The sequence below is a fragment of the Pusillimonas caeni genome (assembly GCF_003545815.1).
Taxonomy (GTDB): Bacteria; Pseudomonadota; Gammaproteobacteria; order Burkholderiales; family Burkholderiaceae_B; genus Pusillimonas; species Pusillimonas caeni.
This window is the reverse complement of sequence record NZ_PDUW01000015.1, coordinates 1-55,465: the sequence shown is the minus strand read 5'-3', so window position 1 is coordinate 55,465 and position 55,465 is coordinate 1. Positions and strand designations below refer to the sequence as shown.

The 55,465-nt window shown below is 63.8% G+C and carries 57 protein-coding genes; 25 read left to right on the top strand and 32 right to left on the bottom strand.

Annotation, left to right across the window (positions count from 1 at the left end):
* Positions 1-260 precede the first annotated feature (260 nt).
* Positions 261-902 (top strand): phosphoribosyltransferase, encoded by a 642-nt coding sequence (locus CSC67_RS20820; protein WP_118996393.1) that lies wholly within the window; start codon positions 261-263, stop codon positions 900-902.
* 89 nt (positions 903-991) lie between these two features.
* Positions 992-2,335 carry an erythromycin esterase family protein gene (locus tag CSC67_RS20815; RefSeq protein ID WP_118996389.1) on the top strand — a complete coding sequence of 448 codons (1,344 nt, stop codon included), beginning with the start codon at positions 992-994 and terminating at the stop codon, positions 2,333-2,335.
* A 52-nt stretch (positions 2,336-2,387) separates the two neighbouring features.
* Here CSC67_RS20815 and CSC67_RS21480 read toward each other — a convergent pair whose 3' ends face one another.
* The 3 genes from CSC67_RS21480 to CSC67_RS20800 form a co-directional block, all read right to left on the bottom strand.
* Entirely contained in the window at positions 2,388-3,269 is an 882-nt protein-coding gene (locus tag CSC67_RS21480; protein WP_209304361.1) for a BON domain-containing protein, read from the bottom strand.
* A 100-nt stretch (positions 3,270-3,369) separates the two neighbouring features.
* Positions 3,370-3,939, bottom strand: a complete 570-nt coding sequence (locus CSC67_RS20805) for a cob(I)yrinic acid a,c-diamide adenosyltransferase (RefSeq protein ID WP_118996388.1) — start codon at positions 3,937-3,939, stop codon at positions 3,370-3,372.
* Positions 3,939-4,748 carry an AraC family transcriptional regulator gene (locus tag CSC67_RS20800; protein ID WP_118996387.1) on the bottom strand — a complete coding sequence of 270 codons (810 nt, stop codon included), beginning with the start codon at positions 4,746-4,748 and terminating at the stop codon, positions 3,939-3,941. Before CSC67_RS20800 ends, CSC67_RS20805 begins: the two co-directional genes overlap by 1 nt.
* A gap of 112 nt (positions 4,749-4,860) precedes the next feature.
* Here CSC67_RS20800 and CSC67_RS20795 point away from each other — a divergent pair, with 112 nt between their 5' ends.
* The gene (locus CSC67_RS20795) at positions 4,861-5,850 is read left to right on the top strand and encodes a bile acid:sodium symporter family protein (protein WP_118996386.1); all 990 of its coding nucleotides are present in this window, start codon (positions 4,861-4,863) and stop codon (positions 5,848-5,850) included.
* 18 nt (positions 5,851-5,868) lie between these two features.
* Here the strand turns inward: CSC67_RS20795 and CSC67_RS20790 are convergent, their stop codons facing one another.
* From CSC67_RS20790 to CSC67_RS20745, 10 genes are all read right to left on the bottom strand, one after another.
* Positions 5,869-6,459: a malonic semialdehyde reductase gene (locus CSC67_RS20790; protein ID WP_118996385.1), complete on the bottom strand. Its 591-nt coding sequence runs from the start codon at positions 6,457-6,459 to the stop codon at positions 5,869-5,871.
* Between the two features lie 5 nt (positions 6,460-6,464).
* Positions 6,465-7,340: an alpha/beta hydrolase gene (locus tag CSC67_RS20785; RefSeq protein ID WP_118996384.1), complete on the bottom strand. Its 876-nt coding sequence runs from the start codon at positions 7,338-7,340 to the stop codon at positions 6,465-6,467.
* Positions 7,318-8,247: a 4-hydroxy-tetrahydrodipicolinate synthase gene (dapA, locus tag CSC67_RS20780; protein ID WP_167752987.1), complete on the bottom strand. Its 930-nt coding sequence runs from the start codon at positions 8,245-8,247 to the stop codon at positions 7,318-7,320. Before dapA ends, CSC67_RS20785 begins: the two co-directional genes overlap by 23 nt.
* Before the next feature lie 31 nt (positions 8,248-8,278).
* Positions 8,279-9,073: an ABC transporter ATP-binding protein gene (locus CSC67_RS20775; RefSeq protein WP_245220319.1), complete on the bottom strand. Its 795-nt coding sequence runs from the start codon at positions 9,071-9,073 to the stop codon at positions 8,279-8,281.
* Between the two features lie 11 nt (positions 9,074-9,084).
* Positions 9,085-9,486, bottom strand: a complete 402-nt coding sequence (locus CSC67_RS20770) for a VOC family protein (protein ID WP_167752986.1) — start codon at positions 9,484-9,486, stop codon at positions 9,085-9,087.
* 59 nt (positions 9,487-9,545) lie between these two features.
* On the bottom strand, positions 9,546-10,313 hold the full coding sequence (locus CSC67_RS20765) for an ABC transporter permease (RefSeq protein ID WP_118996381.1): 768 nt from the start codon (positions 10,311-10,313) through the stop codon (positions 9,546-9,548).
* 81 nt (positions 10,314-10,394) lie between these two features.
* Positions 10,395-10,931, bottom strand: coding sequence for a VOC family protein (locus CSC67_RS20760; protein WP_118996380.1), 537 nt, complete (start codon positions 10,929-10,931; stop codon positions 10,395-10,397).
* A 10-nt stretch (positions 10,932-10,941) separates the two neighbouring features.
* Positions 10,942-11,949 (bottom strand): ABC transporter substrate-binding protein, encoded by a 1,008-nt coding sequence (locus CSC67_RS20755; protein WP_118996379.1) that lies wholly within the window; start codon positions 11,947-11,949, stop codon positions 10,942-10,944.
* An 84-nt stretch (positions 11,950-12,033) separates the two neighbouring features.
* Complete coding sequence (locus CSC67_RS20750) at positions 12,034-12,972, bottom strand: fumarylacetoacetate hydrolase family protein (RefSeq protein ID WP_245220318.1); 939 nt, start codon at positions 12,970-12,972, stop codon at positions 12,034-12,036.
* Between the two features lie 305 nt (positions 12,973-13,277).
* Positions 13,278-13,958 carry a GntR family transcriptional regulator gene (locus CSC67_RS20745; RefSeq protein WP_118996377.1) on the bottom strand — a complete coding sequence of 227 codons (681 nt, stop codon included), beginning with the start codon at positions 13,956-13,958 and terminating at the stop codon, positions 13,278-13,280.
* A gap of 142 nt (positions 13,959-14,100) precedes the next feature.
* Here CSC67_RS20745 and CSC67_RS20740 point away from each other — a divergent pair, with 142 nt between their 5' ends.
* Positions 14,101-15,390, top strand: a complete 1,290-nt coding sequence (locus CSC67_RS20740; protein WP_118996376.1) for an arsenic transporter — start codon at positions 14,101-14,103, stop codon at positions 15,388-15,390.
* 110 nt (positions 15,391-15,500) lie between these two features.
* Positions 15,501-17,000 carry a catalase gene (locus CSC67_RS20735; protein ID WP_118996375.1) on the top strand — a complete coding sequence of 500 codons (1,500 nt, stop codon included), beginning with the start codon at positions 15,501-15,503 and terminating at the stop codon, positions 16,998-17,000.
* A gap of 148 nt (positions 17,001-17,148) precedes the next feature.
* Here the strand turns inward: CSC67_RS20735 and CSC67_RS20730 are convergent, their stop codons facing one another.
* Complete coding sequence (locus CSC67_RS20730; protein ID WP_118996374.1) at positions 17,149-17,838, bottom strand: GntR family transcriptional regulator; 690 nt, start codon at positions 17,836-17,838, stop codon at positions 17,149-17,151.
* 104 nt (positions 17,839-17,942) lie between these two features.
* Here CSC67_RS20730 and CSC67_RS20725 point away from each other — a divergent pair, with 104 nt between their 5' ends.
* Genes CSC67_RS20725 through CSC67_RS20710 form a run of 4 tightly spaced genes read left to right on the top strand, consistent with a single transcriptional unit; the run spans position 17,943 to position 20,241 of the window.
* A complete protein-coding gene (locus CSC67_RS20725; RefSeq protein WP_118996373.1) occupies positions 17,943-18,251 on the top strand; it encodes a hypothetical protein in 309 nt (102 codons plus the stop codon).
* 2 nt (positions 18,252-18,253) lie between these two features.
* Entirely contained in the window at positions 18,254-19,111 is an 858-nt protein-coding gene (locus tag CSC67_RS20720) for a DODA-type extradiol aromatic ring-opening family dioxygenase (protein ID WP_118996372.1), read from the top strand.
* Complete coding sequence (locus tag CSC67_RS20715; protein ID WP_167752985.1) at positions 19,108-19,773, top strand: cysteine hydrolase family protein; 666 nt, start codon at positions 19,108-19,110, stop codon at positions 19,771-19,773. Before CSC67_RS20720 ends, CSC67_RS20715 begins: the two co-directional genes overlap by 4 nt.
* 15 nt (positions 19,774-19,788) lie before the next feature.
* Complete coding sequence (locus CSC67_RS20710; protein WP_118996370.1) at positions 19,789-20,241, top strand: carboxymuconolactone decarboxylase family protein; 453 nt, start codon at positions 19,789-19,791, stop codon at positions 20,239-20,241.
* An 801-nt stretch (positions 20,242-21,042) separates the two neighbouring features.
* Here CSC67_RS20710 and boxB read toward each other — a convergent pair.
* Both boxB and CSC67_RS20700 read right to left on the bottom strand, forming a co-directional pair.
* On the bottom strand, positions 21,043-22,536 hold the full coding sequence (gene boxB / locus CSC67_RS20705; RefSeq protein WP_118996369.1) for a benzoyl-CoA 2,3-epoxidase subunit BoxB: 1,494 nt from the start codon (positions 22,534-22,536) through the stop codon (positions 21,043-21,045).
* A 244-nt stretch (positions 22,537-22,780) separates the two neighbouring features.
* A complete protein-coding gene (locus CSC67_RS20700; protein WP_167752984.1) occupies positions 22,781-23,587 on the bottom strand; it encodes an IclR family transcriptional regulator domain-containing protein in 807 nt (268 codons plus the stop codon).
* Positions 23,588-23,775: 188 nt separating this feature from the next.
* Here CSC67_RS20700 and CSC67_RS20695 point away from each other — a divergent pair, with 188 nt between their 5' ends.
* A complete protein-coding gene (locus CSC67_RS20695; protein ID WP_118996367.1) occupies positions 23,776-24,939 on the top strand; it encodes an alpha-hydroxy acid oxidase in 1,164 nt (387 codons plus the stop codon).
* An 85-nt stretch (positions 24,940-25,024) separates the two neighbouring features.
* Here CSC67_RS20695 and CSC67_RS20690 read toward each other — a convergent pair whose 3' ends face one another.
* Both CSC67_RS20690 and CSC67_RS20685 read right to left on the bottom strand, forming a co-directional pair.
* A complete protein-coding gene (locus CSC67_RS20690; RefSeq protein ID WP_118996366.1) occupies positions 25,025-27,409 on the bottom strand; it encodes a catalase in 2,385 nt (794 codons plus the stop codon).
* Between the two features lie 230 nt (positions 27,410-27,639).
* The gene (locus CSC67_RS20685) at positions 27,640-27,840 is read right to left on the bottom strand and encodes a CsbD family protein (RefSeq protein ID WP_118996365.1); all 201 of its coding nucleotides are present in this window, start codon (positions 27,838-27,840) and stop codon (positions 27,640-27,642) included.
* A 349-nt stretch (positions 27,841-28,189) separates the two neighbouring features.
* Here CSC67_RS20685 and CSC67_RS20680 point away from each other — a divergent pair, with 349 nt between their 5' ends.
* Together CSC67_RS20680 and CSC67_RS20675 are read left to right on the top strand one after the other, a co-directional pair.
* Entirely contained in the window at positions 28,190-29,131 is a 942-nt protein-coding gene (locus tag CSC67_RS20680) for a DnaJ C-terminal domain-containing protein (protein ID WP_118996364.1), read from the top strand.
* Complete coding sequence (locus CSC67_RS20675) at positions 29,128-29,445, top strand: chaperone modulator CbpM (protein WP_118996363.1); 318 nt, start codon at positions 29,128-29,130, stop codon at positions 29,443-29,445. The genes CSC67_RS20680 and CSC67_RS20675 overlap by 4 nt, the downstream gene beginning before the upstream one ends.
* A gap of 54 nt (positions 29,446-29,499) precedes the next feature.
* Here the strand turns inward: CSC67_RS20675 and CSC67_RS20670 are convergent, their stop codons facing one another.
* Both CSC67_RS20670 and CSC67_RS20665 read right to left on the bottom strand, forming a co-directional pair.
* A complete protein-coding gene (locus tag CSC67_RS20670; RefSeq protein ID WP_118996362.1) occupies positions 29,500-30,420 on the bottom strand; it encodes a ZIP family metal transporter in 921 nt (306 codons plus the stop codon).
* A gap of 9 nt (positions 30,421-30,429) precedes the next feature.
* Complete coding sequence (locus tag CSC67_RS20665; protein WP_118996361.1) at positions 30,430-31,359, bottom strand: LysR substrate-binding domain-containing protein; 930 nt, start codon at positions 31,357-31,359, stop codon at positions 30,430-30,432.
* A gap of 112 nt (positions 31,360-31,471) precedes the next feature.
* Here CSC67_RS20665 and CSC67_RS20660 point away from each other — a divergent pair, with 112 nt between their 5' ends.
* The gene (locus tag CSC67_RS20660) at positions 31,472-32,518 is read left to right on the top strand and encodes a YeiH family protein (protein WP_118996360.1); all 1,047 of its coding nucleotides are present in this window, start codon (positions 31,472-31,474) and stop codon (positions 32,516-32,518) included.
* A gap of 187 nt (positions 32,519-32,705) precedes the next feature.
* Here CSC67_RS20660 and CSC67_RS20655 read toward each other — a convergent pair whose 3' ends face one another.
* The 4 genes from CSC67_RS20655 to CSC67_RS20640 all read right to left on the bottom strand — a co-directional run bounded on the left by CSC67_RS20655 (position 32,706) and on the right by CSC67_RS20640 (position 36,422).
* Positions 32,706-33,668, bottom strand: coding sequence for a sigma-54 interaction domain-containing protein (locus CSC67_RS20655; protein ID WP_118996359.1), 963 nt, complete (start codon positions 33,666-33,668; stop codon positions 32,706-32,708).
* Positions 33,669-33,864: 196 nt separating this feature from the next.
* The gene (locus CSC67_RS20650; protein WP_118996358.1) at positions 33,865-33,996 is read right to left on the bottom strand and encodes a DUF2474 domain-containing protein; all 132 of its coding nucleotides are present in this window, start codon (positions 33,994-33,996) and stop codon (positions 33,865-33,867) included.
* A complete protein-coding gene (gene cydB, locus CSC67_RS20645; RefSeq protein ID WP_118996357.1) occupies positions 33,996-35,003 on the bottom strand; it encodes a cytochrome d ubiquinol oxidase subunit II in 1,008 nt (335 codons plus the stop codon). The genes CSC67_RS20650 and cydB overlap by 1 nt, the downstream gene beginning before the upstream one ends.
* Before the next feature lie 3 nt (positions 35,004-35,006).
* Positions 35,007-36,422 carry a cytochrome ubiquinol oxidase subunit I gene (locus tag CSC67_RS20640; RefSeq protein WP_118996356.1) on the bottom strand — a complete coding sequence of 472 codons (1,416 nt, stop codon included), beginning with the start codon at positions 36,420-36,422 and terminating at the stop codon, positions 35,007-35,009.
* Positions 36,423-36,644: 222 nt separating this feature from the next.
* Between CSC67_RS20640 and CSC67_RS20635 the strand changes: the two genes are divergently transcribed.
* Genes CSC67_RS20635 through ligD form a run of 9 tightly spaced genes read left to right on the top strand, consistent with a single transcriptional unit; the run spans position 36,645 to position 46,409 of the window.
* A complete protein-coding gene (locus CSC67_RS20635) occupies positions 36,645-37,802 on the top strand; it encodes a DUF3182 family protein (protein WP_118996355.1) in 1,158 nt (385 codons plus the stop codon).
* Positions 37,786-38,538 (top strand): alpha/beta hydrolase family protein, encoded by a 753-nt coding sequence (locus tag CSC67_RS20630; protein WP_118996354.1) that lies wholly within the window; start codon positions 37,786-37,788, stop codon positions 38,536-38,538. Before CSC67_RS20635 ends, CSC67_RS20630 begins: the two co-directional genes overlap by 17 nt.
* 43 nt (positions 38,539-38,581) lie before the next feature.
* Positions 38,582-39,343 carry an endonuclease/exonuclease/phosphatase family protein gene (locus CSC67_RS20625; RefSeq protein WP_118996353.1) on the top strand — a complete coding sequence of 254 codons (762 nt, stop codon included), beginning with the start codon at positions 38,582-38,584 and terminating at the stop codon, positions 39,341-39,343.
* Positions 39,340-40,548: a cardiolipin synthase ClsB gene (gene clsB / locus CSC67_RS20620; protein ID WP_118996352.1), complete on the top strand. Its 1,209-nt coding sequence runs from the start codon at positions 39,340-39,342 to the stop codon at positions 40,546-40,548. The genes CSC67_RS20625 and clsB overlap by 4 nt, the downstream gene beginning before the upstream one ends.
* Entirely contained in the window at positions 40,545-41,549 is a 1,005-nt protein-coding gene (locus CSC67_RS20615) for a lysylphosphatidylglycerol synthase domain-containing protein (protein WP_118996351.1), read from the top strand. Before clsB ends, CSC67_RS20615 begins: the two co-directional genes overlap by 4 nt.
* A gap of 39 nt (positions 41,550-41,588) precedes the next feature.
* Positions 41,589-41,771, top strand: coding sequence for a hypothetical protein (locus tag CSC67_RS20610; RefSeq protein WP_118996350.1), 183 nt, complete (start codon positions 41,589-41,591; stop codon positions 41,769-41,771).
* Positions 41,772-41,778: 7 nt separating this feature from the next.
* A complete protein-coding gene (locus CSC67_RS20605; RefSeq protein ID WP_118996349.1) occupies positions 41,779-42,819 on the top strand; it encodes a DNA topoisomerase IB in 1,041 nt (346 codons plus the stop codon).
* A gap of 34 nt (positions 42,820-42,853) precedes the next feature.
* On the top strand, positions 42,854-43,792 hold the full coding sequence (gene ku, locus CSC67_RS20600) for a non-homologous end joining protein Ku (RefSeq protein ID WP_118996348.1): 939 nt from the start codon (positions 42,854-42,856) through the stop codon (positions 43,790-43,792).
* A gap of 55 nt (positions 43,793-43,847) precedes the next feature.
* Positions 43,848-46,409 (top strand): DNA ligase D, encoded by a 2,562-nt coding sequence (ligD, locus tag CSC67_RS20595; protein WP_118996347.1) that lies wholly within the window; start codon positions 43,848-43,850, stop codon positions 46,407-46,409.
* A 16-nt stretch (positions 46,410-46,425) separates the two neighbouring features.
* Here ligD and CSC67_RS20590 read toward each other — a convergent pair whose 3' ends face one another.
* The 6 genes from CSC67_RS20590 to cueR form a co-directional block, all read right to left on the bottom strand.
* Positions 46,426-46,731: a hypothetical protein gene (locus tag CSC67_RS20590; RefSeq protein ID WP_118996346.1), complete on the bottom strand. Its 306-nt coding sequence runs from the start codon at positions 46,729-46,731 to the stop codon at positions 46,426-46,428.
* A 3-nt stretch (positions 46,732-46,734) separates the two neighbouring features.
* A complete protein-coding gene (locus CSC67_RS20585) occupies positions 46,735-47,073 on the bottom strand; it encodes an ElaB/YgaM/YqjD family protein (RefSeq protein WP_118996345.1) in 339 nt (112 codons plus the stop codon).
* 109 nt (positions 47,074-47,182) lie between these two features.
* Positions 47,183-47,392, bottom strand: coding sequence for a hypothetical protein (locus CSC67_RS20580; protein WP_135227486.1), 210 nt, complete (start codon positions 47,390-47,392; stop codon positions 47,183-47,185).
* Positions 47,393-47,409: 17 nt separating this feature from the next.
* Positions 47,410-49,176 (bottom strand): thiamine pyrophosphate-requiring protein, encoded by a 1,767-nt coding sequence (locus tag CSC67_RS20575; protein ID WP_118996343.1) that lies wholly within the window; start codon positions 49,174-49,176, stop codon positions 47,410-47,412.
* 145 nt (positions 49,177-49,321) lie between these two features.
* A complete protein-coding gene (locus CSC67_RS20570) occupies positions 49,322-50,299 on the bottom strand; it encodes a glutathione S-transferase family protein (protein ID WP_118996342.1) in 978 nt (325 codons plus the stop codon).
* A 4-nt stretch (positions 50,300-50,303) separates the two neighbouring features.
* Positions 50,304-50,708, bottom strand: coding sequence for a Cu(I)-responsive transcriptional regulator (gene cueR, locus CSC67_RS20565; RefSeq protein ID WP_118996341.1), 405 nt, complete (start codon positions 50,706-50,708; stop codon positions 50,304-50,306).
* Between the two features lie 96 nt (positions 50,709-50,804).
* Between cueR and CSC67_RS20560 the strand changes: the two genes are divergently transcribed.
* Positions 50,805-51,008 (top strand): heavy-metal-associated domain-containing protein, encoded by a 204-nt coding sequence (locus tag CSC67_RS20560; RefSeq protein WP_118996340.1) that lies wholly within the window; start codon positions 50,805-50,807, stop codon positions 51,006-51,008.
* Here CSC67_RS20560 and CSC67_RS20555 read toward each other — a convergent pair.
* Positions 50,981-53,284 carry a heavy metal translocating P-type ATPase gene (locus CSC67_RS20555; RefSeq protein ID WP_135227485.1) on the bottom strand — a complete coding sequence of 768 codons (2,304 nt, stop codon included), beginning with the start codon at positions 53,282-53,284 and terminating at the stop codon, positions 50,981-50,983. The two genes, CSC67_RS20560 and CSC67_RS20555, sit on opposite strands and share 28 nt — an antisense overlap.
* A gap of 206 nt (positions 53,285-53,490) precedes the next feature.
* Between CSC67_RS20555 and CSC67_RS20550 the strand changes: the two genes are divergently transcribed.
* Both CSC67_RS20550 and CSC67_RS20545 read left to right on the top strand, forming a co-directional pair.
* Positions 53,491-53,736, top strand: coding sequence for a glycine zipper 2TM domain-containing protein (locus CSC67_RS20550; RefSeq protein WP_118996339.1), 246 nt, complete (start codon positions 53,491-53,493; stop codon positions 53,734-53,736).
* A complete protein-coding gene (locus CSC67_RS20545; protein ID WP_118996338.1) occupies positions 53,736-54,113 on the top strand; it encodes an EF-hand domain-containing protein in 378 nt (125 codons plus the stop codon). The genes CSC67_RS20550 and CSC67_RS20545 overlap by 1 nt, the downstream gene beginning before the upstream one ends.
* 1 nt (position 54,114) lies before the next feature.
* Here CSC67_RS20545 and CSC67_RS20540 read toward each other — a convergent pair whose 3' ends face one another.
* Positions 54,115-55,095, bottom strand: coding sequence for a cation diffusion facilitator family transporter (locus tag CSC67_RS20540; protein WP_118996337.1), 981 nt, complete (start codon positions 55,093-55,095; stop codon positions 54,115-54,117).
* Positions 55,096-55,465 lie beyond the last annotated feature (370 nt).

Sequence of the window (55,465 nt, the reverse complement as noted above, 5' to 3'; positions counted from 1 at the left end):
AAGGAAGGGGCCGATACACCCCAAACTTAACTTTACATAATATACATTATGCGTCATTTATGGAGCCTTCAGCCGATGGCCGTTTCCGAAATGCTTCGGCGATCGTCTTGCATAAATGCTTCTGAAGCTGGGTAAAACGCCGATGCGCCATGCCGCGCCGTGAGGCCGACGCGTGCCGCTCTGGCGTGGCCTGATGGCCCGGCTCGCAGGCATCCGGTTTGCTGCTGATCGATTTCCGAATAGATCGGAGCTTGTGCGACATGTCTCCTATATTCAGCGACCGCGAAGACGCCGGGCGGCAATTGGGCGCCGCCATGCCCGCACACTATCGGGAGCGCGAAGACGTCATCGTCCTGGGCTTGCCGCGTGGCGGCGTTCCCGTTGCCCGGCATGTGGCCAAGGCCCTGGATGCGCCGCTGGACGTCCTTATCGTGCGCAAGCTGGGGTTGCCCGGCCACAAGGAATACGCCATGGGCGCCATCGCGTCCGGCGGCATCACGATTCTGGACGACAGGGTAGTCGACCATATGGGCGTGACGCGCCAGGCCGTCGACATGGTCCGGAATGCGGAGCAGAAAGAGCTCGAACGCCGGCAACAGCGCTATCGCGCCGGCCGCCCTCCCCTTGATCTGGCCGGCAGGACCGTCATCCTGGTGGACGACGGTCTTGCCACCGGCTCGACGATGCAGGCGGCCGTGGCGGCCGTGCGCCGTTCGGATGCGGCAGCGGTGGTGGTTGCTGTGCCGGTTTCTTCCGCAGAGGCCCGCGAAACCCTCCGTGCGCAGGCGGATGACATTGTCTGCCTGCTTGCTCCCCAGTCGTTTCAAGCAGTGGGGAAGTGGTATGCGTCCTTCCCGCAAACCAGCGACGAAGAAGTCAGCGCGATACTCGCCGGCCGGTAGTGGGACTGTTGCCACGAGAGCGCGGCCCGCGCCTCGCAGACCGCTGCGCAAGGCCCTCTTCTACAGCGTTCAACCCATGGGACACCGACATGCAAGACCCTGCCCTTAATCTACGCCGGGCCGCCCTTCCCCTTCATGGCGCGGGCGACCTGGCGCCTTTGCTCGACGCCATCGGCGAGGCCCGCTATGTGATGCTGGGAGAAGCATCGCACGGCACGCACGAGTTCTACACCTGGCGCTGTGCGTTGACCAAACGCCTCATCCAGGAAAAGCGCTGCGCCTTCATAGCGGTCGAGGGAGACTGGCCGGACTGCTATCGGGTGAATCGTTACGTCAAGGGCTATCCCGATTCAGGCGATAGCGCCGAAGAGGTCTTGCACGCCTTCGAGCGCTGGCCGACCTGGATGTGGGCCAATCGCGAAATCGCCGAGCTGGCGGAGTGGCTGCGAAGGCATAACGAGACCTTGCCGGAGGAGGAACGGGTGGGCTTCTATGGGCTGGACGTCTACTCGCTGTGGGAATCGATGGAAGCGGTCGTCGACTACCTGGAAGCGCTGGACCCGCAGCTGGCCCGCGATGCGCGCGAAGCCTACAAATGTTTCGAGCCCTATGGCGGCAACGCCCATGCTTATGCCAGAGCGACGCTGATGGCTCCCCGAAGCTGTGAAAAAGAAGTCGTCGATGTGTTGCGCAAGCTGCGCGCGCGCGTAGCCGAGTACAAGGACGACGGCCGCGAGGCCTGGTACAACGCCGAGCAGAATGCCTTGATCGCGCGAGGGGCCGAGGAATACTACCGCGCCATGGTCAGGGGCGGGCCCGATTCCTGGAATGTCCGCGACCGCCACATGATGGAGACGCTGGAGCGCCTCATGGCCCATCACGGTGAGCAGGCTCGAGCCGTCATTTGGGAACACAATACACATGTGGGCGACGCACGCTATACCGACATGGCGCAGGCCGGCATGTTCAACCTTGGCCAATTGGTGCGCGAGGACCACCCGGGGCCCGAGCAGACTTTCTTGCTGGGCTTCGGAACCCACCGCGGCACCGTCATGGCCGGCCGCGAATGGGGTGCACCGATGGAGCGCATGCAGGTGCCGCCCGCTCGCGAAGGCAGTCTCGAAGACCTGCTGCACAAAGTCCTCGATGCGCCCGGAGAAGCCGGCGACGAGACCTTGCCCGGAGCGCTCATGCTGATCTTCGACAACCCCCGCGACGCCGGCCTCGCAGGCCTGGATGCCGTGATCGATCACCGCGCGATCGGCGTCGTCTACGATCCGCGCGCCGAACGCTGGGGCAATTATGTGCCCACCGTCGTAACCCGGCGCTACGACGCCTTCATCTTTACGGATGCGAGCCGCGCGCTCGACGCACTGCATTTTCCGCCCGACGTGCCCGAACAACCGCCGGAAACATGGCCGAGCGGAATGTAAGCGCAGCCGGGATGATGCGGCGGCCCATCAGGCACTCGGCAGAGGTTCTGCTTTATGTCGAAGATCGCTGTCCGCCAGATGCGCCCTGGACGCCGCCCGAGGATGCGTCCGCTTGATTGCCGCGTGAAGCCGGTTGGCCGCCGCCTGCGAAAGTGTCCCGCTGTACGCGTATACGATTGTCCACGTCCTGCACGCCGATGCAGTCGTCAGCGCAATCCTCTATTGCGTGTTTGGCGTAGCGGTCGTTGACAGTGCCCTGCAGGGTAACCTTGCCGTCGGACACCTCCACGGAAACCTCACTGACATCGTATCCGCTGCGGCTGAGGTGTTCGCAAACGTCTTCACGTATGCGCTCGTCGGAACGTTTGTAGTCTTTCGGCATGCTTCTTTGCATTCCATAGCGGCGCTCTTGCTGCGTGCCCTGAAGACCCGGAGTCCTGACATTGCGCCAGTTGGGCTGGCCTACGCCAACAGAACCGAAATCATCGTCCCGATCGTAACCTTGGCGTTGGCGGTCGTACCCGCCGCCTTGGCCGGGGTAGCCGCTATAGTTGCCGCCTGCATTGCGGTCGTAATCTCCGTAGCCGCCCTGCCCGCGGCCCCGGCCGAATTGTTCTTCGCCGCCAAACTGGCCTCTTTCGCGAGACCTCATTTGCCGGCCATAGCCGCCTTCCTGGCCGGGGTAGCCGAATTGGCCGTAATCGCCGCCTTCGCTGCGGTCGTAGTCGCCGGATTCGCCATACTCCCGGCTTCGGCCGAACTGTTCTTCGCCGCCAAAGCCGCCTCTTTCCCGGGCCCCCATTGGTCGGCCATAGCTGCCACGTTGGCCGTAGTCGTGACCACCGCCTTGTCCCTGGCCAAACGAGGACTGACGCCCGTAGTCGTCGTCGCGGTCAAAGCCTGGCTGCCGACTTCTCTGATAATCGTTGCGCATGCTGCTCTCCTTGCCTTTAAAGGGTTTCAGAACATTTCCGAAGAAAGCCTTACGGACGTGTTTTGAGCAATGATCGCAGCAAAAAATGTACCCTCGGCGCCTAATCTGCCTGCCGCTCGTGCTTGGTGCGGCTCCACAGGACGTCGGGCCGGCCGGCGGCGCGGTTCAGCGCCCTGGCCAGGATGAAACAAAGGTCGGACAGGCGGTTGAGATATTGCTTGAGCGGCTCATTCGCGACGCCGGCTTCCGCCGCTTCCATCGCAACGACCGAACGTTCGGCCCGCCGGCACACAGTGCGGGCCACATGCGCGAGGGCCGCCGCGCGCGTGCCGCCGGGCAGAATGAATTCCCGCAACGCACCCAGTTCCGCGTTGTGCCGCGCCACCGCTTCGTCGAGAAACAGCACATGCTCGTCCAGGACGGCCACGTGGCCCGGGATGCAAAGCTCGGCTCCCAGATCGAACAGATCGTTCTGTACGCGCGCCAAGAGGGCGTCGATGCCGGCGGGCACGGCCTCGGCGCGCAGCAGGCCCAGCATGCTGTTCAATTCATCGACGTCGCCCAGGGCGGCGATGCGCGGGGCATCTTTGGGGGCGCGGCTGCCATCGCCAAGGCCCGTCGTGCCTTGGTCGCCCGTGCGTGTGGTGATTTTTGACAGACGTGTCGCCATTATCGTGAGGTCCTTTTACCGGCGCCCTGCGCCATGGGAAAGAATTCGCCGGGCGTACGCCCGAACTGCGCTTTGAACGCTGCAATGTAAGCCGAAACGCTACCATAGCCGCAATCGAAAGCCACGTCGGTGACGGACTGCCCCCGCTCGAGCAGGGGCAATGAGTGCATCAGCCGCAGCCGCTGCCGCCACTGGCGATATCCGAGCCCCGTCTCGTGCACGAACAGGCGGCTGAGCGTCTTGCGCGACACAGACAGGCTGCGGGCCCAATCGTCCAGCGCATCGTCGGCGCCGGGCCGCGCCTGCAAGGCCTGGCAGATCGCCAGTACACGCGGCTCGGAAGGCCAGGGCAAGGACAGCGTAGTGGCGGGCGCCGCGGCCAAGCGGTCCAGCAGCACGGCGGCAAGCCGTCCTTCCGGGCCTTCGAGCGCATAGTCTTCGGGCAGCGCGCTGAACTCGCGGATCAACTCCCGCAACAGATCACTGACTTCCAACACAAAGCACGCGTCGCTGCTCCGGGACACCGCCTGCGGGTCGACATAAAGACTGCGTATCTGTGTCTCCCGCGAGGCATAGACCTGGTGAGGGACCCCGGCGGGAACCCAGATGGCGCGATGCGGCAAGGCGACGAAGCGCCCTTTTTCCGTAGCCACCTCGAGCACGCCGCGCACGGCATACGAAACCTGTATCCATGGATGGATGTGGCGATAGCCGATGACCCGATTGGACAGCGACTCCGCATGCCCATAAAGCGGGCGCGGAAGCCGGTTCAGGCCGGCCAGGTCGGTGTCCTCGATGGAATGCTCCATATCGCTTCCGCTTGGCGTACGCAACGCCCTTCAAGCCTCACATGTCCTTTTACCTACATTATGCCGCTCATTAGCGTTAGCGGGAAGTTCCGGGCTAAGGTAAGGTGCGTCCATGAACCGACTCCGCCTGCTTTTCGACAACTTCACCCTTTTATTGATCGCCGTGGTGGTCGCCGCGACGCTCGCGCCGGCGCATGGCGCCGGCGCCGTGATATTCGGCTGGATCACCGACCTGGCCATCGCCCTGCTCTTTTTCCTGCACGGCGCGAAACTGTCGCGCCAGGCCATCATCGCCGGCGCCACGCATTGGCGGCTGCACCTGCTGGTCTTCGCCTTCACCTTCGTGATGTTTCCGCTGCTGGCGCTGCTTCTGAAGCCGGCGCTGGAACCGGCGCTGGGCGCGGCGCTGTATGTCGGCGTGATGTATCTGTGCTGCCTGCCCGGAACGGTGCAATCGGCCATCGCCTTCACCTCGCTGGCGCGCGGCAACGTCCCCGCGGCGGTATGCAGCGCCTCGGCCTCGAGCATCATCGGCATCGTGCTTACTCCGCTCCTGCTGAAGTGGATGCTGGGTTCGAGCCCGGGCGCGTCTTCGACCCTGGACGCCATCCTGCACATCAGCGTGCAATTGCTGCTGCCCTTTCTGGCCGGCCACCTGGCCAGGCCCTGGATCGGACGATGGATAGACCGCAACCAGCACTGGCTGCGCAATGTGGACCAGAGCTCCATTCTGCTGGTCGTCTATACCGCCTTCAGCGCCTCGGTCATCGGCGGCTTGTGGCGCGCCGTGCCTCCCCCGGCGCTGCTCGCGCTTACCCTCGTGTGCTGCGCCCTGCTCGCGCTCGTGCTGTTCATCACCACCTGGACCTCGCGAAAACTGGGCTTCAATACCCAGGACGAAATCACCATCGTCTTCTGCGGTTCGAAGAAGAGCATGGCCACCGGGGTGCCCATGGCGCAAGTGCTGTTCTCGGCCGGCGCCGTCGGCCCCGCCCTGCTCCCGCTCATGGTTTTTCATCAGATCCAGCTCATGGTATGCGCCGTGCTGGCGCAGCGATATCGACAGCGCGGCCAGGCGGGCGAGGCGCTCGAAGCCGGGTGAAGAGGCCCGTCTCGCTGCCTACAGGATACGGCAGGCCTCGTCGAAATCCAGCCGCGGCAAGCGCGGGAACAGTCCAGCGGGGTCGCCGTGGCCGAGATTGCACAGAAAATTGGTCCTGACCGCTGTGCCGGCCCAGAACTCGCGGTCGACGCCCGGCGCGTCGAACCCGGACATCGGCCCGCAGTCGAGCCCGATACAGCGGGCGGCAAGGATGAAATAGCCGCCCTGCAGGCTCGAGTTCTGAAATGCGGCTCGCTCGGTCCGCGCGCTGTTCCGTGGATCGGAGAACAACGCATGCATGGCGGGACTATGAGCGAACAATCTGGGCAGGTGGCGGTGGAACTCGGTGTCGTAGCCGATGATGGCCGTCACGGGAGCGGCCATGCTTTTTTCGACATTGCCGCTGGACAGATAAGGCTTCAGTCTGGCTTTGGCGTCCGGAGAACGCAGGAACAGAACGCGCATGGGCGCACAGTTGGCGGAAGTGGGCCCCCATTTCGCCAGCTCGTACAAGCGATGCAGCTGCCCGTCCGAAACGGGTTCGTCCGTCCAGGCATTGTGGGTGCGCGCAGTGCGAAACAATGTATCCAGTATCGAGTCGGGAATCATGCTGTTCAGGGTTCGGTCAAAACATCGAGCGCGGCATTGAAGATCAGCCCGTTGCGGTGGGCCAACTCGTCCAGTATGGTGAAGTGATTGCGCCGGGGACAAACGACTTGTCCCGCATGAACGCCGGCCCAGCGCTCGGCGACTATCGCCGCCTGCTGATGAAAGCCCTGATTCTCATCGCTTCCAATGGCCGTCAGAAGCCGCGAGCGTGGATGAGGGCTGAGTAAGGCCGGGCTTGTTTCCGCCGCGGCATCGCGCGCCATCCCGCTTACAGCGGTCACCGAAGGCACATCCAGCAAGGGGGCGAGGTCGTACAGCCCGCTGACGCTGATGACGGCGGTCACCGGCTGCGCCGTGGCAAGATCAGGATCGAAATGCGACCAGTCCGTCGCCAGCAGCAGCGTGGCCAGATGGCCGCCTGCGGAATGGCCGCAGGCGTACAGGCGCCCGCGCTCGCCTTGCCAGCCGGCGCGGTGCCGATACAGCCACGCCGCAGCAGCCCTTACCTGGTTCGCCATCGTACCGATCGAAGCTTGCGGGTGAAGCGCATAGTTGACCGCAGCGACGGCGTAGCCGGCCTCGACGAACGCGGGAGCGATCCATGACGCATCGGATTTATCCAGCGAGCTCCAGTAGCCGCCATGGACGTACATGAGCGTGGCCGCGGCGGTTCCCTGCGGCAGGAAGAGGTCGAGCCTCTCCATGGCATGCGGCCCGTATGGAATGTCGAGCCGGCAATTGCCGCGCTGCCCGCATTGCGCGCGATACGTTGCCGAATCGCGCGCCCAGCGTTCGAATATGCGGAGATAGTCGGGCGTAGCGGCGCGCGCGTTGTAAAGCGCCTCACTGCCTGCCCCCTCAATCCGCCTGTGCGTGCGCACCCGTGTGCTCCTTCGATGCCAGCATCGCGATCCGGCTCACCACGGCCTCGACCTCGGCGCGCGCCTGTTCGGTCAACGGCATGATGGGCGGGCGAGCGGGACCGGCGCCGCGGCCGGCCAGCGCCATGGCCTCCTTGATGACCACGGGAAAAGATCCCAGTGCCCAGGCGGCCCGCAGCGGAGCAAAAATATTCGAGATGCGCAGCGCCGCGTCGTGGTCGCCCGATCGGCAAGCTTCGTACATGGCCACCATCAATTCGGGAAACACATTGGCCGCGGGCGAGATGGTTCCTTGGGCGCCGTGGCGCATCATGGCCAGTGCAATGGTGTCGCGACCGGAGAACAGCAGCGCCGGCCTCGGAGCCAGAAGCTGGAACTCGATGGACTGAGTAAGGTCGCCGGCCGAATCCTTGATGCCTGCGATGTTCTCAGCGGCACTCATGCAGCGCGCCAGAGTCCTCGGCAGAACGTTCACACTGGTACGGGGCGGATTGTTGTACAGCATCACCGGAAGACGGGTCGCCCTGGCCACCGACGTGTAATGCTCGATCAGTTCCTCCTGGCTGGGCTGCACGAAATACGGCGTGATGATCAATGCCAGGTCCGCTCCCATGGATTCGGCCGCCCTGGTCAGCTCGATCGCCCGCCGAGTCGTCACCCCTCCGGTTCCCGCGTATACCGGCACCCGTCCGTCCGTGGCCTCAATGGTTTTTTCGAGCAGCAGCAAATGCTCTTCCATGTCGAGGGAGAAGAATTCGCCCTGGCTGCCGGCCACCGAGATGCCGTGCACGCCCGCTGCAATATAGCCCTCGATCAGTTCCGGGATTCTGTCCGCATCGAGTTCATGATTGCTTTTGAAAGGCGTTGCCATGGCCGGCACGACGCCGTGAAATTTCGATATGTCCATCTTGTCTCCGTTGTGTTGAAAGGGAAGCCCTTCAATCGACTCCCATGATCTGTCCCAGCCGGGCGACATAGCGCCCGAACTCGACTGATTCCTTGCTGGCCCGGGGGTCTCTTGGCCGCGGCAGATCTATCCTGATGTCCTCGATGATGTGCCCGGGGTGTTCGGACATGACCAGTATCCGGTCCGACAGGAATACCGCCTCTGCAATGCTGTGCGTGATCAGCAGCACCGTCTGGCGCATCTCCTGCCATAGGCGCAGCAGTTCGACGTTCAGTTGGTCGCGAGTCAACGCGTCCAGCGCGCCGAAAGGCTCATCGAGCAGCAGCACCTTGGGCCGTGTGGCCAGGATCTGGCCCAGCGCCGCCCGCTGCCGCATTCCGCCCGAGAGCTGATGCGGGTAGCTGTGGCGGAACTTTTCCAGCTTGAGCACCGGAAGCAGCGCGTCGACGCGCGCGTCCAGTTCTTTTCTGGGCAGATTGCGCACCTCGGCGGCGAGCCGTATGTTGGCTTCCACGGTGTCCCACGGCAGCATGTTGTGGGTCTGGAACACGACTCCGACGTCGTCCGACATGTCAAGATGGGACTGGCGGTGCCCGAAGATGCGCACCTCTCCGCCCTCGTCCGGGTCCAGAAGGCCCGACACGACCCGCAACAGCGTGCTCTTCCCGCAGCCGCTCGGGCCGAGAATGGACACGAACTCGCCCCGCGGCACCGTGAAACTGACCTCTTGCAAGGCCTGGACCCTGACGTGGCTGTCAAAGGTCTTTCCCACCTTGTCAACATGGATGGCAGCCTGTGCGCTCGGGTCTGCATGATCGACTTTCACAGATGCCTTCCTTATTTCTTGGCGCCCACCCAGCCGCCTTCCGAGATGTCGAAGATGATGCCGTCGGGGTCGCGGAACTTCATCTCGTAATAGAGACTGCTCTTGTCGTGCGGGAGATCGAGAAAAAAGGTTCCACCATTGGCCTCGATAACCTGCCTCTGCTCGTCGACGTCGTCGACCCAGAAGCCGAAATGGTGCGTGCCCACCCAGTCTTTGCCGCGCTCCAGGCCTGCGGCTTCGTCGGTTTTGTACTTGAGCAGCGCAAGGCACACTATCCCATCGGAAAGATATACGCCGTCGGCAATGGGCGAATACGTTGGTTCGACAATTTCCATGTCGAAGACCTTGCTGTAGAACTGCGCTGCCTTCTCGGGATCGGAAACAGCCAGTGCGATGTGTCGCAGCTTTGCCATGATGTCGCCTCCTTGAGCGAATGAGTTGTATGCGTAATGAAATCTCGGCGGTCGGGCCGTCAAAGCCCGCGCCACCATACCCGCTTGGCGATCAGCTCGATGACCAGATAAAGCAGAGCGGCCAAAGCCGAGACCGTGATCAGCGCCGCAAAAAGATAATCGGTGCGGGCATTGGCCGTCGTGTTCAGGATGAGATGCCCCAGGCCGTGCTCCGAGCCGACGAACTCGCCCACGATGGCGCCGATCACGGCCAGCGGCATGGCTTGCTTGCAGCCGTCCATGATGGAAGGCAGGGCGGAAGGGACATACAGGCGCCTGAACATCACCCAGCCCGGCGCGCGTATGGCCCGAAAGTGTTCGATCAGGTTGAAAGGGGTGGCGGCCAGGCCCCCCATCGTCGCAATGACGACCGGAAAGAAGGCAAACAGGAACGCCATCAGTATCTTCGAGATGTCTCCATATCCGAACCAGATGATCATGAGCGGCGCGAGCGCGATCTTGGGTATGCCCTGGAAGACGACGATGAAGGGATAGATCGTGCGCCTGACGAAGGACCACGAGTGGATGATGGCGCCAAGGACCACCCCGGCCGCCACGGCGCACACGAAACCGGCCAGGACTTCCCGGGTAGTGATCCAGGACTGCAGCAGAAGATTGGCCTTGTTGTCCCACATGCTTTTCAGCACGCTGGACAAAGTGGGCAGCAAGTAAGGCTTGATGTTGAACAGATCGACGGCAAGCTCCCACAAGACGGCGAATACGACGAACACCATCAAGGGGTCGACATAAGCGCGCCAGCGAGTCCGCCGCCTCGGCGATCGTTGCATGAAAGTCTCCTGAGATTATTGTTATGGTGGCGACGGGCCCCGCCCGGCGCCGTGCGCTGTACGCGCGACTTCGCAAGGCCGTCAATCGGTCTTTGCCGGCCCCCACTCCGGAGGCGGCACGACGAACCGCCTGAACTCCCATTGATCGAAGGCATGTATATCGTTGGGCCATACGCGCGGGGTGTGGGGCTGCTCGGGCGTGACCTGCACCATTTCCGCGTAGAACTCGCAATAATTGCCGTCGGGGTCCTCGAACACGAGGAACAGGTTTTCGCCCGGCCCGTGCTTTCCCACGCCTCTGACGATGGGCACCTCGTGCTCCTGCAGGTATTTCGCCGCGGCCTCGATTTCCTCGAGAGACCCCAGTTGATACGAAAAGTGCTCGAGGCCGGGACGGCCGGGCCGATACGTATGCTCGTGCAGCGGATGGCCCGGCGGTATCTGCGCCAGCGCCAGATCGTGGTGATCGGCGCTGCAGCGCAGAAAGGCCATCTGGTCCTCGATGTAGTCCGACACCTCCAGACCCACCATCTTGGTGTAGAACTCGACCGATTTGCGCAGATCGCGTACGTTCAGCACCACGTGCCCGATGCGCCGCGGCTTGGGACGGTTCGACATGACGCCTCCGTTACTTCAGCAATGCGTTGGTATAGACATCGTCGACGTTGACCTTGCCTTCGAGGTCGAACGCCTTGTCCACGAACTGGACGGTGGAGCGCATGCGATCCGGCTTTATATAGCCCAGCCCCTGCTCCTTCGCGCTCTGGTCCACGATCAGGGTGTTCATTTCCTTGATCTGCTGCAGGGCGACGTCCGGGTCGACCACGGGGAACATCTTGACCATTATCTGCGCGGCCTGCTCCGGGCTCTTCAACGCAAATTCGAATCCGGCATACGCGCCGCGCAGGAATTTCCGGACCAGCTCGGGATTCTTCTCGATGAGTTCTTCGCGCGTGGCAAAGCCGCTGCCGTAGGCGTCGAGGCCGAAATCCGCATAGTCGATCCAGCCGAGTTCGACGCCCGCCTGCGCCGCCCTCCTTTGGATCACGGCCCGATTGCTGGCCAGCCAGCACTCGGCCAAGTCGATGCGCCCCTCGACCAGCGAAGCGTCGATGACGGCGGGGTCCATGCGCAGCAGGCGGATGAAGTCGCGCGGCTTGCCGTTGAGCTCCAGCCACGCGGGCACGACGCTCTGCACCGGCGAGGCCGAACCGCCTCCCATGGACAGCCCGCTCAGGTCGTTCAGCTCTTTGATGGAGTGCCGCTTCTTGTCGAAACAGATGCCGGCCGGCCACCGGGTGTTCATGGCGCCCACCATGCGGATGTGCCCGCCATTGGCGCGGTTCAATATGAGGCTGACCGGATCGACATACCCGAACTCGTACTGCCCCTGGTCCAGCTCGTTGGCCGTGCGGTTTCCACCGTAGCCGCGCACGATGTTGACGTCGAGGCCTTCCTTCTCGAACAGCCCCTGGTCCTGTGCCACGATGACGCCGATGGAGCTGCCTTGCGGCAGCCATGCCATGTTGTAGGTCACCTTCTCGAGCGCCACGGCCGGCGCGCAGGAAAATGCCAACGCGACACATAAGGCGAAGCCTCTCGCGATGGAGTTCAGTCTGGTTTTGTCGGTGCGCATTGCTTGTCTCCGTTATGGTTGTCACTGCATGCGTGGCGCCGGATCCGGCCCCTTTCACTTCAACAACGGTGCTGCCTGCTCATCCTACAGCGCTTCGGCCTTGACTTCGTTGGACAATCTGCCGATGCCCTCTATGCTTGCGACCAGCCGGTCGCCCGATTTCAGATAAATGCCCCGGCCCATGCCCACACCCGTCGGGGTGCCGGTGGCCACGACATCGCCAGGTTCCAGCGTGACGATAGTGGACAGATAAGAGATCTGCTCTCTGACGGTCCAGATCATATTGGCCGTGGTGTCTTCCTGCATGGGTTCGCCATTGACGTCAAGGCGCATTCGGACCGCCTGAGGTTCGGGAATCTGCCACGCCGGAACGATCCAGGGCCCGATCGGCGCAAAAGTGTCATGGCACTTGCCTTGGAACCAGTCGTGCTTGAACGGGTAGTCGGAGCGCACGTTCAAGTCGCGCGCCGATATGTCGTTGATGACCGTGTAGCCGGCGACATGGCTCAAGGCATCTTCCACCGGGATGCGGCGGCCCCGCTTGCCGATGACCGCCGCGAGCTCGATCTCCCAATCCAGCATCCGGGTTTCGGGCGGCATCAGGATCGTATCCCCGTCTCCTATCACGGTGTTGGAAAGCTTCAGGAACATATAGGGCTTGCTTTGCGCCTTGGCGGCCAGTTCGGTACCCATTTCGCTGGCATGCTCGGCGTAGTTCGATGCCGCGCAAAAAATGCGCTGGGGAACGTAAGGCGGCGCAATGCGCGCGGCATCGGGAACCGGCTTCAAACCCCCTTCCTGCGCCCGACCTTCGGCGAGAGGCGCCGCGGCCTTGAGCCATGCCTGCGCTTCCTGCCAGTCGCCCAGCATCGCCCGGACACCCTCCGGCGCAAGCCACTCCTGCTTGGCCGGAGGCGCTCCGGCCTTGAGGACCTGCTGCAGGTCGTACAGTTTTTCGCCCAAGGCGAGCGCGGGTTTCAAGCCGGCTCCGTCGTCATAGGTACCAAATCCCATCCAACTCATCGTCCCACTCCTCTGTCTTGTTTGTGTACTCAAACTTCATAACTTGTATACAAGAATATTTTATTGAATTCTACAAGTCAATAACTGTCGACGAATTTAAGGGAAAACCATATCTATGAAAACGCCGCTCCCGGCGCAACAAAAGTACGTGCGCGTTGCGCAGGCCTGCGCCCGCTTGTCGCTCGACGAAAAACGCCCTGGCAGGCGCCGCTGCCCGAATAGGGGCGACAGCTTGTCAGGGCGTTCGGAACGTCGTCATGCCGCCGTCACGGCCGACGCGCAGCGCGACACGGGCGTATGCGGCTTCAGCCGTGCTCGAAATGCTGCAACACGTTCATCGCGGAATTGGCGGCGTGGCTGTACATGGCCCGTGCGGCCGCTTCGGCGTCTTGCGACAGCAGGGCGTCGACCAGCTCGTCGTGTTCTTTATTGGATTTTTCGATGCGATTGTCGGAGACGAAGAAGCCCTGGGCGCGGAACGGCGCCAGGCGCTGGCGTATTCCCAGGGCCATCTCTTGCAGGACGTTATTATGGGCGCCCGCGTAAATGAGTTTGTGCAGTTCGTCGTTCAGTCGCGAATAAGCCTTGGTATCCTTGTCTGCGGCGGCTTGGCGGGCCTCGTGGTGCGTGCGCTCTATCCTCTTGCGCTCGGCGGGAACCGCCCGCAGGGCGCACAGCTTGGCGCACAACGCTTCAACTTCGCCGGCCGCCTCGAACAGCTCGTCGAGTTCCGACGGCTTGATCGTCGCGGCGGAAAAACCTCGCCTTGGCATGTAATGCACCAGGCGCGTCACGGCCAGCTGGCGCAAAGCGTCGCGCACCGGGCTGCGCGAGACGCCGAAACGGGTCGCGATGGATTGCTCGTCAAGCCGGGCACCCGGCAGGATGCGGCGCAGGACGATTTCTTCGGCGAGCTGGTCGGCGATAGTTTGCGAGAGGGTTTTGCCGTTTTCCATGTTCATTTGACCCCGGACGTTGGTGCGCATGATGACGCGTTAAGTCGAATGGATCTACAAATCCATAATTTGTCTACAGTTTTTCATTATCCCATACAATCTCGGCTTCAAGCCATACGCACGACGCCAACTACCCTTGCGCTCGGCGTCTTCGTTAAAAAACACGCTATCCATGTTCACCGCCACCGCAGTCTTTTTTCTTACCCTTGTCCTTGTCGTCTGGCAGCCCCGGGGCCTGGGCATAGGCTGGAGCGCCCTGATCGGCGCGGGGCTGGCGCTGGCGACAGGGGTGGTTCATCTTGCGGACATACCCGCGGTATGGGCGATAGTCTGGAACGCCACGGCCACTTTCATCGCCATCATCGTGATCAGCCTTTTGCTGGACGAGGCCGGCTTTTTCAAATGGGCGGCCCTGCATGTGGCGCGCTGGGGCCGGGGACGGGCGCGGCGCCTTTTCATGGCCATCGTCCTGCTGGGCGCGGTGGTGTCCGCTTTCTTCGCCAATGACGGCGCAGCCCTCATCCTGACCCCCATCGTCATGGCCATGCTGGTGACCCTTGGCCTGAGCCCGGCAGCCACCCTGGCTTTCATCATGGCGGCGGGGTTCGTCGCCGATACCGCCAGCCTGCCCTTCATCGTGTCCAATCTGGTCAACATCGTGTCGGCCGATTTCTTCGGCATCGGCTTCGGCCGCTATGCGTCGGTCATGGTGCCGGTGAACGTAGTCTCGGTGGCGGCCACCTTGCTGGTACTGGTGGCTTATTTCCGCGGCAGCCTGCCGGCCGTGTATGACAAGACGCGGCTGCGCGCCCCGGCAAGCGCCATCCGCGATCCGAACACTTTCCGTGCCGGCTGGCTGGTGCTTGCGCTGCTGCTGGTGGGCCTCTTCGGGCTGGAGCCGCTGGGCGTGCCGGTCAGCGCCGTGGCTTCGGCCGCAGCCTTTGCGCTGTGGGTCGTGGCCCGGTCCAGCCGCGTCATCGACACGCGCAAGGTGCTGCGCGAAGCGCCCTGGCAGATCGTCGTGTTTTCGCTGGCGATGTATCTGGTGGTGTATGGCCTGCGCAACCAGGGTCTGACGGACCATCTGGCGGCTTTGCTGGATGCCTGCGCAAAGCACGGCGTATGGGCGGCCGCCTTCGGCACGGGCCTCTTGACCGCCCTGCTCTCCTCCGTCATGAACAACCTCCCCACTGTGCTGATCGGCGCCCTGTCCATCGATGCGAGTCAGGCCGGCGGTCTCGTCAAGGAAGCCATGATCTACGCCAATGTGATCGGCAGCGACCTGGGCCCCAAGATCACTCCGATAGGCAGCCTGGCCACCCTGCTCTGGCTGCACGTGCTGGCGGGCAAGGGCATGATGATTTCGTGGGGCTATTACTTCCGGGTCGGCGTGGTGTTGACTCTGCCGGTATTGCTGCTGGCCTTGGCCGCGCTGGCGTTGCGGCTCAGCCTGATGGGCTGATGGCCGCCCATCTATTGGCACGGGCCGGGGGCGCGGCTATAGTGGACGGTGATCCGGCGCTCCGTTCGGCATCCAGCGCGCCGGAAGTCAACCCAAAAAGGAGAATCCGAATGAGCGACTCCAGCAAAGATCTGGCCAGACATTCCACGACCGGCTCGGGCGCACCGGCGCAAAGCGATCGCAATACTTTGTCGGTGGGCGCCGACGGCCCCCTGCTGCTGCACGACGTGCACTTTCTGGAGCAGATGGCGCACTTCAACCGCGAGAAAGTTCCCGAGCGACAGCCGCATGCCAAAGGCGCCGGCGCTTTCGGCGTGTTCGAAACCACCGAGGACGTCTCGGCCTACACCAAGGCCGCGCTCTTTCAAAAAGGCTGTAAGACCGAAATGCTGGCCCGCTTTTCCACGGTGGCCGGCGAAGCGGGAAGCCCCGACACCTGGCGCGACGTGCGCGGTTTCTCGCTGAAGTTCTACACCACCGAAGGCAATTACGACCTGGTGGGCAACAACACGCCGATCTTCTTCGTGCGCGATCCGATGAAGTTTCCCCACTTCATACGCAGCCAGAAGCGCCTGCCCGACTCGGGCCTGCGCGACAACCACATGCAGTGGGACTTCTGGACCAACAACCCCGAAAGCGCGCATCAGGTCACTTATCTGATGGGCGAACGCGGCCTGCCCCGCACCTGGCGGCACATGAACGGCTACGGTTCGCACACGTATATGTGGATCAATGCCAAGGGCGAGAAGTTCTGGGTCAAATATCATTTCCACACGCAGCAGGGCATGGCGTTTTTCAGCAACGAAGAAGCCGCCGAAATGGCCGGCAAGGACGCCGACTTCCATCGCCGCGACCTCTTCGATGCCATCGCGCGCGAAGAATTCCCCAAATGGGTGCTGTCGGTGCAGGTCATGCCCTATGCCGACGCCAAGACCTACCGCTTCAATCCCTTCGATCTCACCAAGACCTGGTCGCACAAGGACTACCCGCTCATTCCGGTGGGCACCATGACGCTCAACCGCAACCCCGAGAACTTCTTCGCCCAGATCGAACAGGCGGCGTTCTCGCCGGGCAATACGGTGCCGGGCATCGGCCTGTCGCCCGACAAGATGCTGCTGGGCCGCGCCTTCGCCTATGCCGATGCGCAGCGCAACCGCATCGGCGCCAACTTCCACCAGTTGCCGGTCAACCAGCCCAAGGTGCCGGTCAATACCTATATGTTCGATGGCCACATGGCTTACCACCACAGCGGCAATGCGCCGGTGTACGCCGCCAACAGCGGCGGCCGGCCCTGGGCCGACGACACCGGCCCCGTGCCCGATGGCTGGGAGTCCGACGGCGACATGGTGCGTTCGGCCTATACGCTGCATGCCGAAGACGACGATTTCAGCCAGCCCGGCACTCTCGTCCGCGAAGTATTCAGCGACGAACAGCGCGACAAGCTGGTCGACCAGGTGGCCGGAAGCCTGCTTGGCGGGGTGCGCAGCCCCGTGCTCGAGCGGGCCATCGAATACTGGAAGAACATCGACGCCGATGTGGGCCGACGCATCGAAGAACATGTGTTTTCAGGCCGCGGCGACGACCCCGCCGCCGGCATGGGCGATGCCTGACATGCATCGTTAGAGAAGCATCGCTAGGGCGACGGCACCCGGACCCGGGCGGCCCGGCGACGCCTTTGGTCCGGCCTTGTACGGCCGGACCAAAGGCTTTTTTATTACGGGAATCGCGCGGATGGCGTACGCCGTCGCAAGCGGTGCTTCAGAGCGCCGGCGTGGACGCGCGCCCATCGCCGAGCGCCTTCAGCACGTTGGCGCCGGTGCGCTCCACATGAGAGCGCAGCAGTTCGCAGGCTTCGTCGGCGCGGCGTTCGAGCGTGGCGGTGCAGATGTCGACGTGCTCTTGGCGCACGTCGCGGTCGATGGGGTTGTCGGACAAGAAAATGCGGCGGTAACGGTCGTTGAGATCGTGCAGGGTTTCACAGAAGTGCAGCAGCAGCGGCATGCCGCAGGCCGATATTAGGCGCCGGTGAAAGACGCTGTGAAACTGCTCCCACTGGCTGACGCCCTGGGCGTCGACGCGTCCGCGCTCGATCTTGTTGAGCCGGTGCAAAGCGGCCAGCACCTCGCCTTCCCATACGTCGTCCCCGTTCTTGATGGCTTCGCGCAAGGCGTAGCTTTCGAACTGCACGCGCAGGCGGATCACTTCATCGAGATTGTTCTGGGACACGGGCACGACCCGGTAGCCGCGCTGGTCTTCAGTGGCCACGAAGCCTTCGGCGCACAGGCGGGACAAGGCCTCGCGCAGCGGGCTGAGACTGACGCCGAACATGCTGCGCAATTCGTCCAGCCGCAGTTTGGCGCCGGGCGCGAAGTCGCCATGGGCAATGCGTTCGCGCAGCATGGCGGCAATGCTGCTGGCAAGAGTGGGTGTGGAGTCGGCCTTGTTCATGGATTTGTCTGTCGCCCGGGAAAGCCCCCGATTGACAGCGATTATAAACCCAACTACATTAAATCGATATTATTATCCTAAATCGAAATTTAAAAGGAATATCGATGGGCATCCAGGATACGGACCGCACTTTGCCGTCCAATCGCATGGTGTTTGAACTGCGTCGTGATCGGCAGCGCTACCAGCAGTTCCAGCAAGACATCGAAGCTTCGATGGAACACTACGGCTTGACCGAGCCCGAGCGGCAGGCGTGGCGCAATATGGACATCGCCGGCCTGGCCGGCATGGGCGTGCACCCCTATTTTCTTCCCCAGATCAGCCGCCTGTTCAAAGGCGGCGGCTACAACCACAACAACAGCGATGCCGCGCGACTGTACGCCGAAAAAATGGGCATCCAGCAAGAGGACAAATAATCATGGCAAAGCTCGTTGCAACACTGGGCATTGCCCACGCGCCCGGCGTTACCGGCTGGATAGACCGCGCCCCGCAAGAACAGCAGGAAGCGGTGCTGGCCGGGTATAAGGAATTCCACCGCCGCATGCAGGAACTCAAGCCGGACGTGGTCATCGGCGTGGCCAACGACCACCTGCTCAACTTCCCCATGGAGAACGTGCCCGACTTCTGCGTGGGCATCGGCGACCACTGGCAGGGCCCGGCGCCCTGGTTCAAAGACTGGCTCAATGTGCCCGACTACCAGATCAAGGGCCATCGCGAACTGGGCCGCGCGCTGGTGCGCGAATCGGCCAAGGCCGGCATCAACCACGCCTTCGCCGAAGAACTGCTGTTCGACGACAACTGGTCGGTGCCGCTCATGTTCCTGTTTCCGCAGTACGATGTGCGCTTCGTGCCGATGCACATGAACTGCATCGTGCCTCCCGTTCCCGGCGCTTCGCACTGCCTCGACGTAGGCGCGCAAATCGCGCGCATCGTCGAGAACTTTCCTTCCGACGAACGCGTGGTTCTCATGACCACGGGCGGTCTCTCGCACGACCCGGGCGGGCTGGATTACTTCACCGTACACGAAGAATTCGACCGCTGGTTCATGCAGCTGCTCGAAACGGGCGATCTGGACAAGGTCCGCAAAGAGGCCACTTTCGAAAAGCTGCTTACCGGCGGCGACGGCGGCGCGGGCGAGCTGCTGGCATGGCTGGTGGCCATGGGCGCAGCGGCCGAGCTGGGCAATGCCAAGGCCGAAAGCGTCTTCTATGTGCCGTCGGTTCCCATGCGCTGCGGCATGGGCGGCTCGTACTGGGCGCTGCAGGAGGCTGCATGAACACAGCTCAAACCGTGCAAGACGGGCCTTTATGCGAGGCTCTGCGGCCCGAGTCCGCGGCGCTGCTGGTCATCGACATGCAGAACGACTTCTGCGCGCCCGGCGGCTACATCGACAAAGTCATGGGCAAGGACGTCAACGCTGCCGCAGGCATTTGCGACAATCTGTCGCGCTTGCTGAGGGCGGCCCGCAGCCACAAGGTGCCGGTGCTGTGGATCGGCGCCGACTATTCCCATGACCGCATTCCGGCCTCGATGCTGCGCAAGCTTCGCCAGCGGGGCATCACGGCGGTGTGTTGCGAGCCGGGCACCTGGGGCGCCGACTGGTTCTGCGTCAGTCCCGAACGGGGCGAGCCGGTCGTCATCAAGCATAATTACAGCGGCTTTTCAGGCACGCAACTCGAGCAGGAACTGCGCGCCCGCAACGTGGAAACGTTGGTGCTGACCGGGGTGCAAACGCAGATCTGCGTCGAGTCCACAGCCCGCGAGGGCCATTCGCTGGGCTTTACCTGCGTGGTGCCCAAGGACGCAGTCGCTTCCCATACGGCCAATCTTCACGAGGCCAGCCTGATGAACATGCAGTTCCTGTTCGGCGAGGTGTGCACGACGCAAGATGTGGTGTCGGCCTGGTCGCAGGCGCCCTCTCCTATTTCTTCCAACTGATAAAGAGTCTGTCAAATGCTACCCAAACGAATCAACGTCGACGTGGTCCGCGAATCCATCGGTGAATACAGCGATACCAAGAAAACCGCGGAGGAACGCGGCAAGATCTATGAAGAGCTGTTGGGCTTCGTACCGCCGCGCATCGAGGCGCGCATGAACGTCACGGGCGCGCTCGATCCGAAGATGGTCGACCTTCAGGAGCAGATGCGCGAACATGCGATGTATCCGGAAAGCTTCGATGTGAAGACGACGCAGCTGATGCTGTTCGGCATGCTGCTCATTACGCTCAGCGATGCGGCGATTCTGCACGGCATGGCGGCGCGGCGCGCGGGGGCCACCTGGAAGGAGATGCAGGACGTGGTCAATCTCACCTTTCTGTTCCGCGGGCTTTCGGCGGCGAACCGGGGCGCGGAGATTCTGGCCAATATCGCTGAGCGCGAGGCGGCTCAAGGGGACAAGGCGAAGTAATCTTATTGGGCTTGGCCTCCTAGTAGTTCAATGTTCGAATGCTGTCTGATTTTAGAGAGAGCATTCTGGCGATAGCGAGTGTCTGGATTGCGTATCGGACACTCGTTTTGTTTTTGGCGAGTCGTTGTTGTTGTGATGTGGTGGGACCATGTTTGAGTTCTTGAAGCGGCATGGGGCCGGTTGATATTTTGGGCGCCGCTCGCTGCGGCCCGGCTTTGCCGGGCTTCCCTCCTACCCTATCATTTTCGGGGCGCCCGCAGAACTCGCGGCGGCGGACCGGTGGTCCGCCAAGCGTGCCGCTCAGACAGCTGCGGGCTTGCACCCCCGAAAATAACAGGGTACTCGGCTTGCTCGAACGTCGCCCAAAATATCAACCGGCCCCACGCCTCATGGTTTCGAATGGTGCGGCGCCCGGTGGTTTTGTAGATGTGACGATATCAGTGACTTTGCGGTGGCCGTACTTGAGTCGCTACCGACTTTCATGGTGGCAGCATGCCGCCGATACGATACGTGCCTCGCACGCAAGCCGTCTCCTTGCTGCGATGCAGTCCCTGCGCTGCGGGGGTGTGCTTGGGCGGGCATTGGTGGGAGAGCCAGGCGCACGCGAAGGGAGCCCGAACGGGCGGACGAGCGGGACAGGCGTGCCCGAAGGGCCGACCGCCGCTGCCCGCCCAAGCACACCCCCGCAGCGCAGGGACGGATCAAGAACAAAGAACCTCACTACCAACCGCAGAGGCAGGCCAAGAACACAGAGGCGGAGCCGGATATGAAGGCCTCTCCCTTGCCAAGGTTATCCGACCGTCAATCCGCAGCCGCCGCGTCGTTATCGTAGATCTTCACGTATTCGAAATCGCCCGGCTTGCTGTTGATGCCTACGCGCGGAGGCGCGATCCAGCTGGCGTATTTGCCGGGTTCATACACCGGCTTCATCAGCGAATTGATGAAGTCGTGATCGGCCTCGTTGCACAGCCATTCGTCCTTGCGCGCCTCGAATTCCTCTGCCGAGATCAGCTCGCCTTCCGGCGTGATGCTATGCCCCGCGAACTCGCCGATCTTGCGGTTGAAACCCTTGTGCGGCTGGGTGAAGCGGAAATCCACGCCCGCATTGGCGATGATCTTGTTCCAGCGGTCCATGCCGCCCTGGCAATCCTTGATGTAGTCGTCCAGCAGCCGGCTGTTGATCGCGCTGAGCGCCGGCGCCTCTTCCGTCACGATCCCGCCGTCGCGCACCCTCATCACCGGATACGTCGCATCGGCCAGTACGTGATCGTCGTCGATACGCGTTTCCTCGTAGCGGCCCTTCAGCCCCGCGCTGTACAACTCGGCGCCGTTGCTCGAGATCTCCGAGCCGAACAGGTCGCGCGTGACCGACATGTGGAAATTGGCCTTGCGCTGCAGGGTCGGCAGGTCGATGACGCCCAGAGCGCGGATGGCGTCGACATCGTACGGGTTCTTGATGCCGGCGGCGTTCATGGCCTTGACCGTGGCTTCGATGGTGCGGCCTACACCCGTCTCTCCGACGAAGAGATGATGCGCTTCTTCGGTGAGCATGAAGCGGCAGCTGCGCGACAGGGGGTCGAAACCGGATTGCGCCAGCGCGGCCAGCTGCATCTTGCCGTCGCGGTCGGTAAAGTAGGTGAACATGAAGAAGGACAGCCAGTCGGGCGTGCGTTCGTTGAAGGCGCCCAGGATGCGCGGGTTGTTCTTGTCGGCCGAGCGGCGTTCGAGCAGACCCTTGGCCTCTTCGCGGCCATCGCGTCCGAAGTACTTGACCAGCAGGTAGACCATGGCCCACAGATGCCTGCCCTCTTCCACGTTGACCTGGAAGAGATTGCGCAGATCGTACAGCGAGGGCGCCGTCTGGCCCAGGTAGCGCTGCTGCTCGACCGAGGCCGGCTCGGTGTCGCCTTGAACGACGATGAGGCGCCGCAAGACGGAACGGTATTCGCCGGGCACTTCCTGCCACGCGGGCTCGCCCTTATGGCGTCCGAATGGAATGGTGCGACCTTCTTCCTTGGGCGCCAGCAGGATGCCCCAGCGGTATTCGGGCATCTTGACGTGGTCGAATACCGCCCAGCCGCTGGGGTCGACGCCGACGGCGGTGCGCAGATAGACGTCGGCTTCCTGGAACCCTTCGGGGCCTGCTTCTTTCCACCACTCCAGATAATCGGGCTGCCAGGCCTCCAGCGCGCGCTGCAACTGGCGGTCGCTGTTGAGGTCGACGTTGTTGGGAATTTTGTCGTCGTAATTGACTTCGACATAGTTCTTGCTGCGGATGGCTTCGCTTGCGCTCATGATGTTCTCCCCGGCGGGCGCCTGGGCCCGACACTAACTGGCTGATTCGACGGGAATGCTCCCGGCCCCGACTAAAAATGCATTTTTATGCACATTTAATCGTTAATAGGCATCATAGTGCGTTCTAGAAGCGGTTTTTTGATAAAAATCAAGCTTTGAAGTGAAAACACATCAGCTCAATATGTGCAAAGCCTTCCCTCTACTGAAGCAAGAAGAGGCCGGACACGGCAGGTCCTTCAAATACCTACAGCTCGCTTGATTCGAATCCGCGCGCCGTGAGTAATTGGGACATGGCTTCCGAAGCCTTTTGCATGGGCGCCAGATACGAAGAAAGAATCTGTTCCAGCGCCATCACTTCGGGAATCCAGATCAAGGCCAGGCTTGCCACGCAGCGCTTGCTTGAAAAAATGGGCACGGCCAAGGCGCCATATCGGGCGGGCGTGTTCGGCGCCGCGCGCGTGGAGTCATAAATGGCATACCCCTGTTGCCGGATCTGGAGCAATTCCTTGTCAAGGAAAGCCAAGTCGAAATCTCCACCGACCCTGCGATGGCGCAACGCAGCGTCGATCCAAGCTTGTCTGTCAGCGGGTTTATTCCAGGCCAGAAAAGCTTTGCCGACGGCAGTAAACAGCAAAGGAGGCCGGAGTCCGAGCGCGTGGTAGTTCGGTGTCAGGCTGCAACGTGTATTGGTGTCCAGGATCACCATCTCGAAACGATCCAGGACAGCTAAGTTGGTGGGCCAAGGAACTTTGCGCTCCAGCGTTCGGCGTACCGGCGCCGTAATCTCCGACAGAAGCCGGCGCGCTTGCGACAACGAAGGCGCCGCCGAGGCGTCCGGCACCGAGAAGTAACGGCCGTTCATAGGATTGCGATCCACCTGGCCCGCTTGCCCCAGAGTTTTCAGAATGCGCAGCAACGTAGCCCGCGACAAACCCGTGCTCGCCATCAAGTCGGGCATGCTCATGCTCTTTTCGTGCTGAAGCCGGCGCAGCACGATGAGACCGCGAGCAAGCGAATCGATGGTCTTCACTTTTGCGTTGATTGCACTCACAGCACTCATGGCCTCGATAAAAAGTGTTCACCAGGTGAACTTGATGATAACTCTCCGTCTCGCAAATTCCTAAAATCCCCTCAAGATTGAAGCTCGATGAGGCGTTTTCCCAGGAATGAACGCCGTCGCACCCGCTCTCGAGCCCTGTCGCAGTTCGACCGTATAACCTCGAGGCTCAGGAGAACAGAATGCAGGCCTTGCAATGCGTGGAAGACGCCCGCCGGCAGGCTCGGCGCCGGATTCCGAAGATGTTCTATGAGTTCGTTGATTCAGGCTCATGGACCGGCTCGACCTACGCGGACAACGAGGCCGCGTTCGCCGCCTTGAAGTTTCGTCAGCGCATAGGCAAGAACGTCGATCAGGTGACGTCGGCAGCCACGATACTGGGCGGCGAAGCCGCACTGCCGCTGGCGGTGGCGCCTACCGGGCTGGCCGGTTTCGTCTGGCCCGATGCCGAGATCCTTGGCGCGCGGGCGGCGCATCGTTTCGGCGTCCCTTATAGCCTGTCGATCGGCAGCGTATGTTCACTGGAAGACGTGCGCAAACATACGGATGGGCCACTATGGATGCAGGTCTCGCTGCTGAAAGATACAGACTTTTTGCAGAAGCTGATACGGCGAGCCAAGAAAGCCCGCTGCGAGGCGCTCATACTCACCATGGACTACCACGTGGCCGGGCGCCGCTATTGCGATGCTCGCAATGGCTTGACGCTGCCGCCGCGCCGTTCGCCCAGGCAGATGCTGGATCTGCTGTCGTCGCCTCGCTGGTGTCTCGCGATGCTGCGCACTTCCAACCGCGGCTTCGGCAACGTCATCGGACATGCCAAGGGTGTCTCTGATCTGGCCTCTTTTGCCAAGTGGCATGCGAACCAGTTCGTACTCGACATTAATTGGGACCAGGTGAAGCGGCTCAAGGAGGCATGGGACGGCCGCCTAATCGTCAAAGGTGTGCTCGATGCCGAGGACGCACTGCTTGCCATCGATGCCGGCGCCGATGCACTGAGTATCAGCAACCAGGGAGGACGCCAGCTAGATGGCGCGCCAGCCGCGGTGCAGGCACTGCCCTCCATTGTCGACGCCGTAGGCGGCAAGGCGGAACTTCTGCTTGATGGCGGCGTGCGAAGCGGACAGGACATCGTTCGCGCTTGCGCGCTTGGTGCAAGCGGCGTACTGGCCGGCCGCGCATGGCTCTATGGGGTAGCCGCGGGCGGAGAGGACGGCGTGTACCGCGTGCTGCAGATCCTGAGGGAGGAGATGCTGAGCACCATGGCTTTTTGCGGTGTCAGAAGAGTGTCCGAGATCGGCCCGCATGTGCTTTACTCCCCGGCGTCGATCCGTAGGCAGCAATCGTAAAGCAAAAAGAGCCCGCGTAGGGCGTTCATGCCGGCTGCCGCCCGCCCTCGGCCAAGGGCGGGCGGAACAGCAAAGTACATATGAATCACGCGGCAGGACGCTCCCGCTCGAAATGCCGGTGATGGCCCAGGGCGGAAATGAAGTTCTGCAAGGCCTTGGCTTCGCTCTTTTCCGTAACGAATATCCCCGGCAGCTCCTCGTCCTGCGGCGTGATGCCCGCCTGGCGCAATAGCGCCTCGGCATCGCGCGAGGCCCAGATGGTCTTGGAATGCAGGAACTGATCGGTCAGGAACTCGCGCGCCTTGGGATCCGCCGCCAGGCGTTTGGCCGCCTCCGCTCCGCCCGGCACGATGACTCCGTCGAACAATACGCCGGGATGGTTCTCCAGCGAGGCGTCGGCATCGATGGCCTGGCCGTTCCCGGGAGTGATGGTGCCGATGTGCGGGCCGACCAGGCGCACCACGGCGCCCTGCTCCTGCAGCGCATAGGTGGCGTCCCATACCGCGTCACCGTCCACGCCGTCCGCGACCAGCACGGCGACCTGGCGGGTCTGTATGCCGGCCTCGCCCTGGCGTGCCGTCAGGGACAGGGCCGGGGACACTTCCACCTCGGGCTTGGGCGGCTTGGCCAGGGCCCGGGGCATGGCTTCGGGCAGCTCCATGCCCAGGCCCTGAGCCACCTCCGCCGCCAATTCCTCGGAGGCGTTGCGCAGCATGGACACGACGCGGCGGCGCACCGCCGGCACGGTCACCTTGCTGAGCTCGAAGCGGAACGCGGCAGCGATGTGGCGTTGCTCGGCCTCGGTCTGGCTGTTGTAGAACAGCGCCGCCTGGTTGTAGTGCTCGGCGAATTTTTCGGGTTTGCCTCGCACCTCATCCTGTTCCACAGGCTCGGGAAAGGACACGAAGCCCTGGGCGCCCGCCTGGAAGGGACAGCCGCCGCCCAGCGAGTTGGGTTCATACGAGGAGCGGCCGCGGTGGATGGCCTGCCTGTGCATGCCGTCGCGCTGGTTGTTCTGCACCGGCGCCAGCGGCGCATTGATGGGCAGTTCATGGAAATTGGGGCCGCCCAAACGGCTGATCTGCGTGTCCACGTAGGAATGGATGCGGCCGGCCAGCAAGGGATCGTTGGTGAAGTCGATGCCCGGCACGACGTGGGCCGCGCAGAAGGCGACCTGCTCGGTCTCGGCAAAGAAGTTGTCGGGATTGCGATCGAGCACCATTCTGCCGATGGGCTGCAGGGGCGCGAGTTCCTCCGGCACGATCTTGGTCGCGTCCAGCACATCGAAGCTGAAGGCTTCGGCCTGCTCCTCGGTAAAGGTCTGCACGCACAGTTCCCATTCGGGATAGGCGCCCGACTCGATCGCTTCCCACAGGTCGCGCCGGTTGTAGTCGGGATCGGCGCCCGAGATCTTGACGGCCTCGTCCCACACCAGCGAATGCGTGCCCAGCTTGGGGTTCCAGTGGAACTTCACGAAGGTCGACTTGCCTTGCTCGTTGACGAAACGGAAGGTGTGTACGCCGAAGCCCTGCATCATGCGGTAGCTGCGCGGGATCGCCCTATCCGACATCTGCCACATCAGCATGTGGGTGGATTCGGGCATCAGCGAGACGAAGTCCCAGTAGGTATCGTGCGCGGAAGCCGCCTGCGGCATGGCGTGATGCGGCTCGGGCTTGACGGCGTGAACCAGGTCGGGGAACTTCATGGCGTCCTGGATGAAGAACACCGGCATATTGTTGCCCACGAGGTCCCAGTTGCCTTCGTCGGTATAGAACTTCACGGCAAAGCCGCGCACGTCGCGCGCCGTGTCCTTCGAACCCCTCTCGCCGGCCACCGTCGAAAAGCGCACGAAAACCGGCGTGATCTTGCCCGCTTCGGCGAACAGCGAAGCGCGCGTCAGCTCGGTCAGGGGCTCGTAGCACTCGAAGTAGCCATGGGCCCCCGAGCCTCGCGCATGCACCACCCGCTCGGGAATGCGCTCGTGGTCGAAGTGGGTAATTTTTTCGCGCAGGATGAAGTCTTTCAGCAGGGCCGGCCCACGCAGGCCGGCTTTGAGCGAATTCTGGTTGTCCGCCACCTTGACGCCCTGATTGGTCGTCAGGGGCTGCCCTTCGGGATCGGCCCGGACGCGTTCGAGCGAACCGCCCGCCGCATTGACGCCGGGAGCCGCCGGCTTGCCATACTTGTCGGTATGGTTTTTTTCCGCCAACGTGCTGCCGGTCGCATCGCGTGAAGGCGGCTCGGCCGTCGCGCCTTCCGGCGGGGCCAGTGCATTGTCGTGGCCGTGTTCGGCCTGCTTGTTGGGATTGTGGGGCATGGCCGAGGCCATCTTGCCCACGGCGGCGGCCTTGGCCACCCCCTCGCCGTCCTTCATTCCATCGGCAGGATCATGGGCGGGACCGCTGTCGGTTGAGTTGAAGCCTGTCGCCGCGGCTTGCGCGGCCTGTTCAGGCGGTGTCGATTTAGCCATCTGTGTCTCCTGAAATACGGCAACGGTGTCAACGCCCGTGCGCCGGCAGCCGGGGCATGTGCCGTGCCCGTGACCGGAAAAGCCGTGAAGATTGAATACGAGGCGGCCAACGCAAATGCCGCAGTGTCTTTCTGCGGCCACGTTGGCCGTTGTTTACGCCGGCGACGGCGCGTCATGGCACGGCGCCGGCGGGCGCCCGGAAGCCGGTCGGATGCCGGCTTCTATCGCCTTCAGCGGTTGTTGTCGAAAAACTCCTTGACCTCGCGCTCGGCTTCTTCGCGCGTCCTGCCGTAGCGCTCCTGCACCAGGCCGGCCAGCTGCTGGGCGTCGCCCTTGGTTCTGGTGAGTTCGTCGTCTGTCAGGTCTCCCCAGGCTGCCTTGGCCTTGCCTGCCAGTTGTTTCCATTGGCCTTCCATCGTGTCTTTATTCATGAGCGAACTCCTTCTCAGAAAAATTGGCGGAGCAGAGCCCGCTGCTCTGCTCTCGCGAAGGTGCGAATGCCCGGTGCCGCCCTTTGGACAGGTGGTCCGGGCTCTCACCTGGCCTGCGGCCCGGGCACCCGCGTCTGCCTCATAGCAAGCCCCATACCTGCGAGGTTCAACAGAGGGCAGGCGCCCCGGATCCGACGCCTCTTTGCGTCGTGGGCCGGAATACGATCGATGCTCGCCGGCAGGGCCCATGAACGGAGCGCCGGCCGGTGGACGTCCCGCGCCGGCGGGCATGTGCTTTGCAAGATTTGCCGTTGTTGGTAATCTGGCGGCAAACCCTTCGGGAGTCGGAATGAAATACATCGATTACTACGAAGTCCTTGGAGTGGCGCGCGACGCCACACAAGACGAAATAAAAAAGGCCTATCGAAAGCTGGCCCACCAGTACCATCCGGACGTATCCAAAGAAGCCGGCGCCGAACAAAAGTTCAAGGAGGTCGCCGAGGCCTACGCCACGCTCAAAGACTCCGAAAAAAGAGCGGCTTACGACGCGCTGGGCCGCCATCCCCAAGGCGAGGACTTTGTCCCGCCGCACCAGTGGCAGCAGCATTTTCATGAAGAATCGGCTGATTTCTCCGACGTCGATCTGGCCGACCTTCTGGCCGCTTTCGCGGCCGCGCAGCGTGCCGAAAGACAACAGCGCGCGCATCGCCCCTTGAACGGGCAAGATTTCGAAGTCAGCATGCCGGTCACGCTGGAACAGGTCTATACCGGCGCCGAGGCCGACCTTACCGTCTCGCTGCCCGACTACGACGCACAGGGCATGCCCCGCCGCAGCCCCAAGACTTATCGCATACGCATTCCCAAGGGCGCCTCCGACGGCCAGCGCCTGCGCCTGCCGCAAAAAGGCGGCGCCGGGTTCAACGGCGGCCGTGCGGGCGACCTGTATGTCACGATGCAGTTCCAGCCCCATCGCCTGTACCGGGTCGGCGGACGCGACCTGTCCATCGATCTGCCTCTGGCGCCCTGGGAGGCCACGCTGGGCGCCGTGGTCGAGATCCCCACTTTGGGCGGGGCCGTGGAAATGAAAATCCCCGAAGGCACGGTGGCCGGCCGCAAGCTGCGCCTGTCGGGCCGGGGCATGCCCGACTCGTCCGGCAAACATGGCGACCTCTATGCCATCGTCCAGATCGACGTACCGGCAAAGCTGTCCGCCCGTGAGCGCGAGTTGATGCAGCAGCTTGCCGCCGAGTCGCGCTTCAATCCGCGTTCCTATCCGGGAGCAAGCACATGAAGACCCAAATCACCGAAAGCGTCTGGCTCAACGCCTCGGACATCTGCTCGTTCGAGCACGTGGTCGAAGTGTCGGGGCTTAGCGCGCAAGAGCTGCGCGAACTGATCGAGACCGGCATCATCGAACCTTCGAACGACGATCCGGGCAATTATTTCTTTCATACGCAATGCATCGTGGTGGCGCGCAAGGCGCGGCGCCTGCGCGACGACTTCGAGCTGGACACCCGGGGCCTGGCCCTGGCGCTGAACCTGCTGCGGCGGGTCGATGACCTGGAAACCGAGATCGCGCGCCTGCGCGCCCGACTCGGCCGTTAGCGCCGCCGCTCGCCACCGCCTGTTTTTCGGAGCCCCCGCGACGGCGGCAAGATGCTAGCCCAGCGCGGTGTCCAGCACCATCATCAGCACGAAGCCCACCATCAGCCCGCCGGTGGCCCAGGCTTCGTGGCCTTGGCGGTGCGACTCGGGAATGATTTCGTGGCTGATGACGAACAGCATGGCGCCCGCGGCGGCGGCCAGGCCCCAGGGCAGCAAGGCGGCCGACAAGCCCAGGACGATGACGCCCAGCACCGCCGCCACCGGTTCGATCAGGCCCGAAAGAATGGCGATGCCGGCGGAAAGCCTCTTGCTGTAGCCGACCGAATGCAGGGCCAGCGCCACCACCATGCCTTCGGGAAGATCCTGGATCGAAATGCCCGCCGCCAGCGACCTGGCCCCCACGCTGTCGGGCCCCGCGAAGGCCACGCCGATGGCCAGCCCTTCCGGAAAGTTATGCAGCATGATGGCCATCACGAACAGCCAGGCGCGCTTCATCGCGCGCGAGCGCGACCCTTCGACCCCTTTGACGAAGTGCTCGTGAGGCATGAGGCGATCGATGAGAAACAGGGCGCCCGCGCCGGCCAGTATGCCCAGGCCCACCAGCCCGCCCGCGCCCCAGGGACCCGAACCCTGGTCGCTGGCCACGTTCAGCGCCGGCAGGATGAGCGAGAACGAGCTGGCCGCCAGCATGACGCCGGCGCCGAATCCCAGCAGGGTGTCGGTGAAGCGCTGCGAATAGCTGCGCGACAACAGCAGCGGCACGGTACCCAGCGACGTGGCGCCCGCCGCCCCCAGGCCGCCCAGCAAAGCGCCCTGCATGGCAGCGTCGCCGGCGCTGATGGCTTGGTAGACGTGCACGCAAAGCACACACAGCAGCAGAGCCGTCACTATCCATAGCCAGCGCAGTCCCGGCCCGGCCGGCAGCGGGCTGGGAGGAGCGTTGCGGTTTATGGACGACGAAGCGGGTTTGTTCATGCCGTGCCTCTATGGCTGCGGGTGCGCAGGCGGCTCGCGCTCCTGCAGCATGGTGGAAAACGCGTGGGCCGCGGGAGACAAGGGACGCTGCGCCCGTTTCAACAGAAATAGCGGGCGGCGATAGCGCTCTGCCCGCCTGGTGTTCATGGTAGCCACGCGGCCCAGGGCCAGCAAGTCTTGAACCACTACTTCGGGCAGCATGGCGACGCCCAGGCCCTGCGCCACGGCGCGCGCAATGCCTTCGTTGCTGCCCACTTCGATCGTGTCGCCAAGTTGGACGCCTTCGTCCCGCATCAGACGCTCGGTGACCTCGCGAGTGCCCGAACCGGCCTCCCTCACCAGCCAGCGCGCGCGGCTCAGGCTGCGCGCGTCCACCTCGGCGCTTCCCGTCATGCCGGACCCGGGCGGCGCGACCAGCAGCAAGGTTTCTTCACGCCAGCGCAAGGCGGTGATGCCCGGGTCGCTCACCCCGCCTTCGACCACCGCGACATCGACGATGCAGTCCAGCAGCCCCTGGCCGATGGTGGCCGTATTGCCGACCACGACGCGCAGTTCGACGTCGGGGAACTGCTCGGCGAACAAAGCGAGATAGCCCGGCAGCCAATAGCCGGCGACGGTCGTGCTGGCCCCGATGACCAGGCTGCCCTTCTGCAGGCCGGTGCGGGCGCCCAGATCCTCCAGCGCCGCGCGTTCCAGCGCAAAGATGCCGCGCGCATGTTCGTACAAGGCCCGACCGGCCTCTGTCAGGCGCAGGCCCCGGCCGCCCTTGCCGCGCGCCCCGCCGCGTTCGACCAGGGCCAGGCCCAGTTGTTCTTCGAGCTCGCGCACCGCCTTGGAGGCCGCCGACTGGCTGATGTGCAGCAATTCGGCGCCGCGCGAAAAGCTGCCCCGGGTCGCGACCGTGAAGAATATGCGGGTGAGATGAAGATTCAGTCGCATGGCCCTATGAGTTCAATTCATGCATTTGTGAAAAATGGGTATTGGACTCATATTACTGCAAACTATAAGCTTAAGCCTGACTTCCGTTGGACTTTCATACAGGCAATAGCGCATGACGCAGACCGCCACGCTTTCTTCTTCCCGTTTTTCCATTCTGACTCGCCCGGGCTTCTTGCCTGGCCTGGCCCTGACAGCCGCGCTGGCCGCCGTCGGCACGCTGCTGGCGCAGACGTCCTGGCTGCAACAGGCGGGCCTCAGCCCCCTCACCCTGGCCATCGTTCTGGGCATGGTCGCCGGCAATACCTTCTTCCCCGCCATTGCCGGGCGCACCGCCGCCGGAGTGGATTTTTCCAAGAACCTACTGCTGCGGGCCGGCATCATCCTGTTCGGATTCCGCATCACCTTCCAGGACATCGCCCACATCGGCTGGGCGGGGGTGTTGATCGCCGCCCTGATGGTCGCCTGTACTTTCGTACTGGCCGTGCAGCTGGGCACGCGCGTGCTGCGCATGGACAAACAAACCGCCATGCTCATCGGCGCCGGCAGCGCCATTTGCGGCGCCGCCGCCGTCATGGCGGCCGAGCCCGTCGTCAAGGGCCAGGCGCACAAGGTCACCGTCGCGGTCGCCACGGTGGTGGTGTTCGGCACGCTGGCGATGTTCGCCTATCCGCTTCTCTATCCCCTCATCGGCATGTCGGAGCAGGCCTTCGGCGTCTATGCCGGCTCCACCATCCACGAAGTGGCCCAGGTCGTAGCGGCGGGCTCGGCGGTCAGCGAGGCGGCGGCATCGACGGCGGTGATCGAGAAAATGATGCGGGTGATGATGCTGGCTCCTTTCCTGGTCCTGCTGTCCGGCGTGCTGTCGCGCGGCGAAGGCGGCGGCGCCCGCCGTGTCGTCATCCCCTGGTTTGCGGTATTGTTCATCGCGGCGGCGGGAATCAATTCGCTGCAGCTTCTGCCCGCGGCGGTCGTGCAGGCGATTCTGCATGTGGATGCCGTATTGCTGGCCATGGCCATGGCCGCCCTGGGTCTGCGCACCCGCGCCGGCGCCTTGCGCGAAGCGGGACTGCGCCCCATGCTGCTGGCCGCGACGCTGTTCGCCTTCTTGCTGGTGGGCGGCTATGGCATCAATGTAGCCGTCATGTCTCTGCTTGGATGATGGGCTTTCCGGGTTCTTAGGCGCCGTTGGAGGCGATGCTGTACATGCCGCGCGGTCGGGCGGATCGAGGCAGCGCCCTCCAACGCGCGGCATGTACAACATCGCCTCCAACAGCTTGCATTAGCGGCTTGCCACGGATGCCGCGAACAGACGGCTACTTACTCGGCACAGGGTTTCAGCGCATGCCTCAGGCCGCCTGGAAGGCGTAGCCCTGCTTGCGGAATTCTTCGAGCCGGTTGTAAAGCGTTTTGGGGCTGATGCCCAGCGCCATGGCGGTGCGGCGCTTGTCGCCGCCATAGTATTCGAGCGTGGCCATGATGACCGCGCGCTGTGCCGAATTGAGCGGCGTGCCCACTGCAATCTTGAGCAGGCCGTGCTTGACCTCGAGCCGGCGCGGCTGCCCCTCGGCGTTCATGGGCAGGACTTCGACCTCGTCGTCGGCCAGGATGAAAGCGCGCATGACGGTGTTCTTGAGTTCGCGCACGTTGCCGGGCCAATGGTAGTTTTCGAGCTGGTACAGGGCGTCGGGCGCAAACACCTTGTTGGTGCCTTCTTGTTCGTTGAGCTCATTCAGAAAACGCCGCGCCAGGTAGGCGATATCGCTTTTGCGCTCGCGCAGCGAAGGCACGCGAATGGGGAAGACCGCCAGGCGGTACAGCAGGTCGGACCTGAAGGTATGAGCCTGCACAGCCATCTTGGGGTCGCGGTTGGTGGCGGCGATGATGCGCACGTTGACCTTGCGCTGCTCGGAGCCCCCCACGCGGTGATAGGTGCCGTTCTCGAGCACGCGCAGCAGTTGCACCTGCATGGACAGTGGCATCTCGGTGATTTCATCCAGAAACAAAGTACCCATGTGGGCGCGCCCGAAACAGCCCTCGGTGCTGCTGACCGCGCCGGTGAAGCTGCCCTTTTCGTGGCCGAAGAGTTCGCTTTCAGCCAGCGAGGGGCTGATGGCCCCGCAATTGACGGCGACGAAGGGCTGGTTGCGGCGCGGACTTCGCCCGTGGATGGCGCGGGCCACGACCTCTTTGCCGGTGCCGCTTTCGCCGATGATCAACACGCTGGCTCCGGTGGGAGCCGCCTTGACGATGGAGCGTGCGAGCCGAAAGGCGGCCGGCGAATGCCCGAGGAATCGTGAGGTTTTAATCATGGATGAACCTGGTTTGAATCGAATCCGCGATACCTCGCGGCAGTTGAATCAGCCTGGAGCCGAAGTTGAACAGTACGGCCGGCGCTTCTCCCATCTTCTTTAACCTTCAAGGATAAAGCTTTAGCGAGCCAAAATACATTGGTGTTATCACCCCAGTGGTAACGAAATACTTAGCCAGCAATACGCATGCCGGCGTTCAGGAACTGAAACCCGCCCAGTTCATGAACAAGCGCAACAGATAGGCCACGAGGCCCAAGGCTGCCACGCCGCCCGCCCAGAACAGCAGCAGCCACCCGATGCGGGCCGCCCATGGACGACGCTCCGGCATCAGTGATAGCCCTCGCCGTGCCGGACCTTGCCACGGAACACATAGTAGGACCACGCTGTATACATCAGTATGAACGGCACGATCAACAACGCGCCCACCAGCGCGAACCCCTGGCTTTGAGGCGGTCCCGACGCGTCCCAGATGGAGATGTCGGGCGGAATGATATTGGGCCAGATACTGATGCCCAAACCGCTGTAGCCAAGGAAAATGAGTCCCAGCGTCAGCAGGAACGGACCGGCGTGCGGCTTGCGCCCGAGCATGGCAAGCAAATAGTATGCCGCCAGAGCCACCAACACCGGCACCGGGGCGAACCAGATCAGATTGGGAAAGCTGAACCAGCGGTCGGCGATCGCCGCGTGGGCCAGCGGCGTCCAGATGCTGATGACGACGATGACGGCCAGCAGCACCAGCGTCAATGGACGCGCCAGGGCGCGCATGCGATCGTAAAGAAGGCCTTCGGTCTTGAAGATGAGCCAGGTGCATCCCAGCAGCGCATAGGCCACGATCAGGCCCAGACCGGTGAAGATCGAAAACGGCGTGATCCAGTCGAGCACACCGCCGACATAGCTTCGGTCCGCCACCGTCAGGCCGTCCATGTAGGCGCCCAGCACGACACCCTGGAAGAAAGTGGCGCAGAACGAACCGAAGATGAAGGCCTTGTCCCACCAATGCCGCTTGTCGGGCTCGGCCTTGAAGCGGAACTCGAAGGCGACGCCGCGAAAAATCAGCCCCAGCAGCATGAAGATGAGCGGCAGCATGAAGGCATGCAGTATCACCGCATAGGCCAGCGGAAAGGCCGCCAGCAAGCCTGCTCCGCCCAGCACCAGCCAGGTTTCGTTGCCGTCCCACACCGGCGCGACCGTGTTCATCATGACGTCGCGGTCGTGGGCATCGGGCATGAAGGGAAACAGTATGCCTATGCCCAGATCGAAGCCGTCCATGATCACATACATGAGGATGCCGAAAAGAATGATGATCGCCCACAGCAGCGCCAGATCGATGCCCATGTCCTATCCCCTTGCAGTGTCGTTGGAGCGCTTGCCCTCTTCGGCGGCCGACATCGGCCGGGCCGGCGTGCGCCGCTCTCCGGGGCCGCCCTCCTGGGGCTCGTGGCTTTGCGGCCCGGTGCGTATCAGCCGCAGGATATATACGATGCCCGCGCCGAACAGAATGAAGTACACGACGATGAAAAGCGCCAGCGCCAGCCCGACTTCGCCGGCGCTGTGCGGCGTGACCGCGTCGGCGGTGCGCATCAGCCCGTGGATGATCCAGGGCTGTCGTCCGATTTCAGTCGTATACCAGCCGGCCAGCAGCGCCACCAGCCCCGCTGCGCCCATGCCCAGCGCGAAGCGGTGCAGGCCTCGCTGCCGGTACAGCGTGCCCCGCCATCGCGCCCAGGCGCCCCACAAGCCCAGCGCAATCATCAGCAGGCCCAGCCCCACCATGATGCGGAAGGTCCAGAACACCACGGTGGCGTTGGGCCGGTCTTCGGGCGCGAACTCTTTCAGCCCCTTGAACTGGCCGTCCCAGCTATGGGTCAGGATGAGGCTGCCCAGGTGCGGAATATCGACCGCGAAGCGCGTGCGTTCTTCCTTCATGTCCGGCCAGCCTATGAGTGTCAGCGGCACGGCCTCGCCCGGCTTGTTCTCCCAGTGCCCTTCTATGGCGGCGATCTTGGCGGGCTGATGCTTGAGCGTGTTGAGCCCGTGGAAGTCCCCCACCACGGCCTGCAGCGGCGCGACCAGCAGCAGCATCCACATCGCCATGGAAAGCATCTTGCGCACCGCGGCGCTGTCATTGCCGCGCAGCAGATGCCATCCCGCCGAGGCGGCGACCATGAGAGCGGTGGCCAGGTACGCCGCCAGGGTCATGTGCACCAGGCGGTAGGGAAACGAGGGATTGAGGATGACGGCGACCCAGTCGACGGGCACGACCTGGTTGTTGATGATCTCGTAGCCCTGGGGGGTGTGCATCCAGCTGTTCGAGGCCAGGATCCACGTCGCGGAAATCAGCGTGCCCAACGCCACCATGACGGTGGAGAAAAAATGCAGGCCGGGGCCGACGCGCTTCCAGCCGAACAGCATCACGCCCAGGAAGCCCGCCTCGAGGAAGAAGGCGGTCAGCACCTCGTAGGCCAGCAAGGGGCCGGTGATGCTGCCCGCGAAATCGGAGAACCGGCTCCAGTTGGTGCCGAACTGATAGGCCATGACCACGCCCGACACCACTCCCATGCCGAAATTCACGGCAAACACCTTGACCCAGAAATGGTACAGATCGCGATAGACCGCGTTGGAGGTGCGCAGCCAACAGGCCTCGAGCACGGCAAGATAACTGGCCAGGCCTATGGTGATGGCCGGAAATATGATGTGGAAGGAAATCGTAAAGCCGAACTGAATGCGGGACAACATCAAGGCATCGAGATCCATTCCTGCGCTCCTGTATATCAAGGAAGAAAGCCCGGGTGCCTTCGCGCCACCGCGCGAGCGCCGGCAGGCCGCCTGCCGCCGGACTATTCCATCCATCACACTATAGCGCCGTATGGGCATCCCCGGCCAGGGCCGCGCGCCGCCTTCTGTGCAAACGTCAGGCCGGCGGGCGCCGGGCACGCTGTTTGCGCTCAGCAAGGCCCGATTTCGCAGGAGCGCTGCATGGCCGCCACCTTACGCCTTGCCGAAGCCAAGAATGGACCCCGCACCGTGGTCGCCTTTCCGCGCAGGCAAAACGCCCCGCCCCACGAGTGCGCCTCGCAAGAAGCGCTTGCCCGCAAGCTGGCGGGGCTACTGGAGCTGGATTTCGCCGCGGACTATTCGCCCCACGATCCGCCGCATGCCGGCGGCATCTACTATGTGCCCTCCCGCACCCTGGTGCGGACGGCCGCTCCGGAGCCGTTCGAGCGCTTCGTCCACGACATCCGGGGCGACGAGGATCTGTTCGGCGGCATCGTCCCCTACGACTTCGTCGCCACCAAGGCCATTACGCACGCCCTGCTCCATCCGGACTCCATGGCGCCCGAGGGGTGGAGCCATTCGTTCTCGCGAGACGCCGGGCCGGCCGTCCTGCTGGGCGCCACGGTGTTCAGCATGGCCGACGCCCGGCTGGCGGGGATCCGGCTTCTGGCGCTGGGCCCCATCCGCATCAAGCCGGTGCGGGCGAGCGGAGGCCGGGGCCAGATCCTGGCCTCGGACCGCCGCGAGTTCGAAGAGGCGCTCGCGGCCCAGGACGAAGAAGAGATCGCCCGCCACGGCCTGGTACTGGAAGAACACCTGCGGGATGTCGAAACCTACAGTGTCGGACAGGCTCGCGCAGGCGGCATGACGATATCGTATGTGGGCACGCAATCGTTGACGCCCGATAATGAAGCGCAGCTGGTCTACGGCGGATCGAGCCTGCTTTGCGCGCGAGGCGGCTATGACGAGCTTCTGGCGCTGCCGCTGGACGAGGCCCAGCGCGAGGCGGTACGCCTGGCCCGCCTTTACGACGCCGCGGCCCAGCGATGTTATCCCGGCCTGTTCGCTTCGCGCCGCAACTACGACGTCGCGCGCGGCAAAGATGCCCGCGGACGCATCAAGGCCGGCGTGCTGGAACAAAGCTGGCGCGCCGGCGGCGCCAGCTTCGCCGAAGCGTGCGCGCTGGAGGCTTTTCGCGCTTCGCCGGAGCTGAATGTGGTGCGCGCCTATACCTGCGAGCGCTACGGAGAACATTACAGCGCGCCCCGCGACGCCCAGATCGTCTATCGGGGCGACGACCCTGAAACCGGCTTCATCACCAAATTCGGTGCAATCGATTCTCATGGCGACTCTGAGTGAAAACATACTCATCCCTGTGGAGGGCCAGCACATTGCAGGCACTTTCCTGGAGCCCTCCAACAAAGTGCCGGGGGTGCTCTTCATCCATGGCTGGGGCGGCAGCCAGGATTTCGACCTGCTGCGCGCCCGCGGCCTGGCCGGCCTGGGCTGCGTCTGCCTTACCTTCGACCTGCGCGGCCACGCCGCCACGCTGGAGCAGCAGATGAAGGTCTCGCGCGAGGACAATCTGCGCGACGTCATGGCCGCCTATGATTCGCTGGCCGCCCATCCGGCCATCGACGCTTCGGCCATCGCCGTGGTGGGCAGCAGCTACGGCGGCTATCTGGCGGCCATCCTGACCAGCCTGCGTTCGGTCAAGTGGCTGGCCCTGCATGTGCCGGCCCTGTATCGGGACGATGAATGGATGCTGCCCAAGCGCCAGTTGAACCGCGAAAGCCTCACGGCCTACCGCCTGAGCACGGTGACGCCGAACGACAATCGCGCCCTGGCGGCCTGCCGGCGCTTCCGGGGAGACGTGCTGATCGTCGAGGCCGAGCATGACGATTTCGTGCCCCATTCCACCATCATGAACTATCGCGCGGCCTTCCAGGAGGCGCATTCATTGACCCATCGCATTGTCGACGAGGCCGACCATGGTTTGACCCGCAAGGAAGCCCAGCGCTCCTACACCTCCATTCTGCTCAATTGGGCCACGGAAATGGTAGTGGGCGCGCGCATGTCGCCCAGCCGGGTATGAAACTTGCATCGCACTGCGGCATACAAAGCTGATGGAGCAATGCATGCGTGAACGGTCCGGGACGCCGCGAACGGTCAAAGTATTGACTGTGAACGTACATAAGGGCTTTACGATATTCAACAGACGTTTCATTTTGCACGAACTGCGCGAAGCAATCCGCAGCACGGCACCGGACGTCATTTTCCTGCAGGAAGTCCTGGGCGAGCACCATCGCCACGCGGCCAGGCTGCACGGCTGGCCCACCACCTCGCACTACGAGTTCCTGGCCGACACCATCTGGTCGGATTTCGCCTATGGGCGCAATGCCGTCTACCCCGCCGGCCATCATGGCAACGCTGTGCTGTCCAAGTATCCGATTTCCACTTACGAGAACCACGACGTCAGCATCAATCGCCATGAAGCGCGCGGAATCCTGCACTGCGTAATCGAATCGCCCGATCGCGACCTGCGGCTGCATGCCGTATGCGTACATCTGGGCTTGCGCGAGACGCACAGGCGGCAGCAGCTAAGGCGCTTGTGCGAACTCGTCCACTCGGTGCCCGACGGCGAGCCGGCCATCGTGGCGGGCGATTTCAACGACTGGCGCCTGAAGGCCAGCGGGCACTTGCGCGACTGCGGGCTGGTGGACGTATTCGCCGCGGCCCACGGACGCCCCGTGCGCACCTTTCCAGCCCGCTGCCCCCTGCTGCAGCTCGACCGCATCTATGTGCGCAACGTGGCCAGACACCGGCCCGTGGCGATGGCCCGCAGACCCTGGAACACCCTGTCGGACCATCTCCCGCTCGTCGCGGAGATCGATGTATGAGCAGCCCCTGGCGCGAAGGCAACGAGTTCGTGTTGCTGGAGAATGGCGAGGCCTACTACCCGCGGGTCAACGAAGCCATCGATCAGGCGCGCTCTGAAGTCCTGATCGAAACCTTCATCCTGTTCGACGACAAGGTGGGCCGCGCCCTGAGGCAGAAGCTGATCGACGCCGCCGGCCGCGGCGTCCAGGTGGACATCACCGTGGACGGCTACGGTTCGGACACCCTGTCGGACGAATTCATCAAGGGGCTCACCGACTCGGGAGTACGGCTGCACGTGTTCGACCCGCGCCCGCGACTGATGGGGGTGCGCACCAATCTGTTCCGCCGCATGCACCGCAAGATCGTGGCGGTGGACGGGCGGCTCGCCTTCATAGGCGGCATCAATTTCTCGGCCGACCACCTGCCCGATTTCGGACCCATGGCCAAGCAGGACTACGCCGTGCAGGTGCGAGGCCCCCTGGCCTCGGACATGGCCAACTACGTGCGCGAGGTGCTCAAGGCGGCGCGGGTGGCCCGGCGGCCCTGGCGGCGGGTGCCCAAGCTTGCGCCGCCCAAGGGCGACGCAAGCGGCCGCCTGATCGTGCGCGACAACGACGCCAATCCCACGTCCATAGAAAGCGCCTACCGCGTCGCGATCCGGGGCGCCCACCACGACATCCTGATCGCCAATGCCTACTTTTTCCCGGGCTATAGATTGCTGCGCGACCTGGTCAATGCAGCGCGGCGCGGGGTGCGCGTGCGCCTGATCCTGCAGGGCGAGCCCGACATGAAAGTCGCCCAGATGGCGGCGGAGATGCTTTACGACTATCTGGAGTCGGCCGGCATCCAGATCTACGAGTACTGCGACCGGCCCCTCCATGGCAAGGTCGCCTGCATCGATCAGCGCTGGGCCACGGTGGGATCCAGCAACCTGGACCCCTTCAGCCTGGCGCTCAACCTCGAAGCCAATGTCGTGATCCATGATCGGGAATTCAACCAGACCCTGCGCGACAATCTCGAGCGTCTCATGGAGAACCACTGCCGCCGCATTGCGAGGCAGCAGACCCGCAAGAGCTGGCTGCGCCGCCCCTGGGTCAGCGTGCTCGTATTTCACTTCCTGCGCCGCTTCCCCGCCTGGGCGGGCAGCCTGCCGGCGCACAAGCCCCGCCTCGAATCTCTGGGCGCCGACGCCATCGTCGAAACCGGAAGCCAGGAGTCCGCATGAACAGCCGTTTTTTGCAAGCAAGGGCCAGCGGCATACCCTGGGGCTGGATCACCCGCATTCTCACCGGCCTGATGGTGGCGGCCGCCGTGGTGCTGCTGTTCAATCTGGCGCGCAAGCTGGACTGGATGCAGGTGCTGCGCTCGGCGGGCGAGATCGGCACGCCGACCATCGCGGCGGCGATGGGCATCGCGGTGCTTGGCCATCTGGTCTATACGACCTTCGACCTGCTGGCCAAGCGCTATGCCCCGACGCCTTTGCGCGCATGGCAGGTCATGGGAATCGCTGCGATCAGCTATGCCATGAACCTCAACCTGGGCGTGCTGGTCGGCGGCGTGGCGGTCCGCCTGCGGCTGTACCACCAGTTGGGTGTGCGCGCCTCGACGGCCGGACGCGTCGTGGCGTTCGCCACCCTGACCAACTGGATAGGCTACGGCTGGCTGGCCGGCGCCTTGTTCATGGCCGACGCCATGCCGCTGCCGGGCGCATGGGACGTCGGCCGTACAGTGATCCAGCTCACGGGCCTGGCCATGGTGGCGGGCGTGGTGGTGTATCTGGGCCTGTGCGCTTTTTCACGCCGCCGTGTATGGACAGTGCGCGGCCAGCGCTTCGAACTGCCGCCGGTGGGGCAGGCGTTCGCGCAATGCGGATTGGCGGCGGTGTCCTGGATCTTGATGGGCGGCGTCATCTACATATTGCTGGGCGGGGAAATCGCTTATGCGTCCGTGCTGGGCATACTGCTTTTCTGCAGCATTGCGGCCCTCATCGCCCACATCCCCGGCGGGCTGGGCGTGAACGAAGCGATTTTCGTGGGCGCCCTCTCGGGCACCCTGCCGGCCCACCAAGTGCTTGCCGCGGTACTGATGTACCGCATTCTGTACTGCGTCGTGCCTCTGACGCTGGCCGTGCCCGCCTACCTGCTGATCGAAGCCCGCCTGCGGGGCAGGAAAAATGCAGGGTCCGAGGGCGGCAAGAAGGAGCGTCCGGACGCGGAAAAGCGGTAGCAGCACATACATGACCCAACCGTTATCAAGGAGATCGACATGGCGACACGCGAACAACGACCCGACCAGGGAGTCCAGGACGACGACACCCGCCGTGAAGAGCAGAAAAGCCACGGCACCCAGCAGAACCGCAGCAAGAAGGAAGGACACACGAGCCAGATCGGCTCGGGGCAGGACCAGCAAAGCAGCCGCACCCGCGGCAAGAGCGGCAACCAGCCGTAAGGCCGCCATGCAGCCCGTGCCGGCGTCGCTGCGCGACAACGCGCCGCGGCTGCATTATTCGAGCGATCTTCAGCCCGGGATCAGCCGCAAGCGCTCGGGACGCGGATTCCGCTACTGCCATCCGGACGGGCGGCCTGTAACCGATAAAAAACTGCTCGCGCGCATCAAGGCGCTGGCCATTCCGCCCGCCTATACCGAAGTATGGATCAGCCCCAGCGCCGAGGGACACCTGCAAGCGACCGGTCGCGACGCCAAGGGCCGAAAGCAGTATCGCTATCACGACCTGTGGCAGGCGCAGCGTCGCCTCAGCAACTATGGCCAGCTGAGCCAGTTCGCGCAAGCGCTGCCGCGCATACGCAGACGGGTGGCGCGCGATATGGCGGCGCGGAACTTGAACCGGGACAAAGTGGCCGCCCTGGTGGTTCAACTGCTGGAAACCACCTTGATACGCATCGGCAGCCGCGAATATGCGCGGCGCAACAAAAGCTATGGCCTCACCACGCTGAAATCCCGCCATGCGACGCTCGCGCACGGCGGCGTGCGTTTCCGCTTCCGCGGCAAAAGCGGCGTGATGCACGATGTGGCGGTCAACGATCGCCGCATCGCACGCGCCGTGCGGCGCTGCATGGAGCTTCCCGGCCAGGAGCTGTTCCAGTATCTTGACTCGGAAGGCGAAGCCCACGGCCTGGACTCGAATACCGTGAACGCCTATCTGAAGCAGGCCAGCGGCGCCGACTTCACCGCCAAAGACTATCGCACCTGGGCGGGCTCGCTCAAGGCCTTCACGGCCCTGCAGCGCCATGCCGAGGCGGGGACGCCCGATCGCGCCACCGTGGTCAGGGTGGTCAAGGAAGTGGCGCGGGCTTTGAACAATACCCCGGCGGTCTGCCGCGCATGCTACATACACCCGGCCATCATCGAAGCCTATATGGCGGGGAAACTGCCCGATAAAGAAGCCTGCAGCACTCCACGGGGCCTGCGCGCGGACGAGCGCCGTCTGCTCGCCTTCCTGAGCCGGTGTGAAACAATCGGGAACACGGATTGCTGAAACAGGCTGCACTATACTGCTGGAGGTCCGGATCATGGCTCGTGTCATCTGGAAAGGCGCCATTACTTTCGGCTTGGTTCATGTCCCCATCGTGTTGCATCCGGCCACGCGCGTGACGCGCCTGGATTTCGACTGGATAGACAAGCGCGACAACTCTCCCGTAGGCTACCAGCGCATCAACAAGCGCACCGGCAAGCCGATCGAAGCCGAGAACATCGTCAAAGGCTACGAGTATGAAAAAGGCGACTACGTCTTTTTGAACGACGACGACTTCAAGCGCGCCAACACCGCCGCGACCCAGTCGATAGACGTGCTGAGCTTCGTGCAGGCCTCTGAAGTCCCCCTTTATTACTTCGACACCCCCTACTACCTGGCGCCCGACAAGCGGGGCGACAAAGGCTATGTGCTGTTCCGCGAAGTGCTGCGCAAGAGCGGCCTGCTGGCCCTGGCCTCGGTCGTGCTGCATTCCAAGCAGTATCTGGCCGCCATGCTTCCCCTGGACGACGTCCTGATGCTGGTCACCATGCGCTACGCGGACGAAATCCGCGACGCCGGAGAACTGGACATTCCCCAGGGAAAGGACAGCGCGCCCAGCGCGCGCGAGATGCAGATGGCCTCGCGCCTGCTCGAGGACATGACCCAGCCCTGGGATCCGGAACAATACCGGGACGAATACCGCGACGATCTCATGGCCACCATCGAAGAAAAGATCGCCTCGGGAAGAACCCACTCTCTGGAGGAAGCCGAAGAAGCGCCGCGCCGCAAATCGGGCAAGGTGATCGACCTCATGTCCATGCTGCAGCGCAGCATAGAAGAGCGCGGCGGCGGGTCGGACAAGGCCGCTTCCGGACCGGCAAAAAAAACACCCTCAGCGCGCAAGACTTCCAAGACGGCCGCCAAGAAACGCGCGCCGGCCAAGAAGGCCGCGGCAAAGAAATCCACATCCGCGGGAACGCGGCGCAAGACGGCTTGACCTGACTTTCTCTCCCGCAACGTGAAATGGCTTAATGTCAGCAAGGTGATCCCAATTGAAAACCCGGCTGGAAACCTATCGTCAGAAGCGCGATTTTCGCGTTACCCATGAGCCCCAGGGACGACGTTCGTCGAAGTCGTCCCGACACGCCCTGCGCTACGTCATACAGCGGCACCAGGCACGGCGTCTGCACTACGACTTTCGCCTGGAGATCGACGGCGTGCTGGTGAGCTGGGCCGTGCCCAAAGGCCCATCGCTGGACCCTTCGGTCAAGCGCCTGGCCGTCCATGTCGAAGACCATCCGCTGGAATATGGCGACTTCGAGGGCGAGATTCCGGTCGGCCAGTACGGCGCCGGCCACGTGGACATCTGGGACAGCGGAAGTTGGACGCCTTCTTCCGATCCGGCGCGGGGGCTGGCAGACGGCCACCTGAAATTCGAGCTCGACGGAGGCCTGAAAGGCGAATGGGTGTTGCTGCGCACCGGCAAAGAGGACACGCAATGGCTTTTGCGCAAGCTGGACGACGAGTATGCGCGGCCCGGCCATGACGCCGAACAGGACGGCGAACCGCGCGACGGCGTCGCGGCGGCGATGCCGGAGAGCCATGCGAAGCCCATCGCCCCGGCGAAGGCGAAGGCGCGCAGGACGCGCGCGCCCAAGTCGCAGCGCGAGCTGCCCGCTACGCTGTCGGCCCAGTTGGCCACGCTGGTCGACCGCCCTCCCACAGGCCCGGGCTGGTCGTATGAAGTCAAGTACGATGGCTACCGCATCCTGTGCCGCCTCGAAGGCAAGACGGTGAAGCTGGTCAGCCGCAACGGCAACGAATGGAATGCGCGCATGAAAGGCCTGGCGCGTAGCCTGGGCCAACTGGGGCTGGGAGACGGCTGGATAGACGGCGAAGTCGTCTGCTTCGACGAGCAGGGCATCAGCCGCTTCCAGGCGCTGCAGCAGGCGCTGGACGGCGCGTCGAACGATCTGGTCTTCGTCGCCTTCGACCTGCCCTTCTGGAACGGGACCGACCTGCGCCCTCTTCCCTTGTCGGAGCGCCAGCAGCGCCTGGAAGAACTGCTCGAGCAAGTGCCGGCGGACAGCCCCATCATGTTCACCCAGAAGCTGGACATCTCCAGCGACACCGAGGGCGCGAGCGCCTGGACCGAAGCCTGCCGCCTGAGCCTCGAGGGCCTGATCTGCAAGAAGAAGGACGCCGCCTACACCGAAGGGCGAAGCACCACCTGGCTGAAGCTCAAGTGCAGGCCCCAGCAGGAATTCGTGGTGGGAGGCTATACCGAACCTTCGGGCGCGCGCTCGCATCTGGGGGCGCTGCTGGTGGGCCTGCGCGACGGCAAAAAACTGAACTACGCGGGCCGGGTGGGCACGGGGTTCACGCAGGCCACGCTCAAGGACCTGCACGAGCGGCTGCAAAAGCTGCATCGCAAGACCAGCCCGTTTGCCACCGCCACCGAGGGACGGGGCCGCTATGGCCGGAGCAGCGGAGCCGTCCAATGGGTCAGCCCCAAGCTGGTTGCCGAAGTGGACTACGCCGGATGGACCGAAGACGGGCTGCTGCGCCAGGCCGCCTTCCGGGGCCTGCGCGAGGATAAACCTCCGTCGGCCGTCACAGGCGAACAGGCAACGACGCCCGAGGCGCTCGAAGCGGATATGGCGGACGAAGCGGACGGCCGCCGCAAACGCCGGACGCGGGGCGACACGGACAGGCCTGCCGGTAAGAAAACACGAAAAGGCCCCGTCGTGGTCGGCGGCGTCACCGTCACCCATCCGGAACGCATCATCTACACCAAGCCGAACTTCAGCAAAAAGGCGTTGATCGAATACTACGATTCGGTCGCCGAACTGATGCTGCCCCATTTGCTGAAACGGCGAGTAGCGTTATTGCGCTGCCCGCAGGGCACCAACGCCACATGTTTTTTTCAGAAGCACCTGCGCAGCGAAGCGCCCGCGGGCATCATGCTGGACGGCGAACAGGTGGTCGTGGAAAACGCCCGGGGCCTGCTCGAGCTGGCGCAGTTCGGCGTCATCGAGTTCCATACCTGGGGCTCCTCCCTGCCCCGGCCCGAGCGGCCCGACCGCATCACGCTCGATCTGGATCCCGACCCGGACATTCCATGGGCCGATATCGTGGTTGCCGCGCGCCTGGTCCAGCGCCTGATGGAAGAGGCCGGCCTGGTCCCCTACCTGAAAACCACCGGCGGCAAAGGCTTGCATCTGGTGGCTCCCATCAAGGCGGCGCACTCCTGGGACACGGTCAAGGGCTTTTCGCGCGCGATGGCCGCCTATCTGGCGCGGGAGGCTCCCGCGCAATTCACGGCCAGCGTCTCGAAGGCGCGCCGCAAGGGGCTGATCTTTGTCGACTACCTGCGCAACGGCAACGGCGCCACCGCCATCGCCGCATTTTCGGCGCGGGCGCGCCAGGGCGCGCCCGTGTCCATGCCGTTGGCGTGGGACGAACTGGACTCGCGGCACGACCTGCGTGCCGCGCAGTTCAACATTACCAACGCCTTGCACCACCGCCGCGAACAGGGCGGCGACCCCTGGCACGACTATGCGTCGAACCGCAAGGCCCTGCGCCTGGGGTTTCAGAAAGAACTGCAGGCCTGACTCGACCTGACCGCTCTTACTTCTTGCGTCCCCCGGCCCGATCGGCGTCGTCCTTCATGCCGCCCGGGTCACGCACGTCTTCGTCCGAAATACCCGGAGGCAGAAGATTCCAATCGGCGCCCGCGCGGTTGGGATCCGCGGGGTGGTTGCCGACCGTCCGCTGCTGCTTGGGCTGCCGCCCCGCTTCGTGACTGTCCGGCTTGCTCAGCTCATCGGGCTTTTGCGCGGACTTGCCGGAGCGCCTGGCGCCCTTTTCGTCGTCCCGCCCGCCGGCCGCGTAGCGTTCGGTTTCCGAATCTTTCCGCCCTGTGTTAGGCGCCATGGATCACCTCCGCATGTGGTCGGAAGACAGGCATTTGCCCAACAGCAAGCCGATCACCCCGGCGATGCACACGGCCTTCCATGCGTGCTCGTGCACACACTCGTCGGTGGCCTGCGACACGGCGTGATAGCTCTCTTTGAGCGTATGCCGGTAATTGCCGGCTTCCAGACGCGCCAATTCGAGCTGATTCTTCAAGCGGCCGCGCGCGGCCTCGATTTCCGCCCCGCTGTAGCTGGCTGTGGAACGCAGCAGTTCTTCCGCACTGCTGATCAGATCTTTGAAGCTGGAAGAAACGTCCTCGCGTTTTGCATCGGCGTCGTTTCGTGCTGGATTCTGGGCCATATCCACTCCTTTTCGCTATGACTATATGAATCGGACGCCCTTCGCGGGGCGCCCACCAGGGAAGAACGTGGAGCAAACGCTGTGCCGGGCGCTTTGATCCTGCCCGGACTCAGTCCGACTCCGCCGGCGGCCGGTCGACGCCCGGCGTCTGCTGCGGGTCGACGCCCGGCATCAGGTCGGGAATGGCGTCCGGCGGCACACGCTTGGGTTGCGCCTCGTCCTTACCTGGCGCGCCGCCCGGCGTCGCCGGCGTGTTCTTTTCCCGATCCTGGCCGGGGCGCTTGGCCCCGCCGTGTGTCTGTATAGATGATGCTTGCATGAGATTCCCCTCTTTGCTCATCGGCCGGCCCACCATTGTTTCAAGGTGGATCTCAAGACGGCGGTGCGCTCGTCGTCCTTGCTCAGCGCTTCGAAATAAGCGCGCGCCTGCTTCCATGGAATGTGCGGCGGCAGGGGCGGCACGTTGGGATCGACCACCGCTTCGAGCACGGTGGGCCGATCCGCGCTCAAGGCGTCCTCCCAGGCGGGCGCGATGCCTTCGGGCCGATCCACGCGCACGCCATGCAGACCCAGCATGCGCCCGTAGTCGGCATAGGGAAATGGCGGCAGCCGCTGGGTCACGTCCACGCGCGGGTCGCCCGCGGCGCGCTGCTCCCACGTGACTTCGTTGAGATCGCCGTTGTTCAGCACCATGACGACCAGGGTCGGATTCTGCCAATCACGCCAGCGGTTGGCGATGGTGATCAATTCGTTCAGGCCGTTCATCTGCATGGCGCCATCGCCGACCAAAGCAAGCACCGGCCTGCCGGGACTGGCCAGCTTCGCCGCCAGCGCATAGGGCACGCCGCAGCCCATGGTGGCCAGGCCGCCGGACAGCGAGGCCTGCATGCCGGGGCGCAGCTTGATGTCGCGCGCATACCAGTTGGCCGCCGTGCCGGAATCGCAGGTGATGATGCTGTCGTCCGGCAGGCGCGGGGACAGTTCCCAGAACACGCGCTGCGGATTGATCGGCTTGGCCTCGACCATGGCGCGGGCCTCCATCTTGCGCCACCATTCCGCGACCTGCTCTTCGACCTTGCTGCGCCATGACGAGTCGCCGCTCGGCTCGAGAAAAGGGACCAGGGCCTGCAGAGTCTGCTTGGCGTCGCCCACGAGCCCGACTTCGACCGGATAGCGGAGATTGAGCATGCTGCCGTCCCGGTCTATCTGCACCGCCCTGGCCTGCCCTTCGGGCGGCAAGAACTCCGAGTACGGAAAGGAAGTTCCCACCATCAACAGCGTGTCGCAGCCGTTCATCAGCTCCCAGCTGGGCTGGGTGCCCAGCATGCCGATGGAGCCCGTCACATAAGGCAAGGTATCGTCCAGCGCCGGCTTTCCCAGCAGCGCCTTGGCCACGCCCGCGCCTAGCGTATCGGCGACCTGCCGCAACTCTTCCTCGGCGCCCAGGGCGCCCGCGCCCACCAGCATGGCGACGCGCTTGCCCTTGTTGAGGACCTCCGCGGCGTTGCGCAGCGCATGCGCATCGGGCACGTTGGCGTGATGGGTATAGCCGATGCCGGTATGGGTGACGCCATGCTCGCGCGGCGGCGCTTCCACGGCCGGCAGGACCTGCACGTCGTTGGGCAGGATGACGCAGGTCACGGTGCGCCGCTCCATGGCAATGCGCAGTGCGCGATCGATCAGATGACGCACCTGCGTGGGGGTGCTCGCCGTATGGACGAAGTCGCGCGCCACATCCTTGAACAGGCTGTGCAGGTCGACCTCCTGCTGATAGTTGGTGCCCAGAGCGCTGCGGGCTTGCTGCCCCACGATGGCCACCACCGGCTGATGATCCATCCTGGCGTCGTACAGGCCATTGGCGAGATGGATGGCGCCCGGCCCCGACGTGGCCGCGCACACGCCCACTTGGCCGGTAAATTTGGCATGGGCGCAGGCCATCAGGGCGGCTGCCTCTTCGTGCCGGGTCTGGATGAACTCCAGAGTGGAGGCGCCGCGGCCGAAAGCCGCCATCAGGCCGTTGATGCCGTCGCCCGGATAGCCGAACACGCGCTTGATGCCCCACTGGCCCAGGCGCTTGACGATAAAGTCCGATACGTTTTCCATTTTCCGCTTTCCTGCTTGCTTGCAAGCAGGAAAGGCAGCAACCCCCATGCCCGTCGGGCATGGTTTCGGAAGGCTTCAAGTCATGTGGCGGCCGCCCCTTGTCCGGCGAGCCGACCGTCTCGAGACGATGCGAGTCACTGCACGTTCAGACGAGTTCGCGCTGATGCGGCGCGGAGAAGTCCATGACGGGCCCGGCGGGAACGATGCCGGTCGGATTGATCTGCGTGTGGCTGCGGTAGTAGTGGTTTTTGATGTGCTGCATGTCCACGGTGGCGGCGACGCCCGGATATTGGTACAGTTCGCGCGTGAATCCCCACAGGCCGGGAAAATCCACCAGGCGCTTCAGGTTGCACTTGAAGTGGCCGTAGTACACCGGGTCGAATCGCAACAGGGTCGTGAACAGCCGCCAGTCGGCCTCGGTCAGTGCGGCCCCCGTCAGGTAGCGCTGCTTGAGCAGGCGGCGCTCCATTCTGTCGAGCGCCTGGAACAGCTCGTGAACCGCCTGCTCGTAGGCCTCTTGCGAGGTGGCGAAGCCGGCGCGGTAGACGCCGTTGTTGATGTTGGCATAGACGTCGGCATTGACCTCGTCTATCTGCGCGCGCAATTCGGCCGGATAGTAATCGCCGGCGGCTGCGCCCACGCCGTCGAACGCGCTGTTGAGCATGCGGATGATTTCGGACGACTCGTTGTTGACGATGGTGCGCCGCTGCTTGTCCCACAGTACCGGCACCGTGACGCGCCCCGTGTACGCGGGCTGCGCCAGCGTATACAGCTGATGCATATAGCTGGCATGGTTGACATGGTCGGGCACCACGCCTTCGTCGGGCTCGAAGGTCCAGCCGTGAAGCGCCATCAACGGATTGACCACCGACACGCTTATCATGGAATCCAATTGCTTGATCGCGCGGAATATCAATGCGCGATGGGCCCAGGGACAGGCCAGCGAGACATAAAGATGGTAACGCTGCGGCTCGGCCGCAAAGCCGCCTTCGCCCGAAGGGCCCGGCGCGCCGTCCGGCGTGATCCAGTTGCGGAATTGCGCCTCGCTGCGCACGAAGCGCCCGCCCGTGCTTTTCGTGTCGTACCACTGGTCGGTCCATTGACCGTCTATCAGCAAACCCATGCATTCACCTTTCGCTGGTTCCGAAGCTGGAAAGCTCCTCGAGTATCGGACAATCGGGGCGGTCGTCGCCATGGCAGCAGTCTGCCAGAACCTGAAGCTGGTCGCGAATGGACTGCAGCTTGGCGATGTCCTGGTCGAGCTCGCCGATGTACTGGCGCGCCAGGCGATTGACGTCCTGGCTCTTGCGGCCTTTGTCCTTCCAGAGGCCGACCAGCATGCGGATGCGCTCGAGCGAAAACCCGAGGTCGCGCGCGCGCCGGATGAACCTCAGCGTCTGGACGTCGACCTCGCCGTACTGGCGATATCCGGCCGACGAGCGCTCGGCGGCCGGCATCAGGCCCACGCTCTCGTAGTAGCGTATCATCTTCGCCGTCACGCCCGAGGCCTCGGCGGCCTGGCCAATATTCATGTCGCTATCCTCCGGTGCCGCCGTTTCGGCCCTGGCTTGACCTTACCACGGCGGCAAGGTTTAAAGTGAATGTCCCTTCTTTTTCGGAGAACAGACATGCTCGAATTTCGCGTCCAGGACATGACCTGCAATCATTGCGCCGGCGCCATCACCAAGGCCGTCAAGCAGGTTGCTCCCCAGGCTTCCGTCGAGGTCGACCTCGATCAGCACCGGGTGCGGGTGCAGGGCGAGGCCGACGGCGACGCGGTCAAGGCCGCCATCGCGGACGCCGGCTATACGCCCGAACCGGCCGGCAACTGAAACCCCCGCAGGCGCAAGGCGTTGCCCAGTACGAAGACGCTGGACAGCGCCATGGCGCCCGCCGCAAATACGGGCGACATCAGCACGCCCATCACCGGGTACAGCACGCCCGCCGCCACAGGAATCAGCGCCGTGTTGTAGGCGAAGGCCCAGAACAGGTTCTGGCGTATGTTGCGCAGCGTGGCGCGCGACAGCGCCAGGGCGCCGGGCACGCCCGTCAGGTCTCCCGACATCAGCACCACGTCGGCCGCCTCCATGGCGACGTCGGTTCCCGTGCCCACCGCGACACCCACATCGGCCGCCGCCAGGGCGGGCGCATCGTTGATGCCATCGCCCACGAAAGCCAGCGCGCCATGCTGCTCGCGCAGCCGCTCCACCTCGCTGACCTTGCCCTCGGGCATCACCTCGGCCACGACTTCATCGATGCCCAGCTGGCGTGCGATGGCCTGCGCGGTACGACGATCGTCGCCCGTAATCATGGCCACCTTCAGGCCCAGGTCGTGCAGGGCAGCAATGGCCTGCGCCGTAGTGGGCTTGATGGGGTCGGCCACCGCCAGCATGGCGGCCAGGCGGCCGTCGATGGCGGCATAGATGGGCGTCTTGCCTTCGTCCGCCAAACGCCGGGCGTCATCGCCGAACCGTTGCGGCTCGATGCCCAACTTGCGCATGTAGCGGTCGGCGCCGATCTCGATGCGCCTGCCGCCGGCCACGCCCCATACGCCCGACCCCGTGTCCGCCTGGAACTGCTCGACGTCCGGAAGAGCCAGCGCCTCCGCCTGGGCCGCGGCCACCAGCGCCTGGGCGATGGGATGCTCGGAATGCCCTTCGACCGCGGCGATGTGGGCCAGCACGTCGGCGCGCTCCCAGCCGTCGGCCACGATGAGATCGGTCAGCGCGGGTTTGCCCAGGGTCAGGGTGCCGGTCTTGTCGAAAGCCACCACCCGGGTTTCGGCGAATTGCTGCAAGGCCTCGCCGCGGCGAAAGAAAATGCCCATCTGGGCGCCCCGCCCCATGCCGACCATGATGGAAGTGGGCGTGGCCAGGCCCATGGCGCACGGGCAGGCGACGATCAGCACTGCCACGCCGTTGACCAGGGCGAAGGTAAGCGCGGGCGACGGGCCCCAAAAGAACCAGACCGCGCAAGTCAGGATGGCCACGGCAATGACCGCCGGCACGAACCACATGGTGATGCGGTCGACCAATGCCTGGATGGGCAGCTTGGCGGCCTGGGCGTGCTCGACCATGGCGATGATGCGGGCCAGCACCGTCTCGGCGCCCACCTGGGTGGCCCGGTAGGTGAGCGAACCCGACTGGTTCACTGTTCCACCCACCACCGCGTCGCCCTCGCGCTTGCGCACAGGGTCCGGCTCGCCGGTAATCATCGATTCGTCGACGAAGCTTTCACCGGACACGACCTCGCCGTCCACGGCCAGCCTTTCGCCCGGCCGCGCCAGCAGCGTATCTCCCGCCACGACCTGGTCGATGGGCAGCTCGGCGTAAGCGCCGTCGCGCTGCACGCGCGCCGTGCGCGGCTGCAGGGTCATGAGCCGCTTGATGGCTTCGGACGTCCGCCCCTTGGCGCGCGCCTCGAGATATCGTCCCAGCAGGATCAAGGTGGCGATGACGGCGGCCGCCTCGAAGTACACATGGACGGTGCCAGGGGGCAGCAGGCCCGGCAGGAAGGTGGCCACTACGGAATAAATGTAGGCGGCGCCCGCGCCGACCGCCACCAGTGAATTCATGTCGGGCGCGCCGCGCAGCAGCGCCGGTATGCCGCGCAGGAAGAAACGCCGTCCCGGCCCCGCCAGCACCAGCGTGGTCAGTACGAACTGCAGGCGCCAGCTGAACTCCACCCCGATGGTGTCCATGATGAAGTGGTGCACCGGCACGAAAAAGTGCGAGCCCATCTCCAGCAGGAAAACCGGCAGGGTCAGGACGAAGGCGATGATGAGCGCCCGGCGCAGTTCGGCGCTTTCGGCCCGCTGCCGCTCGGCCAGCTCGTCCTGCGCGGCGGTGTCGGCCCGCGCCTGGCGAGCCTCGTAGCCGGCCTTGCCGACCGCCTGGATGGCCGCCTGCACGTCGGGCGCCTGTTCAAAATACACCTGGGCCTTCTGTGTGGCCAGGTTCACACTGGCGTCCGCCACGCCGGGCACGGCCTTGAGGGCGCGCTCGACGCGCCCCACGCACGAGGCGCAAGTCATGCCCTCGACGTCGAAGGTGACCGGCTTTACGGGCTGCTGTGTGGGCGCGGATGCGCCTGAAAAATTGGCATTCATGGCTGGACGGCACATAGGCCTCTGGTTTTTACGATAGGACCACTGTAAACCTTGCCATCGTGTCAAGGTCAAGTGTCGCAAATGGCAGACGCTTTGCTCGCCGCAGACGCTTACAAGAAGATATTTTTTGATTCTTGTGAAGCTTTTCGTATATAAACTCAAGGCAAAATCGGCAGCCCGCCATCCCTTCATAAAGAGACGAAACCATGAGAAGAACGACCCTGATACTGGCCCTGGCCGGCCTGGGCGCGCTGGCCGCATGCCAGACGCCCTCGCATTCGCACGGCGGTTCCGGCAATTCCGAATTCAACTGCATTGCCGGCACCGTGGGCGGCGCCGTCATCGGCGGCCTGTTGGGCAGCACCATCGGCGGCGGACGCGGACGCACCGCCGCCACGGCCGTGGGCATTGGCGCGGGCGGCTATCTCGGAAACCGGATGGGGTGCAAATAATGAGACACGTCACGATCAAACCCATCGCCGCCATGGCATTCGCGCTGGCCCTGCTTGGCACCGGCTACGCCCAGACCCGGCCCGCGGCCCAGGTCGAACTCACGCCCGAGCATTTCTCCCAGCTCGATCGCAACAAGAGCGGGGGCATCAGCAAGGACGAATACGAACAGTTCATGCGCGAATCCTTCCAGAAGCTGGACACTGACGGCGACAAGCGCCTGAGCAAGGCCGAAGCCGGCGTCGTCATGACGCCGCAGCAGTTCGCCGCGGTCGACAAGAATGGCGACGGCGAAGTCACGCTGGACGAGTTCATCGAACACGTCATGCGCGACTTCGACCGCCACGACTACGACAAGGACGGCGTGCTGCAGCCCTGATTCAGCAGCAGGCGGCGCGGTCGCCGGGCAGGTCGGCGCAGGGGCTTTCCTCCACCTGTATGGTGGCATGCTCGATGCCGAAGCGCTCGGCCAGCCGGGCGCGCACCGCACCGATCACCGCCTGCGCCGCCGCGCCTTCGCGAGGCACCACATGCAGCGTCAAGAGGTGGGCATCGGCGGTGATGGACCAGACGTGGATGTGATGGACGTCGTGCACCACGGACACGTGGCGCTCCAGGTCGTCCTTGATCTCCGGGATGCTGACGCCGGGCGGCGTGCCTTCCAGAAGAATGTGGCCGGCGGAACGCACCACCCCCCAGGCGCTTTTCAGGATGATGACCGCCACCAGCACGGACAGAATCGGGTCGATCGGCGTCCATCCCGTCCCGAGTATGACCAGGGCCGCGACGATGGCGGCTACTGAACCCAGCAGGTCGCCCACGATGTGCAGCATGGCGCTGCGCAGATTGAGATTGTCCTGGCTGCCCCGGAACAGGACGAAGAACGCGGCGATGTTGGCGGCCAGGCCCGCCACCGCGACGGCCAGCATGGGGCCGCCCAATATCGGCCCGGGCTCGAACCAGCGGCGCGCGGCCTCGATCACGATCCAGACGGCGATGGCGAACAAAGCCAGGCCGTTGACGAAGGCCGCCAGGATCTCGACGCGACGAAAGCCATAGGACAATTGCTCGGTGGCGGCCCGCTTGCCGATGCGTATGGCCAGCCAGCTGAACGCCAGGGCGGCGGCATCGCTGGCCATATGGCCGGCATCGGCCAGCAGCGCCAGCGAACCGGACCAGATCCCGCCGGCGATCTCGACGACCATGAAGACGGCGATGATGATGAAGGCCCGCATCAGGCGCCGTTCGTCGGTGACGCCGTGCGCATGTCCTCCCGGGCCGTGATGGTGGTGGGCGTGGCCATGCCCGCCGTGATCGTGATCATGTGAATGATCGTGGTCGTGGTGCTTCGAATTGCTCATGTAACGGTCGCTGTCTTGGATACCGGGTTCGATGCCGCCGGCAATGGGTTCTTATGTCAGTTGTACCCTATGAACCGCCCGAAAGATAGCCGGCGCTGCTGATAGCCGACACGGTCTCGGACGCGAACCGGTGCGGAGTCTTGTGTGGTGCTTTACTCGGCGTGGTGCCTTTAACTGATGTGGCGCCTTTTTTGTGTAATGAGATGGTCAGCCCGCCCCTCGGCGAGGGCGGGTACGCTGTAGGGGGATTTCCCCCTGGAGATAAGGAGACCATCATGGCGACGATCAAGCTGATAGGCATTGACCTGGGTAAGCGCTGTTTTCATCTTCACGGTCAAGATGAGAGCGGCCGGCAAGTACTGCGCAAGAA

Bases quoted from the DNA above. Each gene is read 5' to 3' on its own strand.
- CSC67_RS20820 (WP_118996393.1), top strand. From the start codon at position 261: ATGTCTCCTATATTCAGCGACCGCGAAGACGCCGGGCGGCAATTGGGC.
- CSC67_RS20815 (WP_118996389.1), top strand. From the start codon at position 992: ATGCAAGACCCTGCCCTTAATCTACGCCGGGCCGCCCTTCCCCTTCAT.
- CSC67_RS21480 (WP_209304361.1), bottom strand. From the start codon at position 3,269: ATGCGCAACGATTATCAGAGAAGTCGGCAGCCAGGCTTTGACCGCGAC.
- CSC67_RS20805 (WP_118996388.1), bottom strand. From the start codon at position 3,939: ATGGCGACACGTCTGTCAAAAATCACCACACGCACGGGCGACCAAGGC.
- CSC67_RS20800 (WP_118996387.1), bottom strand. From the start codon at position 4,748: ATGGAGCATTCCATCGAGGACACCGACCTGGCCGGCCTGAACCGGCTT.
- CSC67_RS20795 (WP_118996386.1), top strand. From the start codon at position 4,861: ATGAACCGACTCCGCCTGCTTTTCGACAACTTCACCCTTTTATTGATC.
- CSC67_RS20790 (WP_118996385.1), bottom strand. From the start codon at position 6,459: ATGATTCCCGACTCGATACTGGATACATTGTTTCGCACTGCGCGCACC.
- dapA (WP_167752987.1), bottom strand. From the start codon at position 8,247: ATGGACATATCGAAATTTCACGGCGTCGTGCCGGCCATGGCAACGCCT.
- CSC67_RS20770 (WP_167752986.1), bottom strand. From the start codon at position 9,486: ATGGCAAAGCTGCGACACATCGCACTGGCTGTTTCCGATCCCGAGAAG.
- CSC67_RS20765 (WP_118996381.1), bottom strand. From the start codon at position 10,313: ATGCAACGATCGCCGAGGCGGCGGACTCGCTGGCGCGCTTATGTCGAC.
- CSC67_RS20760 (WP_118996380.1), bottom strand. From the start codon at position 10,931: ATGTCGAACCGTCCCAAGCCGCGGCGCATCGGGCACGTGGTGCTGAAC.
- CSC67_RS20755 (WP_118996379.1), bottom strand. From the start codon at position 11,949: ATGCGCACCGACAAAACCAGACTGAACTCCATCGCGAGAGGCTTCGCC.
- CSC67_RS20750 (WP_245220318.1), bottom strand. From the start codon at position 12,972: ATGAGTTGGATGGGATTTGGTACCTATGACGACGGAGCCGGCTTGAAA.
- CSC67_RS20745 (WP_118996377.1), bottom strand. From the start codon at position 13,958: ATGCGCACCAACGTCCGGGGTCAAATGAACATGGAAAACGGCAAAACC.
- CSC67_RS20740 (WP_118996376.1), top strand. From the start codon at position 14,101: ATGTTCACCGCCACCGCAGTCTTTTTTCTTACCCTTGTCCTTGTCGTC.
- CSC67_RS20735 (WP_118996375.1), top strand. From the start codon at position 15,501: ATGAGCGACTCCAGCAAAGATCTGGCCAGACATTCCACGACCGGCTCG.
- CSC67_RS20730 (WP_118996374.1), bottom strand. From the start codon at position 17,838: ATGAACAAGGCCGACTCCACACCCACTCTTGCCAGCAGCATTGCCGCC.
- CSC67_RS20725 (WP_118996373.1), top strand. From the start codon at position 17,943: ATGGGCATCCAGGATACGGACCGCACTTTGCCGTCCAATCGCATGGTG.
- CSC67_RS20720 (WP_118996372.1), top strand. From the start codon at position 18,254: ATGGCAAAGCTCGTTGCAACACTGGGCATTGCCCACGCGCCCGGCGTT.
- CSC67_RS20715 (WP_167752985.1), top strand. From the start codon at position 19,108: ATGAACACAGCTCAAACCGTGCAAGACGGGCCTTTATGCGAGGCTCTG.
- CSC67_RS20710 (WP_118996370.1), top strand. From the start codon at position 19,789: ATGCTACCCAAACGAATCAACGTCGACGTGGTCCGCGAATCCATCGGT.
- boxB (WP_118996369.1), bottom strand. From the start codon at position 22,536: ATGAGCGCAAGCGAAGCCATCCGCAGCAAGAACTATGTCGAAGTCAAT.
- CSC67_RS20695 (WP_118996367.1), top strand. From the start codon at position 23,776: ATGCAGGCCTTGCAATGCGTGGAAGACGCCCGCCGGCAGGCTCGGCGC.
- CSC67_RS20690 (WP_118996366.1), bottom strand. From the start codon at position 27,409: ATGGCTAAATCGACACCGCCTGAACAGGCCGCGCAAGCCGCGGCGACA.
- CSC67_RS20685 (WP_118996365.1), bottom strand. From the start codon at position 27,840: ATGAATAAAGACACGATGGAAGGCCAATGGAAACAACTGGCAGGCAAG.
- CSC67_RS20680 (WP_118996364.1), top strand. From the start codon at position 28,190: ATGAAATACATCGATTACTACGAAGTCCTTGGAGTGGCGCGCGACGCC.
- CSC67_RS20675 (WP_118996363.1), top strand. From the start codon at position 29,128: ATGAAGACCCAAATCACCGAAAGCGTCTGGCTCAACGCCTCGGACATC.
- CSC67_RS20670 (WP_118996362.1), bottom strand. From the start codon at position 30,420: ATGAACAAACCCGCTTCGTCGTCCATAAACCGCAACGCTCCTCCCAGC.
- CSC67_RS20665 (WP_118996361.1), bottom strand. From the start codon at position 31,359: ATGCGACTGAATCTTCATCTCACCCGCATATTCTTCACGGTCGCGACC.
- CSC67_RS20660 (WP_118996360.1), top strand. From the start codon at position 31,472: ATGACGCAGACCGCCACGCTTTCTTCTTCCCGTTTTTCCATTCTGACT.
- CSC67_RS20655 (WP_118996359.1), bottom strand. From the start codon at position 33,668: ATGATTAAAACCTCACGATTCCTCGGGCATTCGCCGGCCGCCTTTCGG.
- CSC67_RS20650 (WP_118996358.1), bottom strand. From the start codon at position 33,996: ATGCCGGAGCGTCGTCCATGGGCGGCCCGCATCGGGTGGCTGCTGCTG.
- cydB (WP_118996357.1), bottom strand. From the start codon at position 35,003: ATGGGCATCGATCTGGCGCTGCTGTGGGCGATCATCATTCTTTTCGGC.
- CSC67_RS20640 (WP_118996356.1), bottom strand. From the start codon at position 36,422: ATGGATCTCGATGCCTTGATGTTGTCCCGCATTCAGTTCGGCTTTACG.
- CSC67_RS20635 (WP_118996355.1), top strand. From the start codon at position 36,645: ATGGCCGCCACCTTACGCCTTGCCGAAGCCAAGAATGGACCCCGCACC.
- CSC67_RS20630 (WP_118996354.1), top strand. From the start codon at position 37,786: ATGGCGACTCTGAGTGAAAACATACTCATCCCTGTGGAGGGCCAGCAC.
- CSC67_RS20625 (WP_118996353.1), top strand. From the start codon at position 38,582: ATGCGTGAACGGTCCGGGACGCCGCGAACGGTCAAAGTATTGACTGTG.
- clsB (WP_118996352.1), top strand. From the start codon at position 39,340: ATGAGCAGCCCCTGGCGCGAAGGCAACGAGTTCGTGTTGCTGGAGAAT.
- CSC67_RS20615 (WP_118996351.1), top strand. From the start codon at position 40,545: ATGAACAGCCGTTTTTTGCAAGCAAGGGCCAGCGGCATACCCTGGGGC.
- CSC67_RS20610 (WP_118996350.1), top strand. From the start codon at position 41,589: ATGGCGACACGCGAACAACGACCCGACCAGGGAGTCCAGGACGACGAC.
- CSC67_RS20605 (WP_118996349.1), top strand. From the start codon at position 41,779: ATGCAGCCCGTGCCGGCGTCGCTGCGCGACAACGCGCCGCGGCTGCAT.
- ku (WP_118996348.1), top strand. From the start codon at position 42,854: ATGGCTCGTGTCATCTGGAAAGGCGCCATTACTTTCGGCTTGGTTCAT.
- CSC67_RS20590 (WP_118996346.1), bottom strand. From the start codon at position 46,731: ATGGCGCCTAACACAGGGCGGAAAGATTCGGAAACCGAACGCTACGCG.
- CSC67_RS20585 (WP_118996345.1), bottom strand. From the start codon at position 47,073: ATGGCCCAGAATCCAGCACGAAACGACGCCGATGCAAAACGCGAGGAC.
- CSC67_RS20580 (WP_135227486.1), bottom strand. From the start codon at position 47,392: ATGCAAGCATCATCTATACAGACACACGGCGGGGCCAAGCGCCCCGGC.
- CSC67_RS20575 (WP_118996343.1), bottom strand. From the start codon at position 49,176: ATGGAAAACGTATCGGACTTTATCGTCAAGCGCCTGGGCCAGTGGGGC.
- CSC67_RS20570 (WP_118996342.1), bottom strand. From the start codon at position 50,299: ATGGGTTTGCTGATAGACGGTCAATGGACCGACCAGTGGTACGACACG.
- cueR (WP_118996341.1), bottom strand. From the start codon at position 50,708: ATGAATATTGGCCAGGCCGCCGAGGCCTCGGGCGTGACGGCGAAGATG.
- CSC67_RS20560 (WP_118996340.1), top strand. From the start codon at position 50,805: ATGCTCGAATTTCGCGTCCAGGACATGACCTGCAATCATTGCGCCGGC.
- CSC67_RS20555 (WP_135227485.1), bottom strand. From the start codon at position 53,284: ATGAATGCCAATTTTTCAGGCGCATCCGCGCCCACACAGCAGCCCGTA.
- CSC67_RS20550 (WP_118996339.1), top strand. From the start codon at position 53,491: ATGAGAAGAACGACCCTGATACTGGCCCTGGCCGGCCTGGGCGCGCTG.
- CSC67_RS20545 (WP_118996338.1), top strand. From the start codon at position 53,736: ATGAGACACGTCACGATCAAACCCATCGCCGCCATGGCATTCGCGCTG.
- CSC67_RS20540 (WP_118996337.1), bottom strand. From the start codon at position 55,095: ATGAGCAATTCGAAGCACCACGACCACGATCATTCACATGATCACGAT.